Genomic DNA, 57,671 nt, shown 5'->3' with positions numbered 1-57,671 from the left:
GGATTAACTGCTCTCGTGCATTACGGTGAAGGGTTTCCCGATCAACCGATCCATTTTTCGTCGGCAACTGGCCCAGATAAATATTTTCAGCAACACTGAGTTCCGGAACCAGATTCAGCTCCTGATAAATAATCGCAATACCGTGATTGAGTGCATCAACGGTTGAGGAAAATACAGCGGACTGACCATCAATGATCAATTGTCCTTCTGTGGGTTGATAGAGTCCGCTGAGAATTTTCAGCAAGGTCGATTTCCCGGCACCATTTTCGCCCATCAGCGCATGAACACTGCTGCTTTGGACACGAAAATTAATATTCGAGAGCGCTTTTACGCCCGGAAAGTGCTTAGAAATCTGACTAAACTCTAAAGAAGAGGGCAATGCTGCCATAGTGGCCTCCTGTGGGTTCAGAAGGTGGCACAACATTGTGCCACCTGCCGGCAATTACAGTCCTTTTTTCTTCAGTTCTGCTTTGTAGTTTTCGCGGGTAATCAGAACAACATCAGTGACTTCAACGTATTTCTTCGGTTCGACACCATCTTCAACCCATTTATACAGTGATTCGATACTCTTAAAGCCATGAACGTCGGGACTAGGAAGTAACGACCCGTAGAAGCCGGTTGGTTTGGACTTCGCCAGCTCGTTGACGGCATCCACACCATTGATACCAATACCAATCACGTTTTTCGCATCAAAACCTTGACCTTCAGTTGCTCGAACGCCACCCAACACGGTGTTGTCATTCATGCCGACCACCAGCCAATGTTTGACATTCGGATATTGCACCAACAGCGAGTTGGCGGCATCCAGTGCACCGGGAATATCGTTGGTTTTAGTTGGTACGCGATAGATTTGATCTGCTGGGAAGCCAGCTTCTTTCAGTGCTGAGATAGAACCATTGACCCGGCGACGGGCGGTATCGAGTTCATCGGCAGTAATCGCCATGACGGCACTGTCTGCCGGGTTCCATCCGCGTTTGGTCATTTCTTTATATAGCTCTTGTCCCTGACGTTGACCGATTTGACTCGCGGCCATCATCACCAATGGCACATCGGTCATCGGTTTGCCTTTCGCATTGAGGAACTGATCGTCAACGGTGACGACTTTGAGACCATAACTCTTGGCTTTTGCCATAATGGCTGGCCCGAGTTTAGGATCCGGGGTACAAATGACAAAACCTTTGGCACCACTCGCTGCGAGAGTATCGATCGCATTGAGGGTTTTCTCTCCATCGGGGACGGCCATCTTAATCACGTCGAAGCCATACTCTTTGCCGGCTTTTTCCGCAAAATTCCATTCAGTCTGGAACCAAGGTTCTTCTGGTTGTTTTACCAGATAACCGAGTTTAAGCGTGTCATCATCGTTACCAAAGAAAGCATGAGCAGAAGCACTGATTAATGCAGTTCCTGCTAAAGCGGCGACAGCGAGTGTTTTTGTTATCGTCTTCATTTTGCTATTCCATCCACTGGTTGTTGTAGGGGTGTTTCGGGCACATTATTCGTACAAGCCGCTTCGGATTGAAGTGATGAAAATCACAGCAATGAAAGGTAGCGTTTTTGTCCATGCATATAGCGTGAGACAACATGACTCAGATCTCAAAATAATATTAACTTCCGATTTAAATAGCCTTTTATCCTTACACGAATGACTTTTTATGACTTATTTCGTGATAAATCCTAATTAAGCATATTTTTTAAGCGAAACCTCAAAAAAACAGTCGTAACGTTTTTATCCATATTTTTAGCTGTGGTGTTCATGTTCCCTTCTTCGTTCCACCGCTATAACTGACAACAGTGAATATTAACTGTGAGCGCGCGATACCGTCTCATGATGGCGACGATTGATCGGTGGTGATGAACGGTTCGTGATGATGGCTTGCCGATGCCAGTCGTTTGTCGATGGTGATAAGCGTTGCATGGTGCGAGTAACTTGAATATGGGGATAGTTATGGAGAATAGGCAGAAGAGTGAGCCTTATGTGATTGGTCTGGATTTCGGTTCAGATTCAGTCCGGGCTTTATTGGTCAATGCTCGTACCGGTGCTGAGCTGTCATCAGGGGTTGCAGAATATCCCAGATGGAAAGAGGGCAAATACTGTCAACCGGCACAATCGCAGTTTCGTCATCATCCAAAGGATTATTTGGAGTCAATGACACAAGCCATACAAGATGCCGTGGCTCAGGTGAGCACGGATATCGCCCAGTCTGTCGTCGGGATCGGGGTTGATTCAACCGGTTCAACACCGGCACCGATTGATGCCGATGGGCAGGTATTAGCACTACGACCAGAATTTGCCGATAACCCGAACGCCATGTTTATTCTCTGGAAGGATCATACATCAGTCCCCATGGCCGAACGGATTAACCAACTGGCACACAGCAGTGACTTTCCCGATTATACCCGCTATGTCGGTGGGATTTATTCTTCAGAATGGTTCTGGGCCAAAGCTGCCTGGGTCAGTGAGCAAGATGCTGCGGTTGCACAACATGCTTATAGTTGGGTTGAGTTGTGTGACTGGGTACCAGCGGTGCTGAGTGGTCACCAACATCCGGATGTGTTGCGCCGGGGCGTGTGTGCCGCCGGGCACAAAGTTATGTGGCATGAGTCATGGGACGGACTTCCTTCAGAAGCATTCCTGACTGCTGTTTCCCCAACGCTAGCCGGTTTACGGGATCGGATGTATCACGAGGTTTATACCGCGGATCAGGTCGCTGGACATCTGACGGATGAATGGGCCGCTCAACTTGGTTTACCCGCAGGTATCGCGATTGCGGTCGGTGAGTTTGATTGCCATATGGGAGCAGTCGGTGCCGGTGCCGGAGCCCATGACTTGGTTAAAGTGATTGGTACATCGACCTGTGACATCTTGATGGTCGATCCGCAGCAGGTTGCGGACAAGGCGATTGCCGGTATTTGTGGTCAGGTGTTGGGCAGCGCATTACCGAATATGACTGCACTGGAAGCCGGACAGTCTGCGTTCGGGGATATTTATGCTTGGTATAAACGGTTGTTGGTCTGGCCGGTTGAGCAATATTTGCGTGACCATCCCGACGTTAACTTTGATCTGGCTGAGTTTGAAAACGCACTGATTCCACAATTGGCCCAAGCGGCTGCGACCTTAGAAGAGGGCGGTAATCAGGCGCTGGCTGTGGACTGGCATAACGGTCGCCGGACACCGAATGCCAATCAACGTCTCAAAGGCGCGATTGCGGAATTGAACCTTGGTTCGACGGCTGTCGATTTGTTTGCCGGTCTGGTTGAAGCCACTGCACATGGCGCGAAAGCGATTGTGGACTGTTTTGTCAGTCAGGGCGTGGATGTAAACCGACTCATTGCCATTGGTGGGATTTCGCAAAAATCACCTTATGTCATGCAGACCTGTGCCAATGTGATTGGGCGGGACATTGTTGTTGCTGAATCTGAACAGTGTTGTGCGTTGGGTGCGGCAATTTTTGCAGCGGTTGCTGCGGGTGTCTATGCGACCACGCAAGAGGCTCAGACGCAAATGGCAAGTCCAATCAGCCGAACTTATACACCAACCTCCGCGATTTCAAATATCCGGGCAACGCGTTACGACATGTATCGCCATTTAGGTCAGTCACTTGAACAGTTATCTCAGGATCGTTTAGACGATGTGACGTCATCGTCGTCAAAGGAGGATGCATGAATATAGATGTTTCTTTCACGCCGGACTTTGTGGTTAATGCGGCATGGAAAGCCCGGATGGATGTGTTACGGGAACAGGTCTGGAAAGCCAACATGGATTTGCAGAAGCATAATCTTGTGACCTTCACGTGGGGTAATGTTTCCGGCGTTGACCGGGAATCCGGCCTCGTAGTGATTAAGCCGAGTGGGGTCGCTTATGAAGACCTTTCTCCCGCGAATATGGTTGTAGTGAATTTGGCTGGTCAGCGGGTCGAAGGTGATTTGAATCCATCTTCAGATACGGAAACACATTTGGAGTTATATCGGGCCTACCCTGAAATAGGGGGCGTGGTGCACACCCATTCGATGAATGCGACCTCTTGGGCTCAGGCTGGAAAGTCGATTCCACCTTTAGGCACCACACATGCGGATTATTTTTACGGGCATGTGCCGTGCACCCGTTCGCTCTCCGATGCAGAAATTCAACAGGATTATGAACTCAATACCGGCAGAGTGATTGTTGAGACGATAGGAACGGAAGATCCACTTGCCGTGCCGGGCATTATTATCAAAGAACATGGCCCGTTTAGTTGGGGTAAAACGCCCGATCAGGCGGTGCACAATGCTGTGGTACTCGAAACAGTGGCTGAAATGGCATTGAAAACACTGCAAATCAATGCTGGGGTTGAGGCAATCAATCAAAAATTGCTGGATAAGCATTACCTGCGTAAACACGGTAAGAATGCTTATTACGGACAGCAGGAACATCACGAAAAATAAGGATACACGATGAAAATTTTCGATAAGAAACAGATCTGGTTTGTCACAGGTTCCCAGCATCTGTACGGACCAAAGGTCTTGCAGCGCGTTGCTGCCGATAGCCATGAAATCGTTGCCGGACTGAATGCGGCGGCTGATATCTCTGTTGCAGTGGTTGAGCAGGAAGTGGTGAAAACACCGGATGAAATTCTTGAAGTGTGTCGCAGAGCAAATAATGATCCGGACTGTGTCGGCCTGGTGTTATGGATGCACACGTTCTCTCCCGCCAAAATGTGGATTGCCGGCCTGAGCCAACTCAACAAACCGTTCTTGCATTTACACACCCAGTTTAATGCGGAACTTCCGTGGCAAGAGATTGATATGGACTTTATGAACCTCAATCAGAGTGCACATGGTTGTCGGGAATTTGGTTTTATCGGGACACGGTTAAATCTCAACCGGAAAGTGATTACCGGACACTGGAAAGATGTTGCGGTGCATCGTCAAATTGATGATTGGTGTCGCGCAGCGGTTGGTATTGCTGAAGCACAGCAACTCAAAGTGGCCCGTTTTGGTGACAACATGCGCCAAGTTGCAGTGACCGAAGGTAATAAAGTCTCAGCACAGATTCAATTCGGTTATGAAGTTCATGCCTATGGTTTGGGTGATCTGAGCGAGCGGGTTAATGCAGTTGCTGACAATGATGTGTCTGCTTTGATTGATGAATATGCTTCAACTTATGACATTGCCCCCGGCTTACTTACTGATCGGGACTCACTGGCAATCCTTCAACAGGAAGCCCGTCTTGAACTGGGGATGGAGCAGTTTTTGATTGAGCACGGTGCGCGTGCATTTGCCAATACCTTTGAAAATCTGACTGGCTTGACGAACCTTCCGGGCTTGGCGACACAACGCTTGATGGAAAAAGGGTTCGGTTATGGTGGTGAGGGCGACTGGAAAACCGCAGCCATGGTTCGGATGATGAAAGTGATGGGACAAGGCAAGCCCGGTGGAACGTCCTTTATGGAAGATTACACCTATAACTTTAGCGAACGGAGTCAGGTGCTGGGTGCGCATATGCTGGAAGTGTGTCCGTCGATTGCTGCGGCACGGCCAAAAATTGAAATTCACCGGCATACGATCGGGTGTGATTGCCCGATTGCCCGGATGATTTTCACGGGTAAACCGGGTCCGGCCCTGAATGTTTCTGTGATTGATTTAGGGGATCGCTTCCGGATGTTGGTGAATACTGTTGATGCTGTCACACCGCCTCAAGGGTTACCGAATCTACCGGTTGCTCATGCGCTGTGGGAACCGCATCCAAGCCTTGAAATTGCTGCAAGTGCTTGGATTTATGGTGGTGGTGCTCACCACACAGTCTATAGCCAGTCAGTTTCCGTCGATATGCTTGCAGATTATGCTGAGATTGCAGGTATTGAAATGGCGCTGATCGATCAGCAGACTCATTTACGTCAGTATAAACAGGATTTGAAACATAACAGTTTGTACTATCGACTGAATGGTCAGATATAAAATCGGACGGTGCCTGCTTGGGTAGGCACCTCATAAGGAGCCTATGTGAAGATAGACCCGGATGAATTTCAGGTGTCGGATCGGGCACTGTTATCTCATGATCACTGGCAATTGGAAATCGCGTCACATACACCGGTGGCGTTTCAGTTATTCTCCCACCGTAAATTGTTTTTTAGTGGTCAGTTGGAGCTAATCAACAATGATGAGGTGGTTAGTACTGAAGATTTTCACTGGCGGTTTCGGATCAAGGATGACCGGATTGAGCAGTGGTGTAACGTGCAGCTCGGAGAAACCCTCTCACTTGGTATTACGTACTCGTTTCAGCCGGATGCACTGGTGATCGAATATATGGCAAGAAACCGTGTGCCGACCCGTTTGGATATACGACACAATATTCAGGCGATTCAGACGGAGCATGGTTCTGAACCGCGATCCGTGGCCGATATGAAGGGACGGGTAGATCAGTTACAGCGCCAGAATAATGAGCGACCCAGTGACTATCTGGTTGAATCCGGGAATCAACATTTCAGAGAGGCATTTTCTGCCACACAATGGATTTTCTTGTCATAGCTTATGGTTTTAGTTTTACGTCATATTTTTGCGAGCATAGAGCGACTTGAGAATAAAAGGGTGTAACAAGTTTTATACGAAACTGTGAAGTCATAAATCGTATGAAATCGGAGAGTTAGCGTACACTCGGTCGTTACAGGAAAGTAGTATAGGATGTAGGATGCAAGACGATCCGCTCAAACCAGGGTATAACTTCGATGCACATTTGGTTGCAGGGCTGACGCCGATTATTGAAGGAGACGAATTGGATTTTACCATTGACCGCCCCAATGGTATGAAAGGGTATATTATTAACCTGACGAGTAAAGGTGAGGGCACACTTTTTGCCGGTGATCAGGCAATTGATGTCGGCCCCGGTGATTTACTGCTGTTTCCCCCGACAGCAGCCCACTATTACCATCGTAAGGCAGACAGTGTGTGTTGGTTTCATCGCTGGGTTTATTTTCGTCCCCGAGCCTTCTGGCATGATTGGTTGAGCTGGCAGGAAGAGCAACACGGGGTGTATATCACCCGAGGGTTGGACCACACCACCATCCATCATCTGGAACGTTTATTCATTGATATCGAGTATACCGCCAAATCCGATGAACCTTATCGGAGTGATTTATCGATCAATCTGCTGGAACAACTGCTGATTCGTTGTAAGAGTTTGCAACCGGATGTGGTGAGTAAACCACTCGATCCGCGTGTGATCGAGGCGATGAATTATATGACGCAGAACCTCAATCAGGATTTCACCATGGAAATGGTTGCCTCGCATATCTGCCTGTCTCCGTCGCGGTTAGGGCACTTGTTCCGTGAGGAGATGTCGATGACCATTACGCAGTGGCGTGATGATCAGCGTATCAGCCGTGCCAAACAGCTACTGGTCACCACCAACTATTCGGTGAACCAAATCGGTCGCATTGTCGGCTATACCGATCCCCTCTATTTTTCCCGGGTGTTCAAACGTAAGTCGGGCGTGAGCCCCAAACGCTATCGGGAGCAAATTACCTAAGCGCACTTGCCTAATCTTGCAATCAAGCTTCAGGAAAAGTCCCTGAAGCTATTGTTTGGTTTCTTGAGGTGAGCTTGTACGGTTTGGCTTGAATTGCTGAATCGTCAGCCCGGTGATAATACAGACCAGTCCGATGAGTGTTGCCGGATGAATCTGCTCTTGAATGATTACCGCTAACAACAGCAGTGAAATAAACGGAGAGATAAAAATCAGATTACTGATTCTGGCAGTGTGACGGGTACGTTTCAGTGCGTTCAGCCAGAGGAAAAAGGTGATACCCATTTCAAATAACCCAACATAAACAGCACTGAGCCAGCCTTGTGCTGTGATATGAGACCAGTCGGCACCTTCGTAGCGTGACAGGATGAGTGTACAAGGGAGAGCAACGAGAAATCCTAATAGCAGGCTAACGACTGGATCTGCCGTGTTACGGGTATTGAGAATCCAGTAACCGGCCCACAGTAGTGTGGATAATAGGGCGAGCCCGACACCCACAGGGCTCGCGAAATCCAGCGCCAGCAAATTGCCCCGGGTCGCAATCACTAACACCCCCAAATAACACAGTGCCGCCGCCAGATAGTCTTGCTTACGGATCGTTTGTTTCAGAAAAACAGCCGCCATGATGGTTAACGTCATGGCCCAGCTATAGTTGATCGATTGGGCCTGAGAGGCGGGAAGCAGGCGATAGGCCTGAAACAGAATCAGATAATAACAGAGCGGGTTAATCAATCCGGAAATGATGAAATATTTGGGATTGGCAGCAAATGTCGGCAGGATCTGCCCCAGTTGACGCTGATAGGCGCAAATCATCAGTAATGAAATGACGGAAACGACGCAAGCGACAGCCAGCATCTGAATGGGTGTCAGCTGTGCCAGTGTGAGTTTAAATGCTGTTGCGACCGTTGACCACAATAGGACCGCTGTCAGACCGAAGAGCAAGGCTTGTTTTTCATTGATCAGGTTGTTATTCATTTTGGATCAGCCATGGATTTCCATCCGCCACTCGATGGCCTGAGCATAACATAAGCTCTCGTTAACCATGTTATTTGTGTCATATAAACAATAAATCCAAGTGTTACAACATGATGAGTTGGTGAGATGTTGCTCGCATGACTACGTGACGGGATTCGGATTGCCTGCGATCTCAAGGTAAGGTTTTCGGGCGAAAATTCGCGCCTTCGCAACCGCTGAACAGCATGGTTGATCAAGAAAAAAGTTGATAAGGAAAAGAGGATGACGGAGAAGCAATCCGGTGGAAATATTTGGGGGATCTGTCCGTTATGTGGTCCGGTGGAACTACACTCTCAGTTGAGAAACGTGCACTTGCTAGGGCAAACCGGCATGGTGATGGGCATTGTCGTCACGACGTGCAAGCAATGTCAGCAGGTAGTGCATGTTCCCGATGAATCGCTGGAATCGGTCACAACCGCATATGCTCAGCTCACACCGCCAGACATCCGGGGTTAGGTTGACCGGTTTGTACCGCAAATCTACTGGACATTGATCCAGTCCGGCAATACCATTTTTAGTTCTATATGCTGAGAAACAGAATTGATCCCCATGATGCAATGGATTATTGAATACCAATCCCTACTGTTGATGTCTGCCGCCTGTATTGTCGGCTCTGCCGGCATCACGGGCTGGTGGATGAAGCAAAGAATGCAATTGCAATTGAGTCAATTGCAGCAACAACTGGCGAGCCAACAGCAACTCCATGAACAAGTGTTGGATCAGGTCACCACACAATTGCGACAAACTCAGGCTGATTTGCATGAATCAGAAGATGCCCATGATCTGGCAATGGCTGAGCTGAAACAGTTGCATGGGCAGTATATGGCAGCCACTGAAAAACTGGGGCAAATGGCGACCTTGCAGCAAGAGCGGACACAGTTGAATGCCGAACTGGTGCAGTTACGGGAACAGCACGCGCAACTGCAAGGGGAACTGCGTGAGCAGGAAGCGCGCCATCAAGCCCAGATGGTTGCCAGTCAAGAAAAGTTACAGTTGTTGGAACGTGCAGAAGAGCGCTTGAAGCAGCAGTTTGAACAGTTGGCGAATCAGCTGTTTGATGTCAAAACAGCGAAGGTTGATCAGCAGAATAAACAGAGTCTGGAAGGATTGCTGAATCCGTTGAAGTTACAACTGGAGGGATTCAAAAAACAGGTCAATGACAGCTTTAGCCAAGAAGCGAAGGAGCGCCATACACTGGTTCATGAGTTGAAAAATCTACAACGTCTCAATGAACAGATGGCAAAAGAAGCGTTGAATCTGACACAAGCGCTTAAAGGCGATAACAAACAACAAGGCAACTGGGGAGAAGTGGTATTGGCACGGGTTCTGGCTGAGTCAGGGTTACGTGAAGGGCACGAGTATCAGACGCAGGTCAGTTTGCAAAATGAAGCGGGTAAGCGTTATCAACCGGATGTGATCGTCAACCTGCCGAATGAGAAGCAGGTGGTGATCGATTCTAAAATGGCGCTGGTCGCCTATGAACGTTATTTTCATGCCGAGAGTGACATTGAGCGTGATAAAGCCCTTGGTGAACACTTACTTGCGATTCGCGCTCATATCAAAGGGCTGAGTAAAAAAGATTACCAGCAGTTGCAAGGGATCCAGACACTCGATTATGTCTTGATGTTTATTCCGGTTGAACCGGCATTCCAATTGGCAATACAGGCGGATCCTGCTTTGGTCAAAGATGCCATGGAACAAAACATCATTATCGTCAGTCCAACCACATTACTGGTCGCTTTACGAACCGTCGATAATTTATGGCGCAATGAGTACCAGAATCAAAATGCCCAACATATTGCGGAGAAAGCCGGAAAACTCTACGACAAATTACGCTTATTTGTTGATGATATGGACACGCTGGGTCATGCCATCGATAAGGCCGGGCAGAGTTATCAGAATGCCATGAATAAGTTGTCGACCGGGCGTGGTAACGCAATTCGACAGGCGGAAAGTTTTAAGCAACTGGGCGTTGAAGTGAAACGTTCGATTGCTGCCCGGTGGGTTGAGGCGTCGCAGAGAGAGGGGACAGATGCCGGTTCGTCTGAAGTCGGTTTACCGGAAGAGAACGGACAAAACGACAGCACATACATCGGCACAAAATCTGCCGATTGCTGAAAGACATCCGACAGGGGATCCAGTAAACTAGCGCAACCAATCAGTCACATTGGTTTATCAAGCATCTGTTTATTCAGCATTATGGATGATGTGGTAATGTGATGTGTGGCTTCTATTCGATCATGCAAGGTAGGTAAAGGCGTGCAATCTGAAAAAATGGCAGAAAATCAAGAAACGACTCATTTTGGTTTTGAAACCGTCGCCAAAGCGGAGAAAGCGCATAAAGTGGCAGAGGTTTTTCATTCTGTCGCAGCGAAGTACGACATCATGAATGACTTGATGTCCGGTGGAATTCACCGATTGTGGAAACGATTTACGATTGATTGCAGCGGTGTCCGAGCCGGACAGCGAATTTTGGATCTGGGCGGTGGTACTGGCGACCTGACGGCCAAGTTTTCCCGGATGGTCGGTGACACTGGACATGTCGTGTTGGCGGATATCAACAATTCAATGCTATGTGTCGGTCGGGATAAGCTGCGTGATAGCGGTATTATCGGCAATGTACACTATGTTCAGGCGAATGCGGAAGAACTGCCATTCCCCGATAACTATTTTGACTGCATTACAATCAGCTTTTGCCTGCGCAATGTTACCGATAAAGATCAAGCATTACGCTCGATGTTTCGGGTTCTGAAACCCGGCGGGCGTCTGTTGGTACTGGAATTTTCGAAACCAGTATTTGAACCGTTATCTAAGATTTACGATACATATTCGTTCCATCTTTTGCCGAAAATGGGGCAGCTCATTGCCAACGATGCTGACAGTTACCGTTATCTTGCCGAATCGATCCGGATGCATCCGGATCAGGAAACGTTAAAAGAGATGATGGTCGATGCTGGTTTTGAGCAAGTCAATTATTACAATCTGACCGCGGGTATTGTGGCGCTTCACCGTGGTTATAAATTCTGACAAGGCGGTGTCTATGCCATTCGCACCTTTACTGACCGCAACGATTGAAACGATTCTGAACCGACTGATTCAGGATGATCCGGTACTGATTCGTCAGCTTGCCCGCCTGAAAGGTCATGTGATTCAGGTCCATCTCAAAGAGCTGAATCAAACGCTGACATTTGTTTTCAGCCAGCAGGTTGATGTGTTAGCGCAGTATGAAGGGACACCGGATTGTTATCTGTCTTTGACATTGTCGACGCTGCCGCAGTTACGGGAGCAGGCCAATATCACGCAACTGATCAAACAGGATAAGTTGATATTGGAAGGTGATATCCAACTGGCTCAGAAGTTTTCTCAACTGATGACGGACTGCAAACCGGACTGGGAAGAGTGGTTATCACGTCTGAGTGGCGATGTTGTTGCCCATACGGTAACGCAAGCCGCCAAAGATTTTAGTCATTTTTTGCAAGCACAACATCAGCGTCACCAATCCCATCTTGCTCAGGTTTTAACGGAAGAGTGGCAAATTGCTCCGGGACCACTCGCGGTGGCTGATTTTTGTGATCAAGTGGATGAAGTACACAGTCAGTTATCTCGGCTTGAAAGCCGGATTCAGTCTCTGGCGGAGAAACTATGACACCAACAGAAATCAAGCGGTTGTACCGTATCATTAAGGTACAGCTGGAATACGGTCTTGATGAATTTCTCCCTGATCATCACTTGCTCCGAGCGCCATTACTCGCGAGAAAAGCACTTTTCTGGCTGCGGAATCGTTATCCAGAGAAACCATTAGGTGAGCGTCTGCGTCTGGCGCTTCAGGAGCTTGGTCCGGTCTGGATTAAGTTTGGTCAGATGATGTCCACCCGTCGGGACCTGTTCCCCCCGCATATCGCAGATCAATTAGCACTGTTGCAGGATAAAGTGTCACCGTTTGACGGTCACTTAGCGAAGCAACAGATTGAGAAAGCGTTGGGTGGTGCGGTTGAGACTTGGTTCAATGACTTTTCGGTGGAACCGCTGGCCTCTGCGTCGATTGCACAGGTTCATACCGCAACATTGAAATCGAACGGCCGTGAGGTGGTGCTCAAAGTGATTCGTCCTGATATCCAGCCGGTGATTGCCGCGGATATTAAACTGATGCATCGAATGGCTCGTCTTGTTGCCAGAGCGCTCCCCGAAACTCGACGGTTAAAGCCGGTTGAAGTCGTTCTGGAATATGAGAAAACGTTGCGGGATGAACTAGACTTACGACGAGAAGCCGCGAATGCGATTCAGTTGCGACGTAATTTTGAGGGCAGTGAAGAGCTCTATATTCCAGAGGTGATTTCGGAATACAGTAATGAAACCGTGATGGTGTCAGAGCGGATCTATGGGATTCAGGTCTCGGATATTGATGCGCTACAGGCAAATGGTACCAACATGCAGTTGCTGGCGGAACGTGGCGTCAGTGTTTTCTTTACACAAGTCTTCCGAGACAGTTTCTTCCATGCCGACATGCATCCGGGCAATGTGTTTGTTCAGCCAGCTCACCCTGAGAATCCACAATGGATTGGGTTGGATTGCGGGATTGTCGGAACGTTGAACAAAGAAGATAAACGTTATCTGGCGGAAAACTTCCTGGCATTTTTTAATCGTGATTATCGGCGTGTTGCTGAACTCCATGTTGAATCCGGCTGGGTACCATATGATACGGATATTGATGCATTCGAGAGTGCGATTCGGGTTGTGTGTGAACCCATTTTTGCCAAGCCGCTGTGTGAAATCTCATTTGGCCATGTGTTGTTGAATTTATTTAATACGGCCCGTCGCTTTAATATGGAAGTGCAGCCGCAACTGGTCTTACTGCAAAAAACGTTACTTTATGTGGAAGGTTTGGGGCGGCAGTTATACCCTCAACTCGATCTATGGAAAACGGCTAAGCCGTTTTTGGAACGTTGGATGCTTGATCAGGTTGGGCCGGGTGCAGTATTGCGTTCTATCCGTGAGAAGGCACCATTTTGGGTAGAAAAACTACCGGAGTTGCCAGAACTGGTCTATGAAAGTCTTAAGCAAGGGCGCGTGATGAATCAGCGGGTCAATGCGATGTATCAGGATTACCGTCAGGTGAAACGGGATCAGGCCCGAGGAAAATTTTTCTTAGGGATTGGGGCAACAGCACTGATCTGTTCAGCCGTCTTTTTGGCGAATGGGCAAGAGCCTCATCTGTCAATCAGTACCGCTGTCATCGGCGGGATGTCTTGGTTAGTCAGTTGGATGTTCTACCGCCGGTAAAACATGTCTGCTGAGCGATTTGACGAAGCATAAAAGGATTGTGATATGGGTGGCATTGGTGTTACGGAATTACTGATTATTGCGGCTATTGTGGTGCTACTGTTTGGCACAAAAAAATTGCGGAGCATGGGTAGCGATCTGGGTAGTGCAGTGAAAGGCTTTAGAAAAGCGATGGATGAAGATCCTGCTGAAACGCAGCGTGAAAAACCAGATGAAACACCACAGAAATCGGCTTCTTCTGCACAGAACAACCATCAAGATAAAGAGTAGCTCCCGATGTTTGATATCGGTTTTTGGGAGCTGGTATTAATTTCGGTGATCGCACTGGTTGTTCTGGGGCCGGAGCGTTTGCCCCATGCGATTCGAAGCCTCGCCCGATTTATTGCGTCTGTGAAACAGGTTGCCAGTCACGTTCAGCATGAACTGTCTCAAGAGTTGCAGAGTCAGGAACTCAAAGACAAGCACCAACAAGCTGAGCAAATGAAAGCGAACGATCCATTTCCTGAATTACATCCGTCGCATGAATCCATGGATCCCCCCATTCGTGATGTTGAGCAATCCTCAACGCATGATGAAAGCACAGAGAAACCGTCTAAATAATGGTTGTCGTATCGTGGTTGTGAGATAACAGCGGCGGTATATTCAGCATTACGCGTGTTGTTTCGGCTTGTTTTTTCTGACGTCATCTGTGCCTGACGTGATATGGAGTCAATATGTCGTCTGTTGAGCAAACCCAACCTTTAATTCGTCACTTACTGGAATTACGTGATCGATTGCTGCGCTGTATTGTGGCCGTTATCGTTGTATTTCTTGGTTTGGTCTATTTTGCCAATCATATTTACGAGTTTGTTGCCCAGCCGCTGGTTGAGAGGTTACCCGCAGGCGCGACCATGATTGCCACCGACGTTGCTTCACCATTCTTTACCCCGCTTAAGCTGACACTGATTGTTGCGCTGTTCATCACGGTTCCATATCTGCTTTACCAAATCTGGGCCTTTGTTGCTCCGGGTCTGTATCGACATGAACGCAAGCTGGTAATGCCTCTGATATTGTCGAGTTCGGTCTTATTTTATTGTGGGGTCGCATTCGCTTATTTTGTGGTTTTTCCTTTAGTGTTCGGTTTCTTTACGGCGATTTCTCTCGGAGGGGTTGCTTTTGCGACTGACATTGCCAGCTATCTTGATTTTGTCCTAGCGCTGTTTTTAGCATTTGGGATTGCCTTTGAAGTGCCGGTGGCCATCATGCTGCTTTGTTGGACGGGGGCAACAACACCAAAAGCACTTCAGCAAAAACGACCTTACATTATTGTCGGCGCATTTGTTGTCGGGATGTTGCTGACGCCACCGGATATTATTTCTCAGACGCTGCTGGCTGTTCCTATCTGTCTGTTGTTTGAAATTGGCGTTTTCTGTGCCCGTTTCTATAGCCAAAAAGTCCCTGAAAAAGAGGAACAGGATTCGTAGCGAAGACTTGCAACCGATGTGCATACAATGATACTTCGGCAATGCTTTTGTGTTATCTCAGGACAGGCGAAATAACTGCTGCGCATTATCCGTGGTCAGTCTGTCTACATCTTCAAGCGACATCTCTTTCAAGGTCGCAATCCGTTGGGCAACAAGGTGAGTGTAGGCCGGTTCATTGCGTTTTCCACGGTGAGGTACCGGGGCCAGATAAGGGCAGTCTGTTTCCAGTATAATTTGCCGGATATCCAGATGTGGAACGACTTGATCCATCCCGCCATTTTTAAACGTCGTCACACCGCCTAAGCCAAGATGAAAGCCTAAATCCTGAATCGCTTTGGCTTCTTCAACACTGCCACCAAAACAGTGAAAGACCCCTTGTAGAGAACCGTCTTGGGCCTGGCTGAGCAGTTTAATGGTTTCTTGCATTGAGTTGCGGGTGTGAATCACAACCGGCAGCTGCTTCTCTTTCGCCCAGTTCAGTTGAGTGAGAAAAGCTTCCTCTTGTTGTGCTTGATAGGTCGTGTCCCAGTATAGATCGATACCAATTTCACCGACGGCAATGAACTGATGTTGATCAAACCATGCATGAATGATATCCAGTGTCTGATGAACATTTTGATCCACGTAGCAAGGATGTAATCCCATCATTGAACGACATATTTCAGGATAGGCGGCCTCGGTTGCCAGCATTGGTTCGATAGAGTCGAGATCGATATTCGGCATACAGATCATATCGACACCTTGAGCCAGAGCTCGTTGAATCACATCTTCTCGGTCATGGTCAAATTCACGGGCATAAACATGGGCGTGCGTATCAATCATGGTATTTTCCGGTCATGGGTTGAATGAGACATTATAAAAGATCGTCGCCTTGAGGTCATTTTTTGAATTTTTACCTCAATAGGCATGGTGTGTCAGTTGGACAGTGATATGATTTCAGCTCACTTCCAGTGACAATACTGCGTCTTCTCAACCATCGTATTGTCAGATGAGAAGGTCATATTCGTGTTGTGAGAGCAGCAGGTCTTTGTCGCCGTGTACTTTTTATCGGTGCTTTCCGTTTTCAGAACGGCTTATAAGCAGAATCGTGCGTGATAGGTACAAGGTGTTGTGGCAAGGCTTGATGCTGTTTGCAACCCACATCAGAGAAGGAGTTACATGTGTCAGTTTCTATCGTAGGTCAGTTTCCCGGTCGTCGTATGCGTCGTGTGCGTAAACATGATTTTAGCCGTCGCTTGGTTGCCGAAAATCAGCTATCAGTCAGTGACCTGATTTATCCGATATTTGTGTTGATGGGCAAAGATCGCCGTGAGCCGGTTGAGTCGATGCCGGGTGTGGATCGTTTATCGATCGATGTACTTCTTGAAGAAGCGCAGTATCTTGCGAGTCTCGGTGTGCCAGCCATTGCACTGTTTCCTGCTGTGAATCAGGATGCCAAAAGCATTGATGCAGCCGAGGCTTATAATCCTGAAGGTTTGATTCAACGGGCGGTTCGTTCTTTGAAAGAGCATGTGCCTGAAATCGGTGTCATTACCGATGTCGCATTAGATCCATATACCACCCATGGTCAGGATGGCATCATCGATGAAGAGGGATATGTGATCAATGATGTGACAACGGAAGTGCTGATTAAACAAGCTTTGTCTCATGCTGAGGCCGGTGCTGATGTGGTTGCACCGTCAGATATGATGGATGGCCGGATTGGCTTGATCCGTGATGCGCTGGAAGAGTCGGGGTACATTCACACGCAGATTATGGCTTACTCGGCGAAATATGCATCGAGTTATTATGGTCCTTTTCGTGATGCGATTGGTTCAGCAAGTAATCTGAAAGGCGGTAATAAAAAAACCTATCAGATGGATCCGGCGAATACTGATGAAGCCTTACAAGAAGTGGCGTTAGATGTTGGTGAAGGTGCTGATATGGTGATGGTGAAACCGGGGATGCCGTATTTGGATGTTGTCCGTCGGGTGAAATCTGAGTTGCAGGTGCCGACATTTGCTTATCAGGTTTCCGGCGAATATGCGATGCATAAAGCTGCTTTCATGAATGGCTGGTTGAAGGAGAAAGAGACGGTCATCGAATCGTTACTTTGCTTTAAACGGGCAGGTGCGGATGGCATTCTGACCTATTTCGCGAAAGATGTTGCGCAGTGGCTTGCTGAAGAGCAAGCGGAGCGGGTTGCCGCACTGAAAAAACATCAATGACATTAATATCAGTAATCTCATCGAGTGAAAAATTTATCCAAGGCTGGCAGTTGTCAGCCTTTATTGTTTTATTAATGAGTCAGTTACGCTTACAACTAAAACTAAATGAGACTTTTTCTCATTTAATGCTTGATCTTTTAAATGAGAATAATTATTATTACTACCGTCTTAGGGAATGAGGAAGTTCACCACAGCGCCTAGACGTAGCTCGATTTATTTTGACTACTCGATGCGATGGTGTTTACAGGCTTGCACTCTTCTTTTTGACACGACATTGCTCACATTGCTTCCAGTGTATTTATAGCTTTATAAGAAAGCGATTTGGTCACACGTATCACTTTCTTGCTTATGCTAGGCGACATCCTTTGGGTGTCGCTTTTTCTTTTTTAGTCAGATTGTTTTTGTTAACAGAACGATATACTTTTCCACAATGATTGATCCCAAAAAGATCATGTTTTTTTACACAGATCTTTTATTTAATAATTTAAAATCAAGTGGTTATATGTGTGTTTTTCGTCGTTTTTACTGATTGTATATGAGTGGAAATAAAACTATGAACAGACTTATCCACAATATCAAATCTTTTCTGTGGATTTCAGTCGTTTTGGATTTCGGTAAAAACTCGGTAGAACGTGGAATCCTCAGGGAACTCATGGCATTCTAAGCAGATAATGTTGAGACCTCCACATCCGGATACCAAAAAACTATGGCCCATATTCCTGATAACCCGCTCATTCTGATTGACGGTTCTTCTTATCTTTATCGTGCATTCCATGCCTATCCAAGCACCATGAGTAATGGTGAAATCCCCACCAATGCCGTTTATGGTGTCATTAATATGATCCGTAGCATGATGCGTCAGTATCCTTCGGAGCGGATTGCCGTTGTGTTTGATGCAAAAGGCAAAACGTTCCGTGATGAGATGTACGCAGAATATAAAGCCAATCGCCCACCAATGCCGGATGAATTACGTTGTCAGATTGAACCGTTGCATAAGATTATCCGTTCTATGGGGTTACCGTTAATCGCGATCGAAGGTGTGGAAGCCGACGATGTGATCGGGACGATCGCGATGCAAGCAACCAATGCCGATGTTCCGGTGCTGATTAGCACGGGTGATAAAGATATGGCGCAATTGGTGAATGATAAAGTGACCTTGATCAACACCATGACGAATGTCGTGATGGATCGCGAAGGCGTGATAGAGAAGTTCGGGATACCTCCGGAACTCATCATCGACTATCTGGCGTTGATGGGCGATAAAGTTGATAACATTCCGGGCGTGCCGGGTGTTGGTGAAAAGACAGCGACTGCATTGCTTCAGGGAATCGGCGGTCTGGAAGCGCTCTATCAGAATCTCGATAAAATTGCTGATTTGGGATTCCGGGGTTCCAAAACAATGGCGAAGAAGCTGGAAGAGAATAAAGACAATGCATGGCTTTCTTACCAACTCGCGACGATTAAACTAGATGTTGAGCTGGAAGATACTCTGGATACGTTGGTCAAGCGTCCTGCGGATCGAGAAGCGCTGATTCAGCAGTATGGGCAACTGACATTTAAATCTTGGCTGAATGAACTGATTGAAAGCCCGGAGGGAAGCCCTGAAATAAATCAGGCATCTGATGCGGCTTCGGTAACAATGGATACTTCAGCGGTCAATATTGATCGCAGCCAGTATCAGACCGTTTTGAGTGAATCTGATTTTATGGCTTGGCTAGACAAGCTAAAAAATGCATCTCTGTTTGCTTTCGATACCGAAACGGATGGATTGGATTATATGACAGCCAATCTCGTTGGGGTGTCATTTGCAATCAATGAAGGTGAAGCGGCCTATGTGCCGGTTGCGCATGATTATATGGATGCACCGGAGCAGTTGGATCGCGATTGGGTATTGGCCCAACTTAAGCCGATTCTGGAAGATGAACACAGCCATAAAGTCGGACAGAACCTGAAGTTTGATATGAGTATCTTGGCTCGTTATGACATTGAATTACGTGGGATTGAGCATGATACCATGCTGGCTTCTTACGTATATGACAGTGTGGGCGGACGGCATGATATGGATAGTCTGGCGCTCCGTTTTCTGCAACATAGTTGTATTTCATTCGAGCAAATTGCCGGCAAAGGTAAAAATCAGCTGACATTTAACCAAATCGATCTGGAACAAGCGGGCGTTTACGCAGCAGAAGATGCGGATGTCACGCTCCGGTTGCACCACCGCCTGATGGATAACTTGGCGCAGAATGAAGCACTGTTGCGCGTCTATCAAGAGATTGAAGTGCCATTGGTTCCCGTGCTGTCAAGGATGGAGAGAACAGGTGTCCATATCGATGATATGCGGTTGAATGTTCAGTCTCAGGAAATTGCTCAGCGGCTAGAGGCATTGGAGAGCAAGGCATTTGAAATTGCCGGAGAGTCATTTAATTTGAGTTCTCCAAAGCAGCTACAACGTATTTTCTTTGAAAAAATGGGGCTGCCGGTCGTGAAAAAAACACCTTCCGGAACGCCATCAACCAATGAAGAAGTTTTACAGGAGCTGGCTCTCGATTATCCGTTGCCGAAAGTGATTCTGGAGCATCGTGGTCTGGCGAAACTGAAATCGACTTACACCGATAAGTTACCCAAAATGATTAATCCGGTGACTGGGCGCGTACATACCTCTTATCATCAAGCGGTGACCGCAACCGGACGGCTGTCATCAACCGATCCGAATTTACAGAATATTCCGGTACGGAATGAAGAAGGACGGCGGATTCGTCAGGCATTTGTCACTGAACCCGGTTGGAAGATTGTCGCGATCGACTATTCTCAGATTGAGTTGAGAATCATGGCACATCTGTCAGGTGATCAGTCTTTGTTAGATGCCTTCCAGCAAGGAAAAGATATTCATGCCGCTACAGCGGCTGAAATTTTAGGGACTTCACTTGATCAGGTCTCCAGCGAACAGCGTCGCCGTGCCAAAGCCGTCAACTTTGGTTTGATCTATGGCATGAGTGCATTTGGTTTGGCGAAACAGCTTGGTATTCCTCGGAGCGAAGCGCAATCGTATATGGAGAGATACTTCGAGCGTTATCCCGGTGTGATGCAGTACATGGAAGATACGCGTGCGCAAGCAAGCGAGCAGGGATATGTAGAAACCCTATTTGGCCGTCGCTTACATTTACCGGAAATTCGCTCCGGTAATGGCATGCGGAGAAAAGCTGCGGAACGTGCTGCGATCAATGCACCGATGCAGGGAACTGCCGCTGATATCATCAAAAAAGCGATGTTATTAGTGGATGCATGGATCGAGCAAGAAGGTCAGGGGAGAGTCCGATTGTTGATGCAGGTGCACGATGAGCTGGTTTTTGAAATCCAAGAGTCATCTCTGACCGAAATTGAAAGTAAAATACAAAAACTCATGGAATCCGCAGCAACACTTCGTGTGCCTTTAGTTGCAGAGGTTGGACGGGGTGATAGTTGGGAACAAGCCCATTAATCGGCTTTTTTGGCCAATATAGTCTAATTTTTATGAGCTGGCGCACAAGTGTCAGCTTTTTTTTTACATAAAAAAAGTAACAAAATATCAGTTTCTTATGTTGTCTGATTTAATATGAGTGAAAAAAAACTACAAAATGGGTTTTCTTTTTCATCAGTTTATTGTACATTTAATGACGTAGGGTACAGAGGTAAGATGTTCTATCTTTCAGACCTTTTGTTTCACGTTATTGGATTAGGCTGTTTCAGCCGCCCCAGTCAGTTTTTGACTGGGGCGTTTTTTATTGTGTTAAACATATGTTATTCATCAATAAAATTCGAATCCCCATCCGCATTCAGTCGTTACGTTGCGACGTCTATTCTACAAATCATTGATAAAAATCTTAGTTTTTCTTCTGGTACATCAACATTCTCCAATGAATGAATGTAACGATTCTGTAATTAATTACCCGTCACAAAATAGTTATTTCATTAAAGAAACAAAGTGTTAAATTTTAGTTAATAGTATTGTATATCAAAATGTTAGACTGGTTTTGGGGGCAATCGGGTATGGGTGTGGAAGGATTGAAAAATCAGATAAATTCAACGATGCTGTAAGGGCACAAAAACAAAACAATTAGAAGAAGTTCATTATCTCTCCCATTACCCTGCCAGGAAGGCGGGGTTTTTTATGTCCGGAAGAAAAGCGTGATGGTTTCGCTATCTCTTCCGGAGTTTCGGGCACCGGAGTTATCAATCAGACTCGCTGTTCGCGTCACTGTCTTGTTCATCCTGAGGGGCAAATGCCGGTGCATACCAGCTATCAAGTTTTTGGCGCAGAACATCCACGCCCAGTCCTGAAGTTGAGGAAAATGCATCAACACTGACATCACCACAAAATGCCATAGATGCTTCGCGAATTTTCAGCACCTGTGCTTTTCTGGCACCACTTTTGAGTTTGTCGGCTTTCGTCAGCAGGACCTGGACCGGAATATTGCTTTCCACAGCCCAATAGATCAGTTGTTGGTCTAAATCTTTCATGGGATGGCGAATATCCATCAAAACCACCAGTCCTTTTAAACACTGACGTGCTTGCAGATACTCTCCGAGTGCTTTTTGCCATTTCTTCTTGAGTTCCGGTGGAACCTGAGCAAATCCATATCCCGGCAGATCGACAATATGGCAACCATCAGTGACTTGGAAAAGGTTGATTAACTGAGTTCGTCCCGGGGTCTTACTGGTTTTAGCTAAGCTTTTTTGATTGGCTAAGCGATTTAAAGCACTGGATTTTCCTGCATTGGAGCGTCCGGCAAACGCGATCTCGATGCCTTCATCTTCCGGCAAGTGGCGGATATCTGGGGCACTGGTAATAAAATGCGTATTTTGATAGTGGATTTTTACACTCAAGGTAGACTCCATGGTAACTGTCTGCTGTTGATGAATCATGTGCCGGAATGCAATGGTATCACAGCCATAACCTTAACGATGGTCTCTGCGAAACGCTCCCCCGATTCATGGGACTGGCGATTATACACGACTCCTATCAGAATCTGGAACATTATCACAGCGCAATGGGCGCAAGTTTGTGCGTGATGATGTCGCGAGTGATTGGTTTGATGGGCACTGACTGCCTTTGGCTCGGGGTGTTCCTTTTTTTCTATATAGATTGTGCGAGATCTGCTATAGATAAGCTGATGATTACACTGAGAATGATTTTAATTTTATGATTTTATTATTATTTTTAATATTGCCGATGGAATGTGATCAGAATCATTTTTTGATGGGTTGTGTCTGGCGGGGGAAAGGGTAAAGTTATTGCGTCGCTTTAAGGATGAATCGCTCATGCTGAGGTGACTGACAAACAGGATGTTTGTCTGATAAGGATGGTCTGCTTGGCCCTATGGAATGGGGATGTAATGGAACCAAGCCACGGAAGTGCTTCGTTACAATGATGTTTTCAGGGATAGTGAAAATTCATCAGGATTGATGACGAACAACAATGTTTTTGCAAGGAAAGCACGAACAACAAAAGGAATATTGTGCGCATCGCTATGTGCCAGATAGTTTCCGTCACTACGGTGACTGTTTAGAAAGCGACAGATCATTCTGTCGCTTTTTTTATCTCTCTCTTTTGGTCAAACAGAAAATCATCGTGTCTATCTGCTGAATCAGTTATCCGCTGAAGAAAAAATAAGCTTAAATACTCCACTATCGGGTGAGTTTCTGGTATGTTGCGCATCCCGTAACAAGGAGTCCATATGATCTCATGTCCACTATGCGGTGCTGAATCGCTGGGGGTTTATCATCGGGATAAACATCGCGACTATTGGCAATGCCACCAATGCTATTTGGTGAGTGTCGCGCCTGCATTCCGTCTGGATGCAGAATCAGAAAAATCCATCTATGATCTGCATGAGAACCATCCATCTGATACGGGATATCGGCGATTTTTGTCTCGCCTGACTGTGCCTTTAGCGGCGCGGATTGCCCCGAATGCTCATGGGTTAGATTTTGGATGCGGCCCCGGACCGACGCTCTCTTTAATGATGGAAGAGCAAGGGTTTCGGATGGCTGTATACGATGTCTTTTATTTCCCACAGAAGACGGTGTTAGAATCAAGCTATGATTTTATTACCGCAACAGAAGTGATTGAACACTTATATTCTCCGGGCCAAGTGTGGCAGCAGTGGCTGACATTGGTAAAGCCGGGAGGATATATCGGAATTATGACCAAATTAGTCAAAAATTTGGACGCGTTTACACGGTGGCATTATAAGAATGATCTCACCCATGTAAGCTTTTTTAGCCGAGAGACTTTTTGTTTTCTAGCAGAACGAGATGCTCTCGAAATTGAATTTATCGGTAGTGATGTAATTTTACTGAGGAAGAGCCAGTAATGAGCCGTAACAAGAAAGTAAGATCATCTGGGAATACAGATGTCGTTGTCGTTCGTCAGCGTTCTCAGGCAGATATAGAAGGGCGTTTGCGCAAGAAGCTGAAAAAGAGAAAAGGCTTGAAAACCGGCAGCCGCCATTCAGAAGAATCCGGCAATACACGTCGATTGAATTCTTCGCAAGCGCAGGATCCTCGTTTGGGGAGTAAGAAAAAAATTCCGCTGGTCGTAGAAACGCAGCCAAAAGTCATCGCTGAGAAACGGCAAAACCAAGCAGAACAAGAGCTGGCTTTGCTCGAAAATGATGTGCAGCTTCATGCTTTGCTTGCTCGGTTAGATCAGGGAGAGAAGCTGGGTGCAGGCTTGCAGCAGTATGTTGATGAAAAGCTCAATCGAATTGAACAACTGATGAAACAGCTTGGGCTATTTGATGAAGAGAGTGATGAAGAGGTATCCTCTGAGTCTCCGGCGGTGAAATCAAAGCCAAGAAGCGCATCAGATGACGAACTTCTGGAGAAATTTACCGGATTGAATTCGGATGATTTTCAGTAATAGGAGTGACATATGAATCTGACTGTACTCGTGATTGTTGGGTGTCTGATTGTCGTCGGTTTGGCGATTTATGCCGGGTATCTGCTGGTGAAATTAAAGCAGCAGAAAGCATTGGTTGCCAAGCATCGTGAGCTGGCGATTGAGAAGAGAAATGCAAATATCTTCGAGAATGTAAACACACTCTGTATGGTCGGGATTCAAGGTCAATGTGATCTGTCGGAAATCAGTATTCGTGTTTATTGCATCATGGACTACGTTCAGGGTGAACAACGCATTGATTTTGACAAACAATTCCCAGCAATTTCAGAGCTTTATCATATTGTTAAAGATATGCCTCGTGGCGAGGCGCGACAAGAGATGCCTAAAAAAGAAAGGATGCAGCAAAATCTTGAACGGATGAAGGCTGAAAGTCGGCTGGAAGATGATATTGTCCGAGAGCTGACCACGCTGAAGGATATGATTCAGCCATTGAATCAACAGATTCAGGTTCAGATGGTTTAAATCTCTGGTCTTACAGCAGTTCATTCGGTGATCTCTGTAGCACTTTCACACAATAATCATGGATTTCTATTTTGCTGCCCGAGTTGTCAGTATCGCAGTGTGGCAAAATAGGGATTCATCGCCCCATTCGGAAAGATAAATATGTTTCAGCAGGTATCTCGTCAGCAGGTTGTCTGGGATCAGGCAATGTTGGATAAATATAATTACTCCGGACCTCGCTATACCTCCTATCCGACAGCCGTCGAATTCCATGAAGCATTTACGATTGCGGACTTTGATATGGCTTGTGCCCAGTATCCGGAGCGTCCGCTTTCTCTCTATGTCCATATCCCTTTTTGCCATAAGCTTTGTTACTACTGTGGTTGTAATAAGGTCGTCACGCGTCATTCTCATAAAGCGGATGAGTATTTGGATATGCTGGAGCTTGAGATTCGTCAGCGTGCCTCGTTGTTAGCTGGTCGTCGTGTGGTTCAGCTTCATTTCGGTGGTGGTACACCGACATTTCTGACCGCTCCCCAAATCACGCGTTTGATGACACTGATCAGGCAGGAGTTTGATTTTGAGCCTGAGGCTGAAATCAGTATTGAAGTCGATCCACGCGAGATAGAACTGGATATCTTGGACCATCTTTATCAAGAAGGTTTTAACCGCTTAAGTATCGGGGTTCAGGATTTCAATAAAGAAGTTCAGCTACTCATCAATCGGATTCAGGATGAGACGTTCATCTTCGCTTTGGCAGAACGTGCCCGGGAATTGGGGTTCCGTTCGACCAACCTTGACCTGATTTATGGTTTGCCTAAGCAAACACCGAATTCATTTGCACGGACGTTAAACCGGGTGCTGGAAATAAAACCGGGCCGGTTATCTATTTTCAATTACGCGCATATGCCGCAATTGTTTGCTGCACAGCGGAAGATTAAAGAAGATTTTCTGCCGACAGCGCAAGAGAAAATGGACATTTTGCAGATGACCATTGGTACGTTGACGGATGCGGGCTATCAGTTTATCGGCATGGATCATTTTGCATTGCCTGAAGATGATCTTGCGATTGCGCAGAGAGAAGGTTGTCTCCATCGTAATTTTCAGGGATATACCACGTATGGTGACTGCGATCTGATTGGTTTTGGGGTGTCAGCAATCTCGATGGTCGGTGATGCTTATGCCCAGAATCAGAAAGAATTGAAGAAGTACTATCAGCAAGTGGAACATCAGCGTCATGCATTATGGAAAGGGGTCGCGTTGGATAAAGATGATCTGGCCCGCCGGGACGTAATTAAGCAACTGATGTGTAACTTTGCTCTCGATAAAGCTCAGATCGAGCGCACTCATCAGCTCGATTTTGATCGCTATTTCCAGTCGGACTTAGCACTACTGGAACATTTCATTACTGATGGATTGGTTTTAGTCAGTGATAAACAGTTAACGGTAACGCCTAAAGGTCGTCTGTTGATTCGTAATATCTGTATGTGCTTTGACCGTTATCTGCGAGAAAGAGCAAGACAGCAGCAGTTTTCCCGGGTGATATGATTTCATGTCGTGTTACGGTGGTGTCTGCGTCACACTGCTCTCGGTGCTGATACCCCAAGTACAGCTGATATCACAGTACAAAAAAGCCAGCAGAACAGCCGCTGGCTTTTTTGTTATTGGTTTCGCTAAAACTGCCAATATGGCTAAGCGGTTGGCTCAATGAGTGATAGCGCTTTTTTGCTGACATTATGGGCAGCCTGAGACATATCTTGTTGTTCCAGAACTTGGGCAAGCAGTTGATAGTCTGAGATGCTGTTTCTGATTTGTAGTGCTTTTTCCAGATGCCCTTGTGCCAAGGGTAACTTTTTCTCCTGAAAATAAAGCTGCCCTAATGCGCTGTGCGCTTCGGCATGTTGCTCATCTTTCCGAATCACATTTTGTAGCAGTTTGATTATCGGCTGGCGACTTTCGAGATTGATTTCAGGCAGTAGTGGATAACTGTTTGAGTTTGGATGTTTCTTGATATGTTCTTTCAGGAGCGAAAATGCTTCTTCATCGCCTTGATGTTTCAGAAGTAACTGCACATAGCACACCATGAGTTCCGGTGTGTTTTTCAGGCGCTTGGGCAGATCTTTCCAGTATTCAGTCAGTGTCTCTTTCCCTCGGATCGCTGCGGCTTGTTCCATGAGATGGCTGCGGGATTCGATTTCCAGACGGATGATTTCCTCTTCTCCGGCCAGTTTGAGCTTTCTGAGTTGTGGCATCAGACCAAGTAGTGGCTGCCATTGATTGAGGTGGTGATATGTTGTCTTCAGCAGGCTGACGACCACTGGGTTATCCGGATGTTGGATAGCAACGTCACTCAACACGTTGAGCGCATCCTGATAACGCTGCTCTTTGGTGAACTGTCTTGCCTTGGTGAGTTCGACAGCGAGCGTTGAATTCTCTTGTTTCGCAGCAAGAGACAGGTAGTGATCCCGTTTTTCTTGGTTGCCTTGTTCGAGTGCTGCTTCAGAGGCAATGAGATAACACAAGAGTGGCATATCGTGATTTTTTGCCAGTCGGGTGACTTTCTTTTCGGCCTGTTTCCAGTCTCCCTCAATGAGTTTCACGATGCCTTCGTTGGTATCCCGACGAGACTGTTTCAGTTTTCGTGCACCAAACCAGTTCCAAGTGGTGCTACTGATATGCAGTGCCTTTTTGATCAAAAACTCGATGCCGAACAGGACTGCCAGTAAAGCAATGACGAGCAGGATCAACGTGGTGACGCTCATCTCAATGGTTTTGTTAGCAATTGAAATCAGAACGTATCCTTGTTGACCGGAATATTGGGTGCCGACATATAATCCGATACCGAGGACGGCAAAGAGAAAAATAGCTCGAATCATTACTCTTCCTCCTTCATTAAACCGGAAACTTGTTTACGCAAACGCTCATGAATCAGATCAGTGAGTGGTTGTTGGGATGCCAGTTTTATCGGATATTGAATGGTAATTTTCTTCTGACTCAGGGATTGAGTGGCTTGGTTAAACTGTTTGACCTGAGCATTATCAGGATTCAAGAACGAGACCGACCATTGATTTGCTGTGGTTAAAGCTGTTGTATAAATGTCCTGATTTTCGTCGTAGATTGCTCTGATTGCTGTTTCGATTTTGGCTTTCAGGTTCTCTCTCAGGTAAAAATCTTGTTCCGGAGACAGTAACGGAATGACGTTGCCATCCCGGGTTCTGAACGTGATGAACTGTTCAGAGAAATTCTTCAGTGATGTGAGCAGATTATCTTGCCAATGGCTGATGTCTTCGCTGACTTGTGGTTTTTGTTCTTGGGGGGCATCAGGAAGAATGGCGTTGGCTAGCGGCAGTTTATCGATGAGCTGCTCCAGACTGGTGAGACGCAGAACCAGACCATCTTTATCGATCAAAGGGAGCGACTTCAGTGTGGTGATGTCATTGGCCATAGCCTGACGCAGAGAGACCAGACTCGGATCATTGAGTGCTGCGATTCGTTCATCGGCACTTTCCATCAGATGCGTCGCAGTCAGTACATCGTGCTCGAGGAATAGTTTCCGACCGGCCAGTTTGACCAGATAATCAGATTCAGCTAACAGCCAGTCATTCGGACGACGACCTTTAATATCAGCAAGCGCTCGTTGCAGGCTATCAATACTTTTTTGTTGTTGATCCAAATGTGTATCAACCTGATTGATGACCGTCGCTGTTTTTTTATCGACGTCTTGATTGAGCTGCGTCACTTGTGTTTCAACCTGACTCACAGATTGACTCAGTTGCTGCTGAAGTTGTGTAATTTGTTGCTGATAGCCGTGCATGGTGTGCTGAACGTAAGCGGCAATTCCGCCACCGGTGAGTAAGGTCAGTACAATGGCGATTTTACTGAGCCTTGCACCCGAGGCGGGCGTTTTTTGTTTTGATTTAGCACCAGAAGGCGCTGTTGCTTCAGGCTTAGATGCGGGTGCGGAAGAAGATGTGGCTGATTTTTGCTTATCTTCTGAGGTTGGGGTAACGGCTTTTTTTGTATCAGTCATTCATGATTCCTGTCATTCTTCTCGGCCAGAATTGCGGCCACTAAGTCTGAATTGCTGGCACTACCCACAGCAATGGTATGCTTGATTCCCAGCGACTGTGCATCATGTGCAACCCGTTCACTGGGGACATAAAATGTTTGATTTAATAACCATGGCATATTGTGTTCAGCGATCTGCGTGACGAAAAACCGGAGTTGTTGCTCACTGGTGATGATGACGCAATCTATCGCTGCTCTTTGCCATTCGGAAACAGCAACCCGGGCATTAAAAGGGAGCATGTCTCGCTGATAAACTTCGCAATAATTGACTACCGCTCCCTGAGACGTTAATTGTCGGGCGATTAAATCTCGGCCGCCATTACCTCTCAGGATTTCAACACGTAATCCAACAGGCGCACTAAGCTCCGGGAGAGAGAGAAAATTTTCGCTATCGCTTATCGCAGGGTAGTTTACCGTTTGTTGGGTAAAATTACTTAGAAGCTGTGCGGTTTTTTGACCGATGGCAAGATATCGAATGTCAGACGGCCATGAGAAGCCATGTTGGGTGAGATATTCCTGACTATAAAGGACAGCTTGTTGGCTAACCGCGATCACCAGATCACACTGTTCTAGCCGACCCGGAAGTTGTTCCAGTTCCGAACCGGCATGAAAATCCATTAAAGGATGATGGACCGTTTGGATACCAACGGCCTGAAGTTGACGGCAGAGTGCTTCTCCCGGTTGACCGGGGCGGGTCACCAGTACCGACATGATTAGTCATGCTCATAGTAAAGGTTGGCGAGTATCTCTTGGGCGCCACGCTGTAAGAGTTGTTGGGCGAGCGTTTCTCCCAGTTGCTCTGCATCGTTGCGATTCCCTCTGATCTCCCCGCGAACGATTTGACTGCCGTCCGGTTCACCGACCAGAGCCCGTAACCAGAGTTGATCATTCTCCAATAGCGCGTAACTACCGATTGGCACCTGACAACCGCCTTGCAGAGCGGTATTCATTGCACGTTCACAAAGCACCCGATCCGTGGTTTCCTGATGACTCAGTGGTTTCAATAATTCAATCAATCGCTCATCATCTAGACGGCATTCAATCCCAATGGCTCCCTGACCAACCGCCGGCAGCGACTGCTCTGGTGTCAGGTAGCTCCGGATTCGGCTTTCAAGCTCGAGGCGCTTGAGACCGGCTGCGGCAAGAATAATTGCATCATATTCTCCGGCATCCAGCTTACCGAGTCGTGTGCCGACATTTCCACGGAGCTCTTTGATGACGATATCCGGACGGGCTTCTTTCAATTGACACTGGCGTCTTAAACTACAAGTCCCGACGATGGCGCCCTTAGGCAGTTCATCGAAGTTTTCATAATGGTTGGAGACGAAAGCATCACGCGGATCCTCCCGTTCACAGATCGTGACGAGCCCCAGGCCTTGTGGAAATTCAACCGGGACATCTTTCATGGAATGAACCGCGAGGTCGGCCCGACCTTCAAGCATTGCCATTTCAAGTTCTTTGACGAAGAGTCCCTTACCGCCTACTTTCGCCAGCGGGGTGTCCAGAATCACATCTCCTTTCGTTACCATTGTGACCAGTTCAACGGTCAAACCCGGATGTGCAGTCTGAAGCGCATCCCTGACATAATGGGCCTGCCACAGGGCTAGCGGGCTTTTACGGGTAGCAATACGAATCGGAGATGAATCAGTCATAAGTTATGCGTCGGTTAGAGAAAAATGATATATCACATCCTACCACTGTTCTTTTCGATCCCCAAGTTCACCTAATTCACCTAAGCGGTTGAAAAATAGCACTTGGGGTAACGAAGTCTGCGAATGAAAAAGTGCACAGGAAAACTTGTAAATTTTGAGATATACGACCATAGTCTAATTTAAAATATGTGATGTAGCTCTTGTTTATAGTTTGAGCTATGATAGCTAGATAATATGAGTGAGATATGAATCAACAAAGAACTATCCCTGATTTTTCTGGGTTGTCCACGTGGCTACCCGGGAGAGATATCTTTACCATCGATAGATAAAGTGTTAAATTGATCACGTTTTGACGGCGATTTTGCACAAAGGGCAATCAGTTCGTTGAGTTTTGAGCCAACCAAGGATACTCCCTTGCAGACATACACCGAGACTTTAATCAAAAGATTAGATAATCTGAATCGGCAACGCACTGAACGTGCGCTGGCGTTAATGGATTTACAAAGTCGTCGTGTTTTTCATTTAATACCCGTATTCTTTCAATTTAATCACCCATTAATTCCCGGTTATTATGCCCAAGACGTACCTTTCGGGGTGTGGGGGTTTGAGGCGGATGACGCGCAACAACAGTTTATTAACGATACAGAACTCGCATTGGGGCAGCCACTGCCGGTTTCCAGCGAACCTGAAATTCAGGGTTTGTACACCATGGGAAGTACGTCATCGATCGGGCAGAGTACCTCCAGTGATCTCGATATCTGGGTGTGCGTTTCTTCGCTGATGAGCGCCAGCCGTCGGGAAAAACTGGCCAATAAATGCTTGTTGCTGACGGACTGGGCAAAGACACAAGGTGTCGAAGCCAACTTTTTTATCATGGATGAACAGCGGTTCCGGTGTAAGCAGTCTGATGAGATGACCGGTGAAAACTGTGGTTCTTCGCAACATCTGTTATTACTGGATGAATTCTACCGTTCTGCGGTGCGAATGGGCGGAAAACGTCTTTTGTGGCAAATTGTGCCACCAGAGATGGAAGAGTGCTATGACGAATATGTCAGCCATTTATGTAGTCATTCTTATATTAACTGTAATGAATGGTTTGATTTTGGTCGGCTCAATCATATTCCGGCAGAAGAGTATTTCGGTGCCAGTTTATGGCAGTTGTATAAGAGTATCGATTCTCCGTATAAATCCGTGCTCAAAGCAATCTTACTCGAAGCATATTCTTGGGAATATCCATTTACACAACTCTTAAGTATCGATACCAAGCGGCGTTTTTTTACCCATGAGCCCGATCTGTATGGGATGGATGCCTATTATCTGATGCTGGAAAAAGTGACTCGTTATTTAGAACGGATTAATGATCAGCCTCGGTTGGATTTGGTACGGCGTTGCTTTTATCTGAAGACGCATGAGAAATTATCTCGTGAACCCGGTGCCGGCTCCGTGCCATGGCGACGGATGGTCTTGGAAGAGTTGACGCAAATCTGGCAGTGGTCGACGGGTATCATTGCTGAATTGGATAACCGACGGAATTGGAAAGTCGAACAAGTCTCCTTCATGCATACAGGGCTTCTGGATGCTTTGATGCAGAGCTACCGTAATCTCATCCAATTCGCCCGGCGCAACGATATTACCTCATCGATTAGTCCTCAGGATATTTCGATTCTTTCCCGTAAACTGTATGCCGCTTTTGAAATTCTTCCGGGAAAAGTCACACTGCTGAATCCGCAGATTTCTCCTGACTTGCATGAGTCTGATCTGACCTTTATTGAAGTGCAACAGAACCGGAGTAACCCTCCCGGTTGGTATCTCTATAAACAACCGTTAGTGCCGCGTCGGATGATGGGGCAGCATTATCTGGAACATCATGAATATCTGAGTAAATTAGTTGCTTGGGCATTTTTTAATGGTTTGATCACTGAATCAACAAGGCTCCATGCCGTTGTTCAGGACGCTCAACTCGATATCGATAAGTTTTATCAGATGGTGGGTGACTTGCGGAATACATTCTCCTTGCATAAACGTCGTCCGACTATGCACGCGCTCGCCAGCCCTTGTGAAATTAATCAGTTGGCGATGTTCATTAATTTTGAACAAGATCCAACTTATGCGGTTTCCGGAAAATCACTTCGTGTCGATTTAAAAACGGTCGATATTTTAAGTTTCGGGCCGGATCAGCGCTGTCTCGTTGGTAGTATTGATCTGGTTTATCGTAATTCGTGGCATGAAGTCAGAACGCTTCATTTCGAAGGCGAAGGCGCGGTTCTTGATGCGCTCAAAACGGTATTGTGCAAGATGCATCAGGATGCGTTACCACCAGAGTCAGTGGACGTGTTTTGCTACAGTAAAAACTTGCGGGGATTAATCCGTAATGCCATTTATCAGTTATTGGCCGAATGTATTGATTTACGGTTGAAACCGGTTGAAATCGAGCTGGAAAAGCGCCGTCGTTTCAAAGCATTGCGGGTTGGTTGTCAAATGTACGGGCTGTTTTTCGAACGACGGGGCGTGTCCGTTCAGCGTTTGGAAAATTCAGTCGATTTTTATCGCAGTATCTCGACCAACAAACTCAAAGGTTCGCCATTGATGATGATTGATCGGGAGCAGGATTATCACCTACCTGAAGCGATTGATGGCTTTGCCAGTGAAGGACTCATCCAGTTTTTCTTCGAAGATAACGAGACTGGATTCAATATCTACGTTCTTGATGAATCGAATCGTGTCGAGGTCTACCATCAATTTAGTGGTAGTAAAAATGAGATGATTTATAGTCTGAATGGCTTTTATTCGTCGATGTTGGATGAAAACAAAGTGGCATCGAAACTGATTAACTTCAATTTGCCGCAGTATTATCAGATCATCCATGCGGATGATGGCAGCACTTGTATCATTCCTTACCGCAGTGACCGATCTTCAGGGACTGTGCCGACCAAAGCGGTGAACGCCTAAACGAGGCTGAACACGCGTTCTTTTATTTTTAATCTTGATTATTTCTGAATCCGGCTTGTCGTCAGAGCCCCGAGATTAGACTTATCTGCGGGACTCCAACGTCAATCGACGTGGCGGGTATCGCTTATCTCAATCCCAATCAATTGACTCTCCGGCATGTTTTTCACATTCCTGACGAATTAAGGTCAGCAGTTCCAGACCGGTTTTCGAGCAAATCCATTGTTGATCTGTGTACTGGAAATGAAAGCCACCGGATCTGGAGGCCAGCCAAATTTCATGCATCGGTTCCTGACGGTTGATCACAATCTGACTGCGATCTTCAAAATCCAGTGTCATGACATTGCCTGTTGTCTCGTAGTCAATGTCGGCACCTGAGTCATCAATCATTTGCTCAATTTGTTCTAGCATTTGATCAACAAGTTGGTGGAATTCAGTATCGTTCATCCTCACATCCTATTGCTTTTCCTGAATCTGGTGCGATTATAGGGGGCATTGAATGAATAATCACGATATATGCAAAATGAATAAAAAGTTTACTGCACTTTTAGTGCTGTGCGTGTTAGCGTTGGCAGGTTGTGGACAGACAGGACCGTTGTATATGCCTCAGGACAATACACCGCAAAACCAATCACAACCTTAATCCTTAGTCATTGATAATTAGGAAAGTATTTTGGATTATTTTAATTACCAGAACGATGGACAGCTATGTGCTGAAGGGGTTCGTCTCGCTGAACTGGCAAAGGACTATGGCACACCACTTTATGTTTATTCAAAAGCGACGCTAGAGCGCCATTGGAATGCATTTGATCAGGCCGTTGGCACACATGCACATTTGGTTTGTTATGCTGTGAAAGCAAACTCCAATTTAGGTGTGTTGAGTGTTTTGGCGCGACTTGGCTCTGGATTCGATATTGTGTCCGGAGGGGAGTTAGAGCGGGTTTTAGCGGCGGGTGGAAATCCCGAGAAAATTGTGTTTTCCGGTGTGGGTAAAACTGAAGCGGAAATGAAACGTGCACTTGAGTTGAAGATTAAGTGCTTTAACGTTGAATCTGAATCCGAATTACACCGTTTGAATCGTGTGGCTCAGTCTCTCGGTGTGAAGGCACCGGTATCTCTGCGGATTAATCCGGACGTTGATGCCAAAACACATCCGTATATCTCGACAGGACTACGTGACAATAAATTCGGGATTGCTTTTGACCGCGCGCGCGAAGTCTATCGTTTGGCTCATCAACTGGAGCATCTGGACGTTCATGGGATTGATTGCCATATCGGTTCACAGTTGACTCAAATTGATCCTTTTATTGATGCAACGGATCGGCTTCTGGCGCTTATCGATGCGCTCAAAGCGGAAGGCATTCATATTCGCCATCTCGATGTCGGTGGTGGTCTGGGTGTCGTCTATGATGCAGAAACACCACCACAGCCAGCAGAATATGCCAAAGCATTACTTTCGCGTCTGGAGAATCATCAAGATTTGGAGCTGGTGTTCGAACCGGGGCGGGCGATTGCTGCGAATGCCGGAATCCTGCTGACCAAAGTCGAATTCTTGAAGCATACCGAGTATAAGAATTTTGCAATTATTGATGCAGCGATGAATGACCTCATGCGTCCAGCGCTGTATCAGGCATGGCAGAAAATTGTCCCTGTGACGCCTCGGGAAGGAACAGCGCAGGTTTATGATTTAGTGGGTCCTATTTGTGAAACCAGTGATTTTATCGGTAAAGATCGCGAGCTGGTGCTTGAGGAAGGTGATCTTCTGGCGGTTCGTTCAGCAGGTGCTTACGGATTTGCTATGTCATCAAACTATAATACGCGTTCACGCGCCGCTGAGGTCATGGTTGATGGAGAACAGGTTCATCTGGTACGCCAGCGCGAGCCTCTCAGTAGTTTGTGGGCTTTGGAAAGTGTTTTACCGGAGTAAAGAAACCTATGCATTTTCATTTTTCTAAAATGCACGGTTTGGGTAATGACTTCATGGTCGTTGATTGTATTACCCAGAATATTTTCTTCTCACCGGATTTGATTCGTCGCTTAGCAAACCGACACACAGGTGTCGGTTTTGACCAACTGTTATTGGTTGAAGCGCCTTATGATCCGGAAACAGATTTTCACTATCGAATCTTCAATGCGGATGGCAGTGAAGTTGAACAGTGTGGAAATGGTGCTCGTTGTTTTGCGCGCTTTGTTCGGCTCAAAGGTTTGACGAACAAATACAGCGTTCATGTCAGTACCAAGAAAGGAAAGATGATTCTGAATGTCGAAGACGACAATCAGATTACCGTGAATATGGGGTTGCCAGAATTCGAACCCGCAAAAATCCCGTTTAAGGCGAAACAGTCAGAAAAGACCTATATTTTACGCATTGCTGAACAGACACTGTTTTGTGGTGCGGTAAGCATGGGTAATCCTCATGTGGTGACAACGGTTGAGGATGTCGATATTGCAGATGTGGACCGTCTTGGGCCATTACTGGAATCCCATGAACGTTTTCCTGAACGCGTCAATGCCGGTTTTATGCAGGTCGTGAACCCTAATGAAATCCGGTTACGGGTTTATGAACGCGGGGCGGGTGAAACACAGGCGTGCGGCAGTGGTGCTTGTGCCGCAGTTGCTGTCGGGATTATTCAAGAGCAGTTGGCAGAGAATGTCACCGTACATTTGCCGGGTGGCGACTTGAAAATTAGCTGGAAGGGGCCGGGGCAACCGCTCTATATGACCGGACCTGCCACTCATATTTATGATGGTCAGATTGCGTGCTGAGAACCGCTAAAATCATTGAAGAACGTTGTAGAAAGGGCTGTTGTGTCAAACACTGAAACTGAAATTAATGAAAATGATGCGTTAACCGCTGAAGTGGTCGCTGATTATTTACAAAATCACCCGGATTTCTTTATGAATCGTCCGGCGTTGGTTGATCGCCTTGCACTACCACACCAGCAACTTGGCGCAGTGTCTTTGGTTCATATTCAGCTGAATCGGCAAAGACACCGGATCGAAGAGCTTGAAGAAGAAATTACGGCCTTCATGTCTCTGGCAGCAAGTAATGACCGGACGCTGCATGCATTCATGGCTCTGCAAGAACAGATGTTGCGGTGTGATGAATTGAGTCAGGTGATTGAAGCGATTGAACAGAAAGCGGCGCAAATGTCGCTGAAAGCGCATATCCGTTTATCCGGCGTCCCGACACCGTATGCTTTGGATCTGGCTTATTGGCAGCGTTTTGCCACCAACAATTTTAACGGGAACCCGGCTTATTTAGGCCGAATGCGTAAAGCGGATCGCGATGGTCTGTTTGGTGAACATGCTGGCGCGCCAGAGTTTGGCTCTTACGTGGTGTTACCGATCAGAAGTCCCGACACGCATGGTATTCTGGCTTTCTCCAGTGAAGATGGCGGTCATTTCCAGCCAAGTATGGATACGCTGTTTTTACGTTATCTGGCAGAGGTGTTGACCCATTTATTACATGTACTGCCATGGCAACGCACATAATATGAGTCAGTCATATAGAGATGAATAAATTCGTCGTATGAATAGTGAAAGTCTGAGATTACCGGATGAATTACAGCAGCCCCTTCAACGCTTCTATGAATATCTGAGAAGTGAGAAGGGGTTGAGTCTATATACGCGTCAGAACTATCAGCAACAACTGACTCAGATGGCGGCTTATCTGGCTGACAATGGTGTGACACGCTGGCCGCAATTGGATTCGGCATGGGTCAGACAACTGGCAGCGAAAGGGATGCGTGACGGCATCAAGGCCAGTAGTTTAGCGACGCGCTTATCTGCATTGCGTAGCTTTCTGGACTTTCTGGTATTAAGGGGTGACTTAACCGCAAATCCGGCCAAAGGTGTTTCTGCACCGAAGAAGAAGCGACCTTTGCCGAAGAATTTAGATGTAGATGAAGTTGCTCAGTTACTTGAAGTGAATGAAGATGATCCGCTCGCGATTCGTGATCGGGCCATGATGGAATTGATGTATGGTGCCGGTCTGCGGTTGGCGGAAATGGTGAGCGTCAATTTGAAAGATATTCACCTCGGTCTGGGAGAACTCCGCGTGATCGGGAAAGGTAACAAAGAACGTAAAGTCCCATTTAGCGGTCAGGCTGTGACGTGGGTGAAAAAATGGATGGCCGTTCGCGGGCAGCTTGCCCATGCTGATGAGCCTGCTCTGTTTGTTTCTAGTCGCGGTGGAAGAATTTCGCATCGCAATGTCCAGAAACGGATGTCAGAGTGGGGAATGAAGCAGTCGGTCGCCAGCCATATCAGCCCTCACAAATTACGTCACTCTTTTGCGACCCATATTCTTGAATCCAGCCACAATTTGCGTGCGGTTCAGGAACTCTTGGGGCATGAAAATATTTCAACCACGCAGATATATACCCATCTCGATTTTCAGCATTTAGCGCAGGCCTATGATCAAGCTCATCCTCGCGCGAAGAAGAAACGGAAACCATAGCGCATGTTTTATTACCGCTCTCTCCCTGTGATTCAGGCAATGACCTTTGATTTGGACGATACGCTCTACGATAACGTCCCCGTGATTCGACAGCTGGAACGTAAGATGTTGGATTGGATGCATTTGAATCATCCGGTCAGTGCGTTGCATCCGATTGCGTGGTGGAAGCAATTGAAAACCGACATCGTACAGCAGTCTCCGGAGTTAGCGCATGATGTGACGCAATGGCGTTATACGCAGGTCATGCAGGGGTTGATACAGTTGGGATATTCGACCGATGACGCGCGTAAAGCAGCGGAAGATGCAATCAATGAAATGTTCTACTGGCGTCACCAGATAGAAGTGCCGGAAGAAACACATCGTGTGCTGACCTTATTGAGCCAACAAATCCCGTTAATTGCAGTGACCAATGGTAATGTCGACCCGAATAAGATCGGGCTGGGACACTATTTTCAGCAAACGCTGCAAGCCGGTCCTGATGGTTTTTCCAAACCTTATCCCGATCTGTTTATCAAAGCGCAACGCGCACTCGATCTGCCGGCTTGCCAGATTCTGCATGTTGGCGACCACCTGAAGACCGACGTTTATGGTGCCAAAATGAATGGATTCGCGGCCTGCTGGTTGAATGATCAACATCGAAATATCCGCACCGAATCGGCAGCGATGTTACTGCCGGATGTCGAAATTGAGCAGTTATCAAGCTTGTTAGCACTTGTGTAACGTGCTAATCGCCTGATGTGTTCAGTGATCACTGTCCTTGCGTCCCGGAGTCCGGTTTTTATCAGCCTGCAAGGCATCCATAAACAGATGTAAAAAATCTTTTAATGCCCGAGCATCTTTGGTCTCACCGCGTTGTTCGAGTAGCGTGGCGACTACTTCCAATGTACAGAGTGAGTCAGGTTGTTGGTTGCGTCTCAGCCGATAAGATGAGGCCGCATTAGGCGTGATCTGCACGCGCGGCAGCGCTGCCAGCCAGGCACTCTTTCTTTCCATTTTCCGAGCTTCCTGCCAAGTCCCGTCGAGCAAAATGAAATGTGGCACGGGTTGATGTTGCTGCGCTTGATGATTGTGCGCCTGAGTCTGATGTCTGTGTTCCGCGTATATTTGAGCGTACAGTTCATCGGCTGTAAGCGCGTGGGGAGCTGGAAATAGCAGCACCGGAAAGAATCGGGGATCATCCAACTGTTGCTGGAATTGCACATCGGGTTGTTTACGTTGCCAGAGGTACGACTGACACTGGGGCAGTGCATGAACAAGCCAGCGTCCGGTATTGGTGGCCCGGTTCATCTCCCGCTCATGAATCAGTAAGGACAGCTTGATGCCACTTGTACAACGGGGAATGGCCTGACAAATACATTGATAGACCAAACCACAGTCGGGGCATGGGTGCGGTGACTCTTCCGGCTGTTGATTCACATTCATGGTTTACTCCGGTACAGGGTTAACCCGCCCTCATTGATTTTATAGATCTGCTGACCAACTTGTTCTTTGGGGGCGTGAAGCCGGTCGCCCTCGCGAGTAAAAATCCGTTGGGAAAGCAGATATTGCTGTTGATGTTGGGTCATGACGACCTGAATTTGATCGGCATTGAGTGCCTGCCAAAAGCCGGTTTCGACAATGGGGACCGGATCGTTTTGATAACGATAAAGTGTTTGCGCTGTGTGATCAGCTTTCAGTGTTAATGTCACAGAAAAGTTGTCTTGCCGGGTTGAGCTTGCATAATAGGTCGCAAGCCATGGTGTGGACGAATCCTGATTGCCGAGTCGGGCACAGCCCCGATATCTACCTTTTTGAGTGTTGAAGGTTGCCATCCAACCATATAAGGCCTGATGACCCAGTTGGCAGGATGATGGTGACAGCGTCAATGTTCCCTGAGGTGTTTTATACACCCGATGTTCTTCAGTGTGGTTCAGTTGTATCACAGACCACTGCTGAGGTGATGATTTGCCAAATTGAACATCCACAGTATCCGGTGACGTCATCCGAACACGCCAGTGCGGTTTCTGTCCCTGAGCCTCGGTGCTTTGTACGGGCTGACTACAACCTTTGACACCATCTTGTGAGACATAGTTAATCTGATGGGTCATCAGCCGTGCTCTGAAGTCAGCGTTGTAACCTGTCTGACTGGGCGCAGTGAGGAAACCAATAATTTCGCCATAGATTGATTGATAAGGGGAGGCGACCTGTTGGCTGAGTGTCTGATACTGTTGTGCCGATAGCGTCAATAGAAATTGTTGGTTGCTGTTGCAGGGGGTGAATGAGCTGGTCTGAGGGCCAATCACGATCTGGCCCCGGAACATGATTCGCGGGATCTGAATCTCTGTCGATTGCCCCAGAGCAACGTGATCGGAAGGAGAAGACACCATTGATGATGTACAGGCTTGCAGGAGTATCATCAATGAGCTGAATATTAGAATTTTCAAGGGCTTCATGGTATATCTTCCTTACCTTAACCGGATTAGACATCGTCTCGTATAGCACAGCATAACATTATGGCATATTGGTTATTTAAAACAGAGCCTGATACTTTTTCAATTGATACTTTACGCGTGCAGCAGCGCGCTTGTTGGGAAGGTGTCAGAAATTATCAAGCGCGCAATATGATGCGCGATCAAGTTCGTCTCGGGGATCAGGTTTTGATCTACCATTCATCCTGTAAACAGGTTGGCGTGGCAGGTATTGCTGAGGTTGTCCGTGAAGCCTATCCGGATCACTTTGCATTTGACCCTGACAGTGACGTGTTCGACCCGAAATCAACCCCGGAAAATCCGCGCTGGGTGATGGTTGATGTTGCTTTTGTCAGCAAAATGGAGCGGATTATTCCCCTTTCGGTGATGAAAGCAATGCCCGAACTGGCGCAGATGCCTTTAGTAAAGCGGGGAAACCGACTTTCAATTATGCCCGTGACCGAAGCGGAGTGGCTGGCAATACTTTCCCTGCGTTGACATCCTTTCACTGACAGGCGGTTCTCACCGCCTGTCTACTCAATACATTGGTCATCAATGTATCCACGTTTGACCAACCTCATTCATCAAATTGCTTATGGCTAACAGTCTGATAACGGTCTGTTATCATGAGAATTAACACTATATGAGTCAGAAATATAGGAAATAATGCGATCTTCGCAGCGAGTTCAGAGGATTTATATTGGAGTTTATACGTGCATTGGTTGTATGCTAATAGCTGCTGTTGCAGTGCAACGGTGAAGTAAGTATTCGCGAGAGATTCAGAAAAAATAATCATGAATGTTTGTTTTGGCAGACAAGGTTGAGTGCTCGGATGGGGACGGCTTACTCCATTGCTTGAGACCTATTTTCAATTGATTTGCACATGTGATGAACGGGTTTAGGGAAGATAAGTGATGACATTTCTGATCTGGCAAAAGCAATTATGCTTGGGTGGACAGACACTTTTTATGAATCGCTATGTGCGTGATAAGTATACGGCTGGCGCAGCACAAGAAGGCATCACCTTACCTGAATCTCTGCTCGGAGCGGTCAGTAAAAGAAAAGCAGAATTTGTTGCCGGCAGAATTGCAGCAAAACATGCTTTGCTGCACCGCGGTGCATCTGAACCTTGGGTTGGAATTGGAGAACATCGTTCTCCCGTGTGGCCTGACGGATTTATCGGCTCCATTTCACATACAGACGACACGGCTATCTCTACTGTGGCGACGAAAGCGGAGCGGTTATCCATCGGGGTTGATGTCGAAAATATCATGGATGAAACACTGTGCGAGTCGATCGGAAGAATGATTGTCACGCCTGAGGAAATCAAACTTCAGGATGTCACCGGTTGGCATAAAGCACCGTTTATGTCGCTGATGTTTTCGGCCAAAGAGAGCCTGTTTAAGGCACTTTATCCTTTAGTAAAACGTTACCTTGACTTCCATGATGCGCAATTAATATCCCTTGAGCCGCAGCATTCATATTTCACGTTTGAACTTTCCCCAATACTTCAGCAACAGACCGGAATACAGCTTTGTCATGGACATTATCTGTTTCTGGAAGAGGCACTCGTGACATTGATACAGATTGAACGGGATGCCTGATGTAAACAAAGTATGAATCTTTCCCTTAGTTGGCAGGGTGGCTTAAAAATAATGAATGATAAAAAATATACCAATCCATTTGATGATGTGAATCATCGGTTTCTCGTCCTGACCAATGACCGTGGTCAGTACAGTTTGTGGCCGGAATTCAGTCCGGTTCCTCAAGGTTGGCAAGCGATTTTCGGTCCGGAAGATAAATCCGATTGTCTCAGTTATGTTGAACAAAACTGGCAACATATTCACCTCTCCGAGCTGCATTCATGAAGGAATTATCGCTATGTCTATGAGCAATATGATCGATGAATCGATGTCACGATGGTCACAGGCCGCAAGAGCGTCTGAAGATATTGACTTTGTCAAAGATGCGGAGCCGGAGACATTGTCAGTGAATCCGGTCGGTGACTTCTCATCACGCACACCGCAATCGAAATATGATATCCAGCCTTGGTCTACCGGTGCGGTATTCGCACTTCCTACCGAGTACCAAACCATTTTGGATCTGCTGGGGCAGCAAGTCGAATCATCGCCGACGCGACTGGCATTGTACGACGGACAAACATCGTGGACGTTCGCGCAACTGAATGAGCAGGTCAATACTCTTGCTGCGAACATCCTGCGAGCTGGTGTCCGTCGTGGCGATGTTGTTGGCGTTGCGTTACCCAGAACAGGGATTGCCGTGATTGCGTTGTTGGCCGTGATGAAATGTGGTGCCGTGTATCTTCCGGTTGATCCGGATTATCCTCAAGAACGGATTGAAGCCATTCTGGAACAGGCATGTCCCCGTGGCGTGCTGATCGATGAGTATCCACCGTGTGGTTTGCAACAAGCAATCCAGCATGTCACGACGCCATTGTGGCGACTCGAAACATTGTTGTGCGCCGGAGAAGCTTTTCCCTCTGATTACCCCTCCCCACAAAGAGAGGATACGGCTTATATTATTTTCACGTCCGGTTCGACCGGCAAGCCGAAGGGGGTATTAAACCACCATGGTGCGTTACTGAATCTTGCGCTGTCTCATCGACAGACGATTTTTGAACGGACGCTGTCGCAGTTAAAACAAACACGCGATTGCCCCGTGGTCCGGGCCGCGCATACCACTTCTTTTTCTTTCGATGCCTCTTGGGAACAAATTTTATGGATGATTCACGGGCATACACTGTATCTCTATTCAAATGAACAACGTCGGGATGCGTTTGAGCTGAGCCGACTGGTTGAACAAGACCACATTGACGCTTTAGATCTGTCGCCTTCGCTGTTTTATCAGATGCTGGAAGCCGGACTGATGACCATGTCACATGTACCGACGCTTGTCTTGGTCGGAAGTGAGGCGATACCACATAAGCTGTGGCAGAAGGTGAGTGAGTACCCTGCACTGATTGTTGAAAATTTCTATGGGCCAACGGAATATACGGTTGATGCGGTCAGTGCCAGTTTTAAGGTCGATGATACGCCGGTGATCGGGCGACCCATCGCCAATACGCGCACCTATGTATTAGATGAAACACTGACGCCGGTACCGACAGGGTGTGTCGGAGAGCTTTATCTCGCCGGCGCAGGAATGGCGCAGGGATATCTCAATCAACCCGGGATGACCGCAGAACGCTTTGTCGCGGATCCATTTGTTGCCGGTGATGTGATGTACCGAACCGGCGACTTAGTGCGGTGGTCTGAAAAGGGGCAACTTGCTTTTATCGGACGTTGTGATGATCAGGTGAAAATCCGTGGGTATCGGATCGAGTTGGGCGAGGTTGAAAATGCCTTGTCAGTGCAGCCAGGTGTCGCTCAGGCTGTCGTTGTCGCGCCGCCTTTTGCTGGTACACACCGCTTGATTGGGTTTTGTGTACTGACGCCTGATTATGCCCGTCAACTCAGTGGGGAGCATTTAGCGGCTGCTGTGGCGCAAGTCCTGCCTGATTATATGGTGCCTTCGGTAATTGAGATCCTAGATGAGATGCCAATTAATGCGAGCGGTAAGATTGACCGTAAAGCGTTGGCTGCGATGCCCTTGTCGGTGACCCGACGGCTTGGCCGCGCACCGCAGACTGATATCGAACGACTACTGTGTCAGGAAGCGCAGTCATTATTCGGGGTCTCTGGGATCTCTGCGGAAGATGATTTTTTCTCGCTTGGTGGTGATAGCATCTCGGCAATGGCTTTGGTCAACCGGATACGTCAGCAAGGATACCTTTTGAAGGTCAAAGATATCTTTGTGGAGAAGACACTGGAAAAAATTGCACTGCAAATTGACCATCATCAGCACGCCGGCGTACCACATGTGGATGATTCCGCAGCCCCGATCCTGATGAGTGATGATGTCCGGGCACAATTTACGGCTGAATATGGTGAGATTCATGACATTATTCCGACTTTACCGGTTCAGAACGGTCTGCTGTCTCATGCCCGAACCAGTGGTCAACAGAGTAACTATAACGCCCTGACAAAGATGCAGTTCGTCGGTGACATGGATGTGCAACGCCTACAGCAAGCGCTCGATTGTGTTGTGTTACGTCACCCACAATTACTGGCTCGTTTTGATGTTCATATTTTAGATCAAGCCGTTCAGGTGCTCCCTCAAATTACAGCGTCGGCTGCGAAACAAGGAAACCGCTTATGGCCGCTGGAAATTTGTTCTCTCAATGAATTACCGAGTGAGGCGCAAGATGCTGCGCTGGCCTCGATTGAGTCCCGTGAAGTGTTACGTCCCTTTGATATGGACGATACCCGCCAGCCATTACTTTATGCTGTATTAGTGCATCATCATGACAACCAGCATACGCTGTTTTTATCTGAACACCATTTGGTTATCGACGGATGGTCAATGCCGATTTTGCTACGCGATCTGCTTCAGGCGTATGTTCAGACTGCGGGGTTAGCAACACCGCAAAGTCCGGAGCGTTATGCCAGCGTGATTCGACAATTAGCTTCACGAGATAAATCTGTTGCCAGACAAACGTGGTCACAGGCATTAGCCGGTGCGCAGCCGACCCTGATCTATCAAGGTGAATCACCGTCAGCACAGGTCAGAGATGCATCTTTTCAGTTATCGCCCCTGATGACGCAGAAGCTGATGGCGCTTTGCCAACACAATGGTCTAACCGTCAATTCGTTGATGCAAGGCGTGTGGGGAATGATCTTGCGTGATATCTCCGGATGTGAAGATGTTGTTTTTGGTTCACCGGTTTCGGGACGTCTTTGTGACATTGAAGGCATCGAATCTTATGTCGGTCTGTTTACCAATACGGTTCCTGTCCGGATGCGACTCCAGCCAAATCGTTCCTTGATTGAACAACTGAAAGACGTTCAGTCGGAACAGGTTCATCTGTGTGAACACGATATGTTGGGGTTGGATGAAATCGAGCAACTGACGGGAGAAGCGTGTTGGTTTGATACCATGTTATCCGTTGATAATTATCCGAATTATGACCATTGGTTTAGCATTGATTACCATGGCATGAGACTGACAGCGATGGAAAACCGAGGCTATACCCACTTGCCCCTGACCGTTTTTGTGACTCCCGGTGAATGTTTGGATGTGCTGATTGCGTACCGATCAACCCGCTATTCACCTCAGCGTCTGGCAAGGCGGTTTGAACAATTGTTGGAGCAGATCATTGAGCAACCGATGATGGCGCTGAAACATTATACTTTGGCAGCTGACTTTGCAGTGCCGACTGAGTCACCAAATATGGGGGGCGACAACCATGCAGTATCGGTTGACGCAAGTCACTTTGTGCAAGCGACGATGCCGACATCAGTCAACTGAGTGAGTTGGTCAGTCGTCATATTGAATCCCAACGGTCGGGTATCCACCACCAGCATTATCGAATATCGATTGCTGGTGGATCGGATAGATAACGGATGCTTGGGGGAAGAATGCTGTGTGAATTACAACAAGTGTTGATGCAGATAGTGGGCGACAGCATCATCCGCATGACTACCGATACGTTCAGTCTGTGGCAAAGCTGAGAAGACTTTCTCATGCGCAGTTTCCATGACCAGTCCTCGACCAGCCATCGACAACATTTCAATATCATTCATCCCGTCACCAAATGCGATACAGTGGTCTAATGTATGATTCAGTGAATTGGCAACCACTTGTAATGCATGACCTTTTGATATCTCAGGTCCCATCACTTCAAGGCATGTGGGGCTGGAGAATGCGATCGTTACTTCTCCTGAGAAGCGTTGATTGAGGATATCCTCATAGCGCACCAGCGCATCGTGGCTGGACTGCCTGTGAGTGAAGAAAATTTTTGCCACATTATCTAACGGTGGATTTTCCGGATCAAACATCTGAAACGTGAATTCAGATTCGTTGTGATATTGTTGAATCGTTTCATCGATCGCACTGAGTCGCCATTGATCATCGTGGTACATATGAATGAAGATATCCGGATCATTTTTACAGAGATCAATCAGACTTTGCACCAAATCTTTTGGGACATTGCGGCTGAACATCAATTGATTGTCCGGGCTATGGATACGGGCACCATTCGAGGTAATCATGAATGCAGGGATACCGGCAATTTCACGGATACCTGCCACATCAACGTGGTGACGTCCGGTTGCAAAGATAAATGTATACCCTTTCTGATGGAGGTCTTTCAGTGTGCTCTTGGTAAATGGGCTTAACTTATGGTCTGGAGCGAGTAATGTACCATCAAGATCAGAAGCAACAATACGAATATCTTTGCTGGTAAGCGTCATAAAATCCTCATTTGGTAAACATGAAATGCAGAACTGCGTTATTGACTATTTTACGAAAATATAAAGGGGAAAAAGAGGGTAAAATCTATCTTGTGTCTTTTCCTCCTTTATTTCTGACAGTTCTGTTTGCAAACTTGTCATCAATGGGCTTGTCATTCATAGGGCGGCGTGGTCAGGCTGAGCGGTAGGATGAAAAGTGCCGCAGAATTGCATCCAGAGTTGGGTTTCGATATTGATCGCTCTCAAACAGCAATTCATGACTTGCCCCTTCAATCTTAAGGCTGGTGCAGTATGGGTTGGTTTTTGCGACTTTGTGACAGAACAAATCCTGGGCAGGATTACTGACAATTCTTTCTTCTCCCGCTTGTATGACTAGTGTGGGCAGCGTCACTTGTCGCGTCAGTTGATGGCATTGTTTGATGGCCATGAGGCTTTGCCAGACCCATTGTGCACTGGGCCCGCCTAATCTTAATTCAGGATGACTATCATACAGCTGTCTGAACCAGCGATATCTTGTCTGGCTATGTGTCAGCGGATTATTTTCAAACGGTTTAGATAAGTATCCCTGATAACCCGGTGCATATTTCGGCTCAGATGTCAGTGCAGCCAAAATCTGAGTCAAAGGAAGGGCAATCGGACGTAGTAAATAGGGGATGTGGACGCCGAACATCGGTGCGGTGAATGCCATCGCATCAAATTCATGATCTGGATGGGTCTGAATATAGCGTGTGGCGACTGCCCCCCCCATCGAGTGGGCGAGTAGAAAACGGGCTCGGTAAGTTTTGGATACTAAGGTTTGTGCAAGGATGCTTTCCATATCACGCACATAATCATGAAACTCGCCGACATGGCCGATCTGCTTATCAGTGCAAAGTCGCTCAGACAGTCCTTGCCCACGGTGATCATACGTATAAATATCATAGCCTTGACGGAATAAATCGTAGAGAAGCTCCTGATATTTCCACACCGACTCTATGCGTCCGTTCGCAATCAGTATCATTTGGTCATGATCGGGGTGAGTAAAACGGCACCAGTAGAGTCGTTTCTTATCATATGCACGGAGTGTCCCTTCCTGTCTCTCCTGCCAGAAAGTTGAAATATCATTGCTGACGGCTTGCTCAAAGAGAAACTCTTGCGTATAAGGGAAGGTCAGTATTGTATGTTGATTCATAATCCAACTGATTGCTGATAGTATGAGAACTATTCGTATTGCGTTAAGTGTCTTTATTATAGAGGAATTCCCATGGAACTACACGTCTGGCTTGCTTATGTTGCCACGGCAATTATTTTCAGTCTGGCTCCTGGTTCTGGAACTGTTAATTCCATCAGTAATGGTCTCAATTACGGTATCCGTAGATCTCTGTTTGCGATTGCAGGGCTTCAGTTGGGATTAGCCTTTCATATCTTGCTGGTCGGGATTGGGGTCGGCGCTTTGGTTGCTCAGTCTGTGCTTGCGTTTAGTCTCATTAAGTGGATTGGTGTCGCTTACCTTGTATGGTTGGGTATTCAAAAATGGCGTGATACTAGCACGTCTTTTACGACTGAATCACAGACTTCTCATCAACCTTGGGTTATGTTACGTAAATCAATGTTGATCAATTTAACGAATCCGAAATCAATTGTTTTTCTGGTGGCACTTTTTCCTCAATTTATTCAACCGGAAAGCCCCCAGATGAGCCAACTCATTATTTTAGGTGTCACGACAATGCTCATCGATACTCTGGTGATGCTGACATATACTTCGCTTGCAGCGAAGCTCAGGCGATATATGCGCTCGGAATTGATGATGCGTCGTTTAAATAAGGTGTTTGGATCTGCATTTTTGGGTTGTGGTGCTTTATTGGCTGTGGCAAAAGCCTAGGTTCGAAAAATGCGATATACATATGTTGCCCGTCAGCCAATCCTCAATGCGAAGGGCGTTACGCTAGGCTATGAGTTACTTTTCCGAGATGGGGAAATGAATGCCTTTCCATCTCACATTAGTTCAGAACGGGCAACCTATCGTCTAATTGCTGAAAACTTTCTGACAGTTGGCAGTCCATCGGATCGACGATCGGCGCGTTGCTTTATCAATTTCCCCTATAAAAGTCTGATTCGCCGTCTTCCCTTCACGCTGCCGAAGCACCGGATCGTTGTCGAGGTGCTGGAAACCTGTGAACCGACCGATGAGTTATACCATGTTATCCGTGACTTACACCGCCACGGCTATTTACTGGCACTGGATGATTTTGTCTATTCGCCAGCGTGGGAACGATTTCTCCCTTATGTTCATATTGTTAAATTGGATATCATGGCGTTGGGGATTGATGAGGCTTGTCAGTTTGTTCGAGAAAAAATTGCTGATAAATATCAGTGCCGGTTTCTTGCAGAGCGGGTAGAAACGGAACAAGAATTTCTACAAACTAAAGCTGCCGGGTTCTCCTTTTTTCAAGGTTATTACTTTAGAAAGCCACAGGTGATGAAAAAGCGCTATGTGGTTCCAGAATACCTGACGGCAATGAATTTATTTATTGAAGTCTGTCAGCCTGAGGTGGATTTTGAACGAGTCGAAGAGATCCTCTCACAAGATGTCACGTTGTCTTATAAACTATTACGTTTTGTGAATGCGCTTTCAGATCGCATTTGTGTCAACATCTCCTCGTTCCGCCAAGCGCTTATCTATTTAGGTCAGGATCGACTCAAGTCTTTTGTGTCTCTGACGGTTGCATCTTACATTGCCGTGGATAAGCCCAAAGAACTCTATCGATTATCGCTACAGCGTGCCCATTTTTGTCAACTGATGTCATCCCATGACGTTTTCAATGAGTTGAAAGGGCAGGCATTTATGATTGGTCTGTTTTCTGTGCTCGATGCCATTTTGGATATTTCCATTGATGATTTAATGGAACAGCTACCATTACCCGAAGTCGCGAAAGAAGCTCTGGCGAAGCGTAAAGGTGCTTTTGGCGATCTACTGACGATCCAAGAACATTTTGAACGAGGCGACTGGCATGGCATTGAAACGGAGAGCGCTAAAATCGGTCTATCGGTTGAGGAAGTCAGTCAATCACTCCATGAAGCATTGTGTTGGAGTAACAATGCTCAATATATCGTGTGACCCCTCAGACCGATAGTCATAGAACGTTCTCAGAATTTAGCTTGGGTGTGATATGTGTTTTTGAAAACCAATCACTTTATTGTAGCCAAGCGTTAAACATCCAGATTTGTTTTTCTTGTTCTCTGATGTAATCGCTCATCAATGCTGCGGTGCCTTCGTCACTTGCATCACCAGCAATTCCCAAAATTTCTCGTTGTTGTTTTACCAGTGTTCCGAATCCCTGAACCATCCCTTCAACTGTTGTTTTTGCCTGCGAAGCTTGTTTATGCTCCTGAATCTCAGAGCACGATACATAATCGCTGAAGGTATGCAGTGGTGTACTGCCTAACGTCAGAATACGCTCAGCAACTTCATCGATTTTAGTGAGCAGATCAGTATAGATTTCTTCAAACTTGGTATGCAGTTCAAAAAACTCTGGCCCTTTGATGTTCCAGTGGTAACCCCTGACATTCATGTAGAATACCTGATAGTTGGCAAGGAGTTGATTTAAAGATGTTGCAAGTTTTTGGCTCGTTGTACTGTCTAAGCCGATGACATTCGTATTCATAAGACACTCCATCTATTGCTGAGTTCTGTTCAATTCCCGTACATCATAAGTCAGCCAAATAATAAAATAAATTTGGTTAAGCTGATTTTATCCATTGGTAATTCCTATCAATCTAAATTTCTGACATAAGCTTGAATAAAAGATAACCATAGAATGTTGTATCTGACAGCGCTATCTCGCTAGAGTCGTCGATGAGATAAGAGGAGATTCAAAATGAGTCCCAGTCGGGTTTTCTATTTCGATTTACTGCGTTCTTTGGCTGCACTGTTTGTTGTCGGTATTCATGTCTTGGGACCATTTCGTCATCAATATGGTGTGATTCCTTTTGATCACTGGGTGGTCGCTGCCGGCCTGAATAGTGTCAGCCGGTGGGCCGTTCCGGTCTTTATTATGGTTTCTGGTGCGCTGCTTATTCATGATGCCCGTCCTTTCGACGGGAAATACTATCTCCAGCGCAGAGTTATGAAAGTGGTGATTCCGTTCCTGATCTGGTCCGTTTTCTATGCTTATTTATCCGGGTGGGATGCGACGGGTTTTGACTGGGATAATGTCAAGGCACGACTCTCCGAGATCCCCCATGAAGCAACCTATTATCATCTTGGATTCTTTTATTATTTTATCCCGCTATACGCTTTAATCCCTTTCTTTCATTGGGCCGTCAGACGATATGAATGGTTTACGCCAGGCTATCTGTTGCTCTGGCTGTTCAGCTCCGTCGCGTATCTGTTTTACTGGAATGGGGTCTGGTCTTATTCATTGTGGCTTTATTCCGGCTATCTGCTGCTCGGATATTATCTGTCCCGGAAAGCGATTCATGTCTGGCTTTGGGGGCTGCTGGGAAGTATCGGCTTGATGATAACCGCTTATATGGTGATTCATCTGAGCATGGATGCGGGAGAGTATACGGTCAAGCGTTGGCTTTCCTACAAAACGATCAACACAGTTGTGATTGCGGGGATGGTTTTTGTGATGTGCCGACATTGGGGGGAGCGTTTATCTCCGATGTGGCAGAAATTGGTACGTTTTACCAGCCGCTATAGTCTGGGGATATATATTCTTCATCCGTTGGTTTTATGGCCCATGCATCATTTTGAGCTAAATTTCGCAGGACATCCACTTTGGGTGATTCCATTATGGATTATAATCAGTTATATCGGTGCTTTGGTGATGAGTTGGATATGTGCTCGTTTCCGATTGACTCGCTGGTTGTTGCCATAACATCAGCATCATAGGTTATCTGGGCATCAGGATGAATCGAGGGGATAGCCATGTCAGAGATTGAAAAAGTTGTTATCAGAACACGGAAACTGGAACATCTCCTTCGTGTTCAATATCACGCAGAAGGACGAGGATTACATCAACTGATCTCGAGTTGTGAAAACCGCTTACCGCATAATGTCATCAAAAAATTGAGATATATTGCGACGGTGCGCAACAAATTACTGCATGAAACCGATTATCAACTAGACGATTGTGAAGCATTTTTAGATGCTTATGACGAGTGTATGAAAGAGTTAATGCCAAGGAGTAGTCGCTTTATCTGGCGTGCCGCTATTTCTGTGATGATGGTGATGACGTTAATCGCTCTCGGTGTTTATTACATTCATTGGGAGTTTGTATCTGCGAAGTTATTTGAATGAATAGTTTGATAAACAAAAAGGGACGCTTTTTAGCGTCCCTTTTTGTTTATCAAGATGTCAATAAAACAGAGGCAGTGTCATAAGGCCGAGAATAACTGCAATCATGACAAGTCCCTGCTTTTGAGATGGCGTGATCATAACACACTGCTCCTAAAATTTATTTGTTAACATTTATACAGAGTATCACTTTTTCACGATTGATCAAATTTATTTTGTAAAATCTTTGAAAAGATATGTTTGTACTGCACCAATGGTGGTTTATTGCTGGTTTTTAATGTTGTTTTTGGCTGTTGGTTATTTGCTCTATATCGATATTTGGATGTATTTTGTTGTTTAACTCGTTGAATTTAATTGAAAATATTATAATTTTTTAGTGGTGGTTATATAGCCTTGTTGGTTTTGGTTGTTTAGGTGGTTCTATGGTTTTTACAGGTCTTTTTAAGCAAAAAAATAGCTTCTTTATCGATGTGTTTGACAATAGTTATCATATTGAATGCCGTGAACGGCAGTTTTCAGTGGTCTGATGTGTTTTTTATTCTGTGATGTTTGAGTTTGGATTTATTTTTTGTTTAACTGGAAGTTGTTTTATAAGTAATTGTTTTTTATGTTTATTTTGTTTCAAATGGCTTTCAATTATGCCATTGAAAACGGATTGATTGCGCATCTGTATTTTGTTTTTTTTGCTAAAAGTTGATATTCATTCATTTATTGTCAATTTTATGGTTTTTTAGCGAATTTTTCTGTTTTTCTACAGGGTCGATTTACTTCTTTACTCAGATCCAAGTTTTTGACGTCATCGGTGGATTTCTCATAAAACGGTTATAAACTAGCAGCTGTTCAACACGAAGGTAGCTTGTATGCAGGAAAGCCATGTCGGTCACCAAAACAGACTCTCTTTTTATTTGGGGGGCATTTGTACCACAGTATTACTGGTTTTGATGTGGAGCCTTACGTCAGAGTGGCGTGCTTCAATCGTCTGGACTTCAGTTGCATTATGTTGCTGTCTGATTTTTACTTGGTCCTTTGTCGGACAAACTAAATTTCGCTTATCTTTTTCCGCTTTCCTATTGAGCTGTATCGCTTTCAGCTTGGCCTTCTGGCAACATATTTTGTCTCCGATCCAGTGGTGGTTGCCGGTCACCTTGATTGCTCTCGGTATTGTTCTCTATCTGCTTTTCCTGCCTTATATCGATAAACGAATGACGGTTGTCGCTGTTTTAGGCACCGGACTCCTCGGGCTGATTTGGTCTGCCAGTAGCTGGTGGCTTCAGACTCGCAGTTGGAGTGCTCTGGAAGCCTCTGTCGGCGCTGCACTATGGTTTGTGGTGTTTTTTCGGGTCATGGTTTATCCGGGTCAAAAAAAGGTGAATGAACTCTCGTTAGTCACGACCAGCGGATTTTTAGTCGCTTTGTGTCTACTTGTGATTGCAATATTACCAGCGCATGCCTGAGTTGATTTTTTGGGGTGCTTCTGATGGATGGCCGTGCTTGAGTACAGCGCCCTCCGACGTGCTCATTCGGGCGTCGAAATCTTGCTTTTAGGTTGTTATACTTCGTTTTTTATTGAACCGTCTGAGATGTAAGTATGGAAATTATTTCCGTCGCGACCATGATGTTTTTGATCATGGACCCGCTTGGCAACCTCCCTATCGTGCTTGCGATATTAAAACACCTCGACCCGAAACGACGACGCATCGTGTTAATCCGGGAATTGTGTTTTGCACTACTCATTCTGATGATTTTCCTGTTTGCCGGCAAAAACATCCTTGGTTTCCTGAAAGTGGCACCGGAGACGTTGAGTATATCTGGCGGTGTGATTCTGTTTATTATTGCCATCAAAATGATCTTTCCCAGTGCTGGTTCCATTACAGGGCTGGCTGCTGGCGAAGAACCTTTTATCGTACCGATGGCTGTTCCGATGATTGCCGGACCGTCTTTGATTGCATCATTATTGGTATTTTCTACACAATCGCCAAATGACTTACCAGAGCTGGCGTTGGCTGTTTTTCTGGCATGGTCCGGCACTTCCGTTATTTTGATGTTTTATGACTTTTTCCACCGGATTTTAGGAGAAAGAGGTTTAAAAGCAGCCGAGCGTTTGATGGGATTACTCTTGGTGATGGTTTCAACGCAGATGTTTTTGGATGGCATCAAAAGTTATGTGGCAGGCGGCTGAGTCTGTTTCAGGCCCGCCATTGGAGAAGCCCCTGTTTAAGGGGCTTTTTGGTATAAGCGATAACAAACTTGTCCGGCATTTTTTTCTCGGTAGAGTTGCCAGGATGCAGGGATGTCAGTGACAGGCCATTCTTTTTCACTCTCGATATAAATCATTGCCTGTTCGTGTAACCACTGCTTGCTCTCCAGTAAGCGAAGTGTTTCCTCCAGTAGCCCCTGTCGGAACGGTGGGTCGATAAACACAATATCATAGGGCTCTTCTGGTGGTGTTTGAGCGAGATAAAGCAGCGCATCGCTTTGAATGATCTGGAGTTGCGTTGCTGACAGCGTCTGCTGATTTTTCCTGAGCTGCTGAAATGCGGCCGGGTTTTTCTCGATCATGGTCACTTGTTCAGCCTGACGTGATGCCGCTTCGAAGCCCAGACTCCCTGAGCCAGCAAACAGATCGAGACAGCGGGCCTGAGGGATATCGGTCGCCAGCCAGTTAAACAGGGTTTCTTTGACTCTGTCTGTGGTGGGTCTGAGGCCTTCGGCATCATGAACCGGCAGTTTTCGGCCTTTCCACAATCCACTAATAATCCGAATAAAGCCTGATTTGTCTCTTTTTTGTGACTGGTTTGGCTGACGATGTTTTCCCATGATTTTTTGACCGAAAATAAAGTGTTAATATAGCCGCCCGGCCTGTTTTGTTGCAGACGGGTGAAGGTACGAATTGAAGCATGATGAAGTTTAACAGCCTGAGTTTAGATTTTTCACGGCTTTGTCATTTTTCTTTTCCTGAGCATATCAATATTCTGAGAAAAGTATGATACCAATGACGTCATCAGTAGAACTGGTATTATAACGTTTTGAACCGATGAATAAATCTAGGATATTTCCAGATGACAGAAAAAAAGAAGCGTGGCCTGCTGTCATGGCTTGGTTTTGGTGATGATGAGACTCCCAATGAAAAAAATGATCTGACTGAAACAACGACCGAAAGTGATGTCGAAGAGGCGGTCCTTGAAGCGGACGAATCTTTGGCTGAGGTTGCGCCGACAGAGGAAAACGCGGTCAGTGAAGCTGCGGAATTGCCTGAGCATCAAACTGAGGTTGAAACGGATCGTATCCCGGAACCGGATGACGAGAGTCACGCAGATCCTGTCCCGGAAGCGTCTCAACCCGTGAGAGTTGCTGAACAGGAAAAACCGACTGAAGGATTTTTTGCGCGTTTAAAAAGAAGCCTGAGCCGGACTAAAGCCAACATCGGTGCTGGATTTTTTGGTTTATTCAAAGGGAAAAAGATCGATGAAGATCTTTTCGAAGAACTTGAAGAACAGTTGCTAGTCGCCGATGTCGGTATGGATACAACGGTTAAGATCATTAACAACCTGACAGAAAAAGCCAATCGCCAACAGTTAAAAGACGGTGAAGCATTATACGGTTTGCTGAAAGAAGAAATGGGAGAAATTCTCTCTCATGTCGAGCAGCCTTTAGTGATTGATGAACAGAAAACGCCTTACGTGATTCTGATGGTCGGTGTGAATGGGGTGGGGAAAACCACCACAATCGGTAAGCTGGCGAAACAATACCAGATGCAGGGCAAAAAGGTCATGCTTGCTGCCGGTGATACATTCCGGGCCGCTGCCGTTGAGCAATTGCAAATCTGGGGAGAACGCAATCAAGTACCAGTGATTGCCCAGCATACTGGTGCTGACAGTGCCTCCGTGATTTACGATACCATTGAAGCTGCTAAGGCTCGGGGGATCGATGTGGTCATTGCTGATACTGCCGGACGATTACAAAATAAAGGTAATCTGATGGAAGAGTTACGCAAAATTGTACGCGTTATGAAGAAGCTTGATGAGTCTGCGCCGCATGAAATCATGCTGACCTTAGATGCCGGTACTGGCCAGAATGCGATCAGCCAAGCCAAACTCTTCAGTGAAGTTGCGCCAGTGACGGGGATTACCCTGACAAAACTTGATGGAACGGCTAAAGGTGGGGTAATTTTTGCGATTGCTGATCAGTTTAAAATCCCAATTCGCTTTATTGGTGTCGGAGAAGGCATTAATGATTTACGGCCTTTCCAAACGGAAGAGTTTATCGAAGCATTGTTCAGTCGGGATGAATAGCCACCGTGAGATCAATCGCGTTGGTCATGCCTGAAACCTGTGATCATGAAACCAATGATCGTGAAACCGGTGGCGTTTACAACGGACGATGCTGCAAACCTGACTGTAGTCAGAAAGTCTATAGACGGGCAACAAACATGGATTATGCTTGAGGAAGGGGATAGCGAGTGATCAGATTTCAGCAAGTGAGTAAAGCCTATCGAGGGGGACGACAAGCCTTACAAAAAGTCGACTTCCACCTCCGTCGTGGGGAAATGGCATTTGTTGGTGGGCATTCAGGTGCCGGGAAAAGTACATTACTGAAATTGATTTGTGCTATCGAACGGCCAACTGACGGGCGAATCCATTTTAACGGACACGATATCACGCGTATTCCGAACCCTGATATTCCGTTTTTACGGCGAAATATCGGGATTGTCTTTCAAGAACATCGGTTGTTGATGGATCGCAGCGTGTTCGATAATGTCGCACTCCCGATGCGCATTGAATCGATCTCTGAAAATGAGATCAAAAGACGAGTTTCAGCAGCTTTGGATAAAACCGGGCTTCTGGATAAAACGCGTTGCCTACCGAGTCAGCTTTCCGGCGGGGAACAGCAGCGCGTCGGTATCGCTAGGGCAGTCGTGAATCGACCGACCTTGCTACTGGCTGATGAACCGACCGGTAATCTCGACCCGGATTTATCCAACCGGATTCTTCGCTTGTTTGAGGAATTCAACCGTGCAGGTGTGACAATCCTTCTTGCTACGCATGATATTAACCTAGTTAACTCCCGTCCGATGTATCGTCATCTCGAGTTAAACCAGGGGTTCTTAAGTGAGGTTGAAGATTATGGCCACTAAGCCGAACAACAAACGCACCTCCAACGCAAAGAAAAAACGAGAACAAAAGCGTCCGCCTCGCGATCACTTTCTGGCAATACATTACAAGCAAGCTAAGTTGTCTTTTCTGGCGCTTTGGCAGCAGCGACCGATGGGCAACTTACTGACACTGGCGGTTATCTCGATGGCGTTAACCATGCCTGCCTGTCTATACCTGTTAAGTAAAAATGTTGCCTCGGTTGCCAGCCATGTCGCCACGCCTTCACAAATCAGCGTTTATCTTGAAGAAGGGACACCAGAAGCTCGGGTGATGGTGCTGAAAGATGAAATAGAAGTGCGCCCAAGTGTTCAGAAGGTTGAATACATTTCTCCGCAACAAGGGTTGGCCGAGATGAGCCAACATGCGGGGTTTGAGCAAGCGATCAGTCTGCTGGATGATTATGCATTACCCGGGGTGATCGTGATTACGCCTGCGGTGAGCAATCAATCCGAAGTGAAGCAGTTAGCTGAAAGCCTTCAGCATGAGCAGAATGTGACGGATGTACGCC

Annotated in this window: 55 protein-coding genes (2 of these 55 cut by a window edge); 39 read left to right on the top strand and 16 right to left on the bottom strand. The window is 46.6% G+C overall.

Annotated elements, in window-relative coordinates:
* Both araG and BSQ33_RS08335 read right to left on the bottom strand, forming a co-directional pair.
* On the bottom strand, window positions 1–388 hold the 5' portion of the coding sequence (gene araG / locus BSQ33_RS08340; protein ID WP_021021210.1) for an L-arabinose ABC transporter ATP-binding protein AraG. 1,130 nt of this gene lie to the left of the window's left edge; 388 of the gene's 1,518 nt are visible here — the first part of the coding sequence; it begins with the start codon at window positions 386–388; its stop codon lies beyond the left edge, outside the window.
* Window positions 389–442: 54 nt separating this feature from the next.
* On the bottom strand, window positions 443–1,447 hold the full coding sequence (locus BSQ33_RS08335) for an arabinose ABC transporter substrate-binding protein (protein WP_021021209.1): 1,005 nt from the start codon (window positions 1,445–1,447) through the stop codon (window positions 443–445).
* Between the two features lie 498 nt (window positions 1,448–1,945).
* Between BSQ33_RS08335 and BSQ33_RS08330 the strand changes: the two genes are divergently transcribed.
* From BSQ33_RS08330 to araC, 5 genes are all read left to right on the top strand, one after another.
* Entirely contained in the window at window positions 1,946–3,664 is a 1,719-nt protein-coding gene (locus BSQ33_RS08330; RefSeq protein ID WP_088133837.1) for a ribulokinase, read from the top strand.
* Between the two features lie 56 nt (window positions 3,665–3,720).
* Window positions 3,721–4,422, top strand: a complete 702-nt coding sequence (locus tag BSQ33_RS08325; protein WP_088134558.1) for an L-ribulose-5-phosphate 4-epimerase — start codon at window positions 3,721–3,723, stop codon at window positions 4,420–4,422.
* 9 nt (window positions 4,423–4,431) lie between these two features.
* The gene (araA, locus tag BSQ33_RS08320; RefSeq protein ID WP_021021206.1) at window positions 4,432–5,934 is read left to right on the top strand and encodes an L-arabinose isomerase; all 1,503 of its coding nucleotides are present in this window, start codon (window positions 4,432–4,434) and stop codon (window positions 5,932–5,934) included.
* A 45-nt stretch (window positions 5,935–5,979) separates the two neighbouring features.
* Window positions 5,980–6,504: a hypothetical protein gene (locus BSQ33_RS08315; protein WP_232471912.1), complete on the top strand. Its 525-nt coding sequence runs from the start codon at window positions 5,980–5,982 to the stop codon at window positions 6,502–6,504.
* Window positions 6,505–6,664: 160 nt separating this feature from the next.
* Entirely contained in the window at window positions 6,665–7,501 is an 837-nt protein-coding gene (araC, locus tag BSQ33_RS08310) for an arabinose operon transcriptional regulator AraC (protein ID WP_021021204.1), read from the top strand.
* 48 nt (window positions 7,502–7,549) lie between these two features.
* On the opposite strand, the gene BSQ33_RS08305 is transcribed toward araC, so the two are convergent.
* Window positions 7,550–8,458 (bottom strand): DMT family transporter, encoded by a 909-nt coding sequence (locus BSQ33_RS08305; RefSeq protein ID WP_027694313.1) that lies wholly within the window; start codon window positions 8,456–8,458, stop codon window positions 7,550–7,552.
* 276 nt (window positions 8,459–8,734) lie between these two features.
* On the opposite strand from BSQ33_RS08305, the gene BSQ33_RS08300 reads away from it, so the two are divergent.
* The 8 genes from BSQ33_RS08300 to tatC all read left to right on the top strand — a co-directional run bounded on the left by BSQ33_RS08300 (window position 8,735) and on the right by tatC (window position 15,255).
* Window positions 8,735–8,968 carry a hypothetical protein gene (locus tag BSQ33_RS08300; protein WP_088133836.1) on the top strand — a complete coding sequence of 78 codons (234 nt, stop codon included), beginning with the start codon at window positions 8,735–8,737 and terminating at the stop codon, window positions 8,966–8,968.
* Window positions 8,969–9,064: 96 nt separating this feature from the next.
* Window positions 9,065–10,630: a DNA recombination protein RmuC gene (rmuC, locus tag BSQ33_RS08295; protein WP_021021201.1), complete on the top strand. Its 1,566-nt coding sequence runs from the start codon at window positions 9,065–9,067 to the stop codon at window positions 10,628–10,630.
* A gap of 156 nt (window positions 10,631–10,786) precedes the next feature.
* Window positions 10,787–11,539 (top strand): bifunctional demethylmenaquinone methyltransferase/2-methoxy-6-polyprenyl-1,4-benzoquinol methylase UbiE, encoded by a 753-nt coding sequence (gene ubiE / locus BSQ33_RS08290; protein ID WP_088134557.1) that lies wholly within the window; start codon window positions 10,787–10,789, stop codon window positions 11,537–11,539.
* Between the two features lie 13 nt (window positions 11,540–11,552).
* On the top strand, window positions 11,553–12,158 hold the full coding sequence (locus tag BSQ33_RS08285) for a ubiquinone biosynthesis accessory factor UbiJ (RefSeq protein ID WP_021021199.1): 606 nt from the start codon (window positions 11,553–11,555) through the stop codon (window positions 12,156–12,158).
* The gene (ubiB, locus tag BSQ33_RS08280) at window positions 12,155–13,792 is read left to right on the top strand and encodes a ubiquinone biosynthesis regulatory protein kinase UbiB (protein ID WP_021021198.1); all 1,638 of its coding nucleotides are present in this window, start codon (window positions 12,155–12,157) and stop codon (window positions 13,790–13,792) included. Before BSQ33_RS08285 ends, ubiB begins: the two co-directional genes overlap by 4 nt.
* Window positions 13,793–13,837: 45 nt before the next feature.
* Window positions 13,838–14,062, top strand: coding sequence for a twin-arginine translocase TatA/TatE family subunit (gene tatA / locus BSQ33_RS08275; RefSeq protein ID WP_021021197.1), 225 nt, complete (start codon window positions 13,838–13,840; stop codon window positions 14,060–14,062).
* A 6-nt stretch (window positions 14,063–14,068) separates the two neighbouring features.
* The gene (tatB, locus tag BSQ33_RS08270; RefSeq protein ID WP_021021196.1) at window positions 14,069–14,392 is read left to right on the top strand and encodes a Sec-independent protein translocase protein TatB; all 324 of its coding nucleotides are present in this window, start codon (window positions 14,069–14,071) and stop codon (window positions 14,390–14,392) included.
* A 113-nt stretch (window positions 14,393–14,505) separates the two neighbouring features.
* Window positions 14,506–15,255 (top strand): twin-arginine translocase subunit TatC, encoded by a 750-nt coding sequence (tatC, locus tag BSQ33_RS08265; protein ID WP_021021195.1) that lies wholly within the window; start codon window positions 14,506–14,508, stop codon window positions 15,253–15,255.
* Window positions 15,256–15,312: 57 nt separating this feature from the next.
* On the opposite strand, the gene BSQ33_RS08260 is transcribed toward tatC, so the two are convergent.
* Window positions 15,313–16,077, bottom strand: coding sequence for a TatD family hydrolase (locus tag BSQ33_RS08260; protein ID WP_088133835.1), 765 nt, complete (start codon window positions 16,075–16,077; stop codon window positions 15,313–15,315).
* A gap of 338 nt (window positions 16,078–16,415) precedes the next feature.
* On the opposite strand from BSQ33_RS08260, the gene hemB reads away from it, so the two are divergent.
* Both hemB and polA read left to right on the top strand, forming a co-directional pair.
* Window positions 16,416–17,462, top strand: coding sequence for a porphobilinogen synthase (gene hemB / locus BSQ33_RS08255; RefSeq protein WP_021021193.1), 1,047 nt, complete (start codon window positions 16,416–16,418; stop codon window positions 17,460–17,462).
* Between the two features lie 706 nt (window positions 17,463–18,168).
* Complete coding sequence (polA, locus tag BSQ33_RS08250; protein ID WP_021021192.1) at window positions 18,169–20,940, top strand: DNA polymerase I; 2,772 nt, start codon at window positions 18,169–18,171, stop codon at window positions 20,938–20,940.
* A gap of 731 nt (window positions 20,941–21,671) precedes the next feature.
* Here polA and yihA read toward each other — a convergent pair.
* Window positions 21,672–22,325 (bottom strand): ribosome biogenesis GTP-binding protein YihA/YsxC, encoded by a 654-nt coding sequence (gene yihA, locus BSQ33_RS08245; RefSeq protein ID WP_027694312.1) that lies wholly within the window; start codon window positions 22,323–22,325, stop codon window positions 21,672–21,674.
* A gap of 851 nt (window positions 22,326–23,176) precedes the next feature.
* Here yihA and BSQ33_RS08235 point away from each other — a divergent pair.
* The 4 genes from BSQ33_RS08235 to hemN all read left to right on the top strand — a co-directional run bounded on the left by BSQ33_RS08235 (window position 23,177) and on the right by hemN (window position 26,391).
* Complete coding sequence (locus BSQ33_RS08235) at window positions 23,177–23,815, top strand: class I SAM-dependent methyltransferase (RefSeq protein WP_088133834.1); 639 nt, start codon at window positions 23,177–23,179, stop codon at window positions 23,813–23,815.
* Complete coding sequence (gene yihI / locus BSQ33_RS08230) at window positions 23,815–24,363, top strand: Der GTPase-activating protein YihI (RefSeq protein WP_088133833.1); 549 nt, start codon at window positions 23,815–23,817, stop codon at window positions 24,361–24,363. Before BSQ33_RS08235 ends, yihI begins: the two co-directional genes overlap by 1 nt.
* Before the next feature lie 12 nt (window positions 24,364–24,375).
* Window positions 24,376–24,864, top strand: coding sequence for a DUF2489 domain-containing protein (locus BSQ33_RS08225; protein ID WP_021021185.1), 489 nt, complete (start codon window positions 24,376–24,378; stop codon window positions 24,862–24,864).
* 141 nt (window positions 24,865–25,005) lie between these two features.
* The gene (hemN, locus tag BSQ33_RS08220) at window positions 25,006–26,391 is read left to right on the top strand and encodes an oxygen-independent coproporphyrinogen III oxidase (RefSeq protein WP_021021184.1); all 1,386 of its coding nucleotides are present in this window, start codon (window positions 25,006–25,008) and stop codon (window positions 26,389–26,391) included.
* A gap of 143 nt (window positions 26,392–26,534) precedes the next feature.
* Here hemN and BSQ33_RS08215 read toward each other — a convergent pair whose 3' ends face one another.
* Genes BSQ33_RS08215 through hemC form a run of 4 tightly spaced genes read right to left on the bottom strand, consistent with a single transcriptional unit; the run spans window position 26,535 to window position 30,563 of the window.
* Window positions 26,535–27,719: a heme biosynthesis HemY N-terminal domain-containing protein gene (locus BSQ33_RS08215; RefSeq protein ID WP_088133832.1), complete on the bottom strand. Its 1,185-nt coding sequence runs from the start codon at window positions 27,717–27,719 to the stop codon at window positions 26,535–26,537.
* The gene (locus BSQ33_RS08210; RefSeq protein WP_021021182.1) at window positions 27,719–28,873 is read right to left on the bottom strand and encodes a uroporphyrinogen-III C-methyltransferase; all 1,155 of its coding nucleotides are present in this window, start codon (window positions 28,871–28,873) and stop codon (window positions 27,719–27,721) included. Before BSQ33_RS08210 ends, BSQ33_RS08215 begins: the two co-directional genes overlap by 1 nt.
* Window positions 28,870–29,622, bottom strand: coding sequence for a uroporphyrinogen-III synthase (locus BSQ33_RS08205; protein ID WP_088133831.1), 753 nt, complete (start codon window positions 29,620–29,622; stop codon window positions 28,870–28,872). The genes BSQ33_RS08210 and BSQ33_RS08205 overlap by 4 nt, the downstream gene beginning before the upstream one ends.
* 2 nt (window positions 29,623–29,624) lie before the next feature.
* Window positions 29,625–30,563 carry a hydroxymethylbilane synthase gene (gene hemC, locus BSQ33_RS08200; protein ID WP_021021180.1) on the bottom strand — a complete coding sequence of 313 codons (939 nt, stop codon included), beginning with the start codon at window positions 30,561–30,563 and terminating at the stop codon, window positions 29,625–29,627.
* A gap of 414 nt (window positions 30,564–30,977) precedes the next feature.
* Here hemC and BSQ33_RS08195 point away from each other — a divergent pair, with 414 nt between their 5' ends.
* On the top strand, window positions 30,978–33,512 hold the full coding sequence (locus tag BSQ33_RS08195) for a class I adenylate cyclase (protein ID WP_088133830.1): 2,535 nt from the start codon (window positions 30,978–30,980) through the stop codon (window positions 33,510–33,512).
* Between the two features lie 129 nt (window positions 33,513–33,641).
* Here the strand turns inward: BSQ33_RS08195 and cyaY are convergent, their stop codons facing one another.
* On the bottom strand, window positions 33,642–33,956 hold the full coding sequence (gene cyaY, locus BSQ33_RS08190; RefSeq protein WP_021021178.1) for an iron donor protein CyaY: 315 nt from the start codon (window positions 33,954–33,956) through the stop codon (window positions 33,642–33,644).
* A gap of 76 nt (window positions 33,957–34,032) precedes the next feature.
* Here cyaY and lptM point away from each other — a divergent pair, with 76 nt between their 5' ends.
* From lptM to yigB, 6 genes are read left to right on the top strand one after another with little or no spacing between them, the layout of a single operon-like run.
* Window positions 34,033–34,152, top strand: a complete 120-nt coding sequence (gene lptM / locus BSQ33_RS08185) for an LPS translocon maturation chaperone LptM (RefSeq protein WP_072959588.1) — start codon at window positions 34,033–34,035, stop codon at window positions 34,150–34,152.
* A 30-nt stretch (window positions 34,153–34,182) separates the two neighbouring features.
* Window positions 34,183–35,436 (top strand): diaminopimelate decarboxylase, encoded by a 1,254-nt coding sequence (gene lysA / locus BSQ33_RS08180; RefSeq protein WP_021021177.1) that lies wholly within the window; start codon window positions 34,183–34,185, stop codon window positions 35,434–35,436.
* An 8-nt stretch (window positions 35,437–35,444) separates the two neighbouring features.
* Complete coding sequence (dapF, locus tag BSQ33_RS08175) at window positions 35,445–36,275, top strand: diaminopimelate epimerase (RefSeq protein ID WP_021021176.1); 831 nt, start codon at window positions 35,445–35,447, stop codon at window positions 36,273–36,275.
* A 42-nt stretch (window positions 36,276–36,317) separates the two neighbouring features.
* Complete coding sequence (locus BSQ33_RS08170) at window positions 36,318–37,004, top strand: DUF484 family protein (RefSeq protein ID WP_088133829.1); 687 nt, start codon at window positions 36,318–36,320, stop codon at window positions 37,002–37,004.
* Between the two features lie 37 nt (window positions 37,005–37,041).
* Entirely contained in the window at window positions 37,042–37,971 is a 930-nt protein-coding gene (gene xerC, locus BSQ33_RS08165; RefSeq protein WP_088133828.1) for a tyrosine recombinase XerC, read from the top strand.
* Window positions 37,972–37,974: 3 nt separating this feature from the next.
* Window positions 37,975–38,691: a 5-amino-6-(5-phospho-D-ribitylamino)uracil phosphatase YigB gene (gene yigB / locus BSQ33_RS08160; RefSeq protein WP_021021173.1), complete on the top strand. Its 717-nt coding sequence runs from the start codon at window positions 37,975–37,977 to the stop codon at window positions 38,689–38,691.
* 21 nt (window positions 38,692–38,712) lie between these two features.
* On the opposite strand, the gene BSQ33_RS08155 is transcribed toward yigB, so the two are convergent.
* Window positions 38,713–39,393, bottom strand: a complete 681-nt coding sequence (locus BSQ33_RS08155) for a tRNA-uridine aminocarboxypropyltransferase (RefSeq protein ID WP_021021172.1) — start codon at window positions 39,391–39,393, stop codon at window positions 38,713–38,715.
* Entirely contained in the window at window positions 39,390–40,403 is a 1,014-nt protein-coding gene (locus BSQ33_RS08150; RefSeq protein WP_021021171.1) for a hypothetical protein, read from the bottom strand. The genes BSQ33_RS08155 and BSQ33_RS08150 overlap by 4 nt, the downstream gene beginning before the upstream one ends.
* A 60-nt stretch (window positions 40,404–40,463) precedes the next feature.
* On the opposite strand from BSQ33_RS08150, the gene BSQ33_RS08145 reads away from it, so the two are divergent.
* The 4 genes from BSQ33_RS08145 to BSQ33_RS08125 all read left to right on the top strand — a co-directional run bounded on the left by BSQ33_RS08145 (window position 40,464) and on the right by BSQ33_RS08125 (window position 45,785).
* Window positions 40,464–40,916: an EVE domain-containing protein gene (locus tag BSQ33_RS08145; RefSeq protein ID WP_021021170.1), complete on the top strand. Its 453-nt coding sequence runs from the start codon at window positions 40,464–40,466 to the stop codon at window positions 40,914–40,916.
* Between the two features lie 416 nt (window positions 40,917–41,332).
* A complete protein-coding gene (locus tag BSQ33_RS08135; RefSeq protein ID WP_021021168.1) occupies window positions 41,333–42,022 on the top strand; it encodes a 4'-phosphopantetheinyl transferase family protein in 690 nt (229 codons plus the stop codon).
* A gap of 51 nt (window positions 42,023–42,073) precedes the next feature.
* A complete protein-coding gene (locus BSQ33_RS08130; RefSeq protein ID WP_021021167.1) occupies window positions 42,074–42,286 on the top strand; it encodes an MbtH family protein in 213 nt (70 codons plus the stop codon).
* Between the two features lie 13 nt (window positions 42,287–42,299).
* Complete coding sequence (locus BSQ33_RS08125; RefSeq protein WP_198298084.1) at window positions 42,300–45,785, top strand: non-ribosomal peptide synthetase; 3,486 nt, start codon at window positions 42,300–42,302, stop codon at window positions 45,783–45,785.
* A gap of 122 nt (window positions 45,786–45,907) precedes the next feature.
* Here the strand turns inward: BSQ33_RS08125 and BSQ33_RS08120 are convergent, their stop codons facing one another.
* Both BSQ33_RS08120 and BSQ33_RS08115 read right to left on the bottom strand, forming a co-directional pair.
* Window positions 45,908–46,729 carry a Cof-type HAD-IIB family hydrolase gene (locus BSQ33_RS08120; protein ID WP_021021165.1) on the bottom strand — a complete coding sequence of 274 codons (822 nt, stop codon included), beginning with the start codon at window positions 46,727–46,729 and terminating at the stop codon, window positions 45,908–45,910.
* A gap of 172 nt (window positions 46,730–46,901) precedes the next feature.
* Window positions 46,902–47,900, bottom strand: a complete 999-nt coding sequence (locus BSQ33_RS08115) for an alpha/beta fold hydrolase (RefSeq protein ID WP_420070607.1) — start codon at window positions 47,898–47,900, stop codon at window positions 46,902–46,904.
* A gap of 72 nt (window positions 47,901–47,972) precedes the next feature.
* Between BSQ33_RS08115 and rhtB the strand changes: the two genes are divergently transcribed.
* Window positions 47,973–48,590, top strand: coding sequence for a homoserine/homoserine lactone efflux protein (gene rhtB, locus BSQ33_RS08110; RefSeq protein ID WP_021021163.1), 618 nt, complete (start codon window positions 47,973–47,975; stop codon window positions 48,588–48,590).
* 9 nt (window positions 48,591–48,599) lie between these two features.
* On the top strand, window positions 48,600–49,826 hold the full coding sequence (locus tag BSQ33_RS08105; protein WP_021021162.1) for an EAL and HDOD domain-containing protein: 1,227 nt from the start codon (window positions 48,600–48,602) through the stop codon (window positions 49,824–49,826).
* A gap of 76 nt (window positions 49,827–49,902) precedes the next feature.
* Here the strand turns inward: BSQ33_RS08105 and BSQ33_RS08100 are convergent, their stop codons facing one another.
* Complete coding sequence (locus BSQ33_RS08100) at window positions 49,903–50,373, bottom strand: Dps family protein (protein WP_021021161.1); 471 nt, start codon at window positions 50,371–50,373, stop codon at window positions 49,903–49,905.
* Between the two features lie 213 nt (window positions 50,374–50,586).
* On the opposite strand from BSQ33_RS08100, the gene BSQ33_RS08095 reads away from it, so the two are divergent.
* The 4 genes from BSQ33_RS08095 (at window position 50,587) to BSQ33_RS08075 (ending at window position 54,189) form a co-directional block, all read left to right on the top strand.
* A complete protein-coding gene (locus tag BSQ33_RS08095; protein ID WP_088133825.1) occupies window positions 50,587–51,591 on the top strand; it encodes an acyltransferase in 1,005 nt (334 codons plus the stop codon).
* A 50-nt stretch (window positions 51,592–51,641) separates the two neighbouring features.
* Entirely contained in the window at window positions 51,642–52,013 is a 372-nt protein-coding gene (locus tag BSQ33_RS08090) for a DUF4145 domain-containing protein (RefSeq protein WP_088133824.1), read from the top strand.
* An 857-nt stretch (window positions 52,014–52,870) separates the two neighbouring features.
* Window positions 52,871–53,464, top strand: a complete 594-nt coding sequence (locus BSQ33_RS08080) for a lysoplasmalogenase family protein (RefSeq protein WP_021021157.1) — start codon at window positions 52,871–52,873, stop codon at window positions 53,462–53,464.
* A 134-nt stretch (window positions 53,465–53,598) separates the two neighbouring features.
* Window positions 53,599–54,189 (top strand): YhgN family NAAT transporter, encoded by a 591-nt coding sequence (locus BSQ33_RS08075; RefSeq protein ID WP_021021156.1) that lies wholly within the window; start codon window positions 53,599–53,601, stop codon window positions 54,187–54,189.
* 35 nt (window positions 54,190–54,224) lie between these two features.
* On the opposite strand, the gene rsmD is transcribed toward BSQ33_RS08075, so the two are convergent.
* On the bottom strand, window positions 54,225–54,827 hold the full coding sequence (rsmD, locus tag BSQ33_RS08070) for a 16S rRNA (guanine(966)-N(2))-methyltransferase RsmD (RefSeq protein WP_088133822.1): 603 nt from the start codon (window positions 54,825–54,827) through the stop codon (window positions 54,225–54,227).
* 242 nt (window positions 54,828–55,069) lie between these two features.
* On the opposite strand from rsmD, the gene ftsY reads away from it, so the two are divergent.
* From ftsY to ftsX, 3 genes are all read left to right on the top strand, one after another.
* Window positions 55,070–56,302 (top strand): signal recognition particle-docking protein FtsY, encoded by a 1,233-nt coding sequence (gene ftsY / locus BSQ33_RS08065; protein ID WP_088133821.1) that lies wholly within the window; start codon window positions 55,070–55,072, stop codon window positions 56,300–56,302.
* Between the two features lie 167 nt (window positions 56,303–56,469).
* Window positions 56,470–57,144 (top strand): cell division ATP-binding protein FtsE, encoded by a 675-nt coding sequence (ftsE, locus tag BSQ33_RS08060; RefSeq protein WP_021021152.1) that lies wholly within the window; start codon window positions 56,470–56,472, stop codon window positions 57,142–57,144.
* Window positions 57,134–57,671: the 5' portion of a permease-like cell division protein FtsX gene (gene ftsX / locus BSQ33_RS08055; protein ID WP_021021151.1), read on the top strand. It continues 443 nt past the right edge of the window; 538 of the gene's 981 nt are visible here — the first part of the coding sequence; it begins with the start codon at window positions 57,134–57,136; the stop codon falls past the right edge of the window. The genes ftsE and ftsX overlap by 11 nt, the downstream gene beginning before the upstream one ends.

Origin of the sequence: Vibrio gazogenes, from assembly GCF_002196515.1 — a bacterium.
Taxonomy (GTDB): Bacteria; Pseudomonadota; Gammaproteobacteria; order Enterobacterales; family Vibrionaceae; genus Vibrio; species Vibrio gazogenes_A.
The sequence above is the reverse complement of the archived record's forward strand: the minus strand, read 5'-3'. Positions and strand labels throughout refer to the sequence as shown.

Bases quoted from the DNA above. Each gene is read 5' to 3' on its own strand.
- BSQ33_RS08105 (WP_021021162.1), top strand. From the start codon at position 48,600: ATGCGATATACATATGTTGCCCGTCAGCCAATCCTCAATGCGAAGGGC.
- BSQ33_RS08090 (WP_088133824.1), top strand. From the start codon at position 51,642: ATGTCAGAGATTGAAAAAGTTGTTATCAGAACACGGAAACTGGAACAT.
- araA (WP_021021206.1), top strand. From the start codon at position 4,432: ATGAAAATTTTCGATAAGAAACAGATCTGGTTTGTCACAGGTTCCCAG.
- tatB (WP_021021196.1), top strand. From the start codon at position 14,069: ATGTTTGATATCGGTTTTTGGGAGCTGGTATTAATTTCGGTGATCGCA.
- BSQ33_RS08080 (WP_021021157.1), top strand. From the start codon at position 52,871: ATGCAGGAAAGCCATGTCGGTCACCAAAACAGACTCTCTTTTTATTTG.
- rmuC (WP_021021201.1), top strand. From the start codon at position 9,065: ATGCAATGGATTATTGAATACCAATCCCTACTGTTGATGTCTGCCGCC.
- BSQ33_RS08210 (WP_021021182.1), bottom strand. From the start codon at position 28,873: ATGACTGATACAAAAAAAGCCGTTACCCCAACCTCAGAAGATAAGCAA.
- BSQ33_RS08145 (WP_021021170.1), top strand. From the start codon at position 40,464: ATGGCATATTGGTTATTTAAAACAGAGCCTGATACTTTTTCAATTGAT.
- BSQ33_RS08330 (WP_088133837.1), top strand. From the start codon at position 1,946: ATGGAGAATAGGCAGAAGAGTGAGCCTTATGTGATTGGTCTGGATTTC.
- lptM (WP_072959588.1), top strand. From the start codon at position 34,033: ATGAATAAAAAGTTTACTGCACTTTTAGTGCTGTGCGTGTTAGCGTTG.
- BSQ33_RS08130 (WP_021021167.1), top strand. From the start codon at position 42,074: ATGAATGATAAAAAATATACCAATCCATTTGATGATGTGAATCATCGG.
- BSQ33_RS08135 (WP_021021168.1), top strand. From the start codon at position 41,333: ATGACATTTCTGATCTGGCAAAAGCAATTATGCTTGGGTGGACAGACA.
- yihI (WP_088133833.1), top strand. From the start codon at position 23,815: ATGAGCCGTAACAAGAAAGTAAGATCATCTGGGAATACAGATGTCGTT.
- tatC (WP_021021195.1), top strand. From the start codon at position 14,506: ATGTCGTCTGTTGAGCAAACCCAACCTTTAATTCGTCACTTACTGGAA.
- ubiE (WP_088134557.1), top strand. From the start codon at position 10,787: ATGGCAGAAAATCAAGAAACGACTCATTTTGGTTTTGAAACCGTCGCC.
- BSQ33_RS08215 (WP_088133832.1), bottom strand. From the start codon at position 27,719: ATGATTCGAGCTATTTTTCTCTTTGCCGTCCTCGGTATCGGATTATAT.
- rsmD (WP_088133822.1), bottom strand. From the start codon at position 54,827: ATGGGAAAACATCGTCAGCCAAACCAGTCACAAAAAAGAGACAAATCA.
- BSQ33_RS08155 (WP_021021172.1), bottom strand. From the start codon at position 39,393: ATGAATGTGAATCAACAGCCGGAAGAGTCACCGCACCCATGCCCCGAC.
- araC (WP_021021204.1), top strand. From the start codon at position 6,665: ATGCAAGACGATCCGCTCAAACCAGGGTATAACTTCGATGCACATTTG.
- tatA (WP_021021197.1), top strand. From the start codon at position 13,838: ATGGGTGGCATTGGTGTTACGGAATTACTGATTATTGCGGCTATTGTG.
- BSQ33_RS08300 (WP_088133836.1), top strand. From the start codon at position 8,735: ATGACGGAGAAGCAATCCGGTGGAAATATTTGGGGGATCTGTCCGTTA.
- BSQ33_RS08225 (WP_021021185.1), top strand. From the start codon at position 24,376: ATGAATCTGACTGTACTCGTGATTGTTGGGTGTCTGATTGTCGTCGGT.
- BSQ33_RS08260 (WP_088133835.1), bottom strand. From the start codon at position 16,077: ATGATTGATACGCACGCCCATGTTTATGCCCGTGAATTTGACCATGAC.
- cyaY (WP_021021178.1), bottom strand. From the start codon at position 33,956: ATGAACGATACTGAATTCCACCAACTTGTTGATCAAATGCTAGAACAA.
- BSQ33_RS08285 (WP_021021199.1), top strand. From the start codon at position 11,553: ATGCCATTCGCACCTTTACTGACCGCAACGATTGAAACGATTCTGAAC.
- BSQ33_RS08095 (WP_088133825.1), top strand. From the start codon at position 50,587: ATGAGTCCCAGTCGGGTTTTCTATTTCGATTTACTGCGTTCTTTGGCT.
- BSQ33_RS08335 (WP_021021209.1), bottom strand. From the start codon at position 1,447: ATGAAGACGATAACAAAAACACTCGCTGTCGCCGCTTTAGCAGGAACT.
- BSQ33_RS08100 (WP_021021161.1), bottom strand. From the start codon at position 50,373: ATGAATACGAATGTCATCGGCTTAGACAGTACAACGAGCCAAAAACTT.
- BSQ33_RS08120 (WP_021021165.1), bottom strand. From the start codon at position 46,729: ATGACGCTTACCAGCAAAGATATTCGTATTGTTGCTTCTGATCTTGAT.
- yigB (WP_021021173.1), top strand. From the start codon at position 37,975: ATGTTTTATTACCGCTCTCTCCCTGTGATTCAGGCAATGACCTTTGAT.
- polA (WP_021021192.1), top strand. From the start codon at position 18,169: ATGGCCCATATTCCTGATAACCCGCTCATTCTGATTGACGGTTCTTCT.
- rhtB (WP_021021163.1), top strand. From the start codon at position 47,973: ATGGAACTACACGTCTGGCTTGCTTATGTTGCCACGGCAATTATTTTC.
- dapF (WP_021021176.1), top strand. From the start codon at position 35,445: ATGCATTTTCATTTTTCTAAAATGCACGGTTTGGGTAATGACTTCATG.
- BSQ33_RS08325 (WP_088134558.1), top strand. From the start codon at position 3,721: ATGGATGTGTTACGGGAACAGGTCTGGAAAGCCAACATGGATTTGCAG.
- xerC (WP_088133828.1), top strand. From the start codon at position 37,042: ATGAATAGTGAAAGTCTGAGATTACCGGATGAATTACAGCAGCCCCTT.
- BSQ33_RS08115 (WP_420070607.1), bottom strand. From the start codon at position 47,900: ATGAATCAACATACAATACTGACCTTCCCTTATACGCAAGAGTTTCTC.
- BSQ33_RS08150 (WP_021021171.1), bottom strand. From the start codon at position 40,403: ATGAAGCCCTTGAAAATTCTAATATTCAGCTCATTGATGATACTCCTG.
- BSQ33_RS08235 (WP_088133834.1), top strand. From the start codon at position 23,177: ATGATCTCATGTCCACTATGCGGTGCTGAATCGCTGGGGGTTTATCAT.
- BSQ33_RS08205 (WP_088133831.1), bottom strand. From the start codon at position 29,622: ATGTCGGTACTGGTGACCCGCCCCGGTCAACCGGGAGAAGCACTCTGC.
- ftsY (WP_088133821.1), top strand. From the start codon at position 55,070: ATGACAGAAAAAAAGAAGCGTGGCCTGCTGTCATGGCTTGGTTTTGGT.
- hemC (WP_021021180.1), bottom strand. From the start codon at position 30,563: ATGACTGATTCATCTCCGATTCGTATTGCTACCCGTAAAAGCCCGCTA.
- BSQ33_RS08075 (WP_021021156.1), top strand. From the start codon at position 53,599: ATGGAAATTATTTCCGTCGCGACCATGATGTTTTTGATCATGGACCCG.
- ubiB (WP_021021198.1), top strand. From the start codon at position 12,155: ATGACACCAACAGAAATCAAGCGGTTGTACCGTATCATTAAGGTACAG.
- BSQ33_RS08125 (WP_198298084.1), top strand. From the start codon at position 42,300: ATGTCTATGAGCAATATGATCGATGAATCGATGTCACGATGGTCACAG.
- hemN (WP_021021184.1), top strand. From the start codon at position 25,006: ATGTTTCAGCAGGTATCTCGTCAGCAGGTTGTCTGGGATCAGGCAATG.